The organism is Flavobacterium sp. LC2016-01, from assembly GCF_009711135.1.
In the GTDB taxonomy this organism is placed as follows: domain Bacteria; phylum Bacteroidota; class Bacteroidia; order Flavobacteriales; family Flavobacteriaceae; genus Flavobacterium.
In genome coordinates this window covers 115,343-173,013 of record NZ_WMIC01000008.1, presented here as the reverse complement: position 1 = coordinate 173,013, position 57,671 = coordinate 115,343, and the positions used below count along the sequence as shown (strand labels likewise).

The window sequence follows — 57,671 nt, the reverse complement described above, 5'->3', positions numbered from 1 at the left end:
TAAAGACGGAGCTTCAATAAGTTATGTTGGAACAGACGAAAACATCGAAGAGTTTGTGGTTTTTGCCAACAGAAAAGAAAATGGTTTTGCCGTTGTCCGCGTTCTCGGAAAAAACATGAATCCAAATAACATTATGACATTGATGTCGGTTTTACAAAAATCGAATATCAATATGGATCAGCTGAAACCTTTACAGCAATTGATAAAATAATCATCAATCTTACTTTATAATCAGAAAAAGCTCCAAATAATTTTGGAGCTTTTTTTGTTTAAGAAAACATAATTTCTTCTTATAAACAGTCTTTATATTAACAAAATATATTTTACATTTACTGCCTAACAAACCTTTAAAATCAATAAATGAAAACACCAAAAATCCTACTAATTCTTTTCCTTTTTGTATTAAACAGCTGCTCAAGTGACATCGAAAGTCCAGGCGTTACTACACAATATGCAATGACTGCAAAAATTGATGATGCGTTGTGGGAAATGAATAATCCGTTAAATACAAATGCCGCTACAAAACCATTATTTGATTATTATCCAACTAAAGACTACATTCAATTAGTAGGAAGAAAAAATGTAATAGATGAAATTAGACTTTACATTAAAAGAACCAATCTAAAAATTGGAACCTATCCTATTACGGCAGCAACATTTGATGCTTCTAAAACACAAATTGAAACATCATTTAATAGCAAAGCAAAAAGTCAATATCCGGTTGAAGGTTCTTTATCAATAACAGCAATTGATTCAAAAGCTAAGACAGTGGCAGGAACATTTTCTTTTAACTGCGTTGAAAATTACTCAAAACCAATAAGTGCGACCAATCCTGTTACAACTAAAGTAACTGAGGGAACATTTAATTATAAATATGATGTTGCAAACTAACATCAACTAAACTAAAAAAGCTCCAATTTTCATTGGAGCTTTTTTTTATATTAGCAATCTGAGATTATTTACTCAAATACATTTTTCTTCTAGAATACAATTCGTAGAATTGATCATCTTTCAAGTCATCAATAAACAAGATGCTTTCTCCTGTTGATTTCATTTCTGGCCCTAGTGCTTTGTTTACATTCGGGAATTTGCTGAAAGAGAAAACAGGTTGTTTGATTGCATATCCTTTTAATTGCGGGTTGAAATCAAAGTCAGTTACTTTATTGTGGCCTAACATTACTTTTGTAGCGTAGTTTACATAAGGCTCTCCGTAAGCTTTTGCAATAAACGGAACCGTTCTTGAAGCTCTTGGATTTGCTTCGATAATATAAACGGTATCATCTTTAATCGCAAACTGAATGTTGATTAAACCAACCGTTTTTAAAGCTCTAGCAATTTTATGCGTATGATCTTTAATTTGCTGCATTACAAATTCTCCTAAGTTAAAAGGAGGCAAAGTTGCGTTACTATCTCCAGAGTGAACACCACAAGGCTCAATGTGCTCCATAATTCCGATGATGTATACATTTCCATCGGCATCACAAATCGCATCAGCTTCCGCTTCAATTGCTCCGGCTAAATAGTGATCTAAAAGCAATTTATTTCCTGGAATCGTTTTCAATAAATTGATAACGTGTTCTTCTAATTCTTTTTTGTTGATTACAATCTTCATTCCCTGACCTCCTAATACATAAGAAGGACGAATCAATAATGGGAAATCTAATGTATCTGCTAGTGCAGAAGCTTCATCAGCCGTTTCAGCTATTCCGAATTTAGGGAAAGGAATATGCAATTCTGTCAATAAATCAGAGAAACGTCCTCTGTCTTCCGCTAAATCAAGTGCATCAAAACTAGTTCCGATGATTTTCACTCCGTATTTAGAAAGTTTATCAGCCAATTTCAATGCTGTCTGACCACCAAGCTGTACAATTACACCTTCAGGTTTTTCGTGCTGAATAATATCATAAATATGCTCCCAGAAAACTGGTTCGAAGTATAATTTATCAGCTGTATCAAAATCAGTCGAAACCGTTTCTGGATTACAGTTGATCATGATCGTTTCATAACCGCATTCTTTTGCCGCTAAAACTCCGTGTACACAAGAATAATCAAACTCAATTCCCTGACCGATTCTGTTTGGTCCAGAACCTAAAACGATGATTTTCTTTTTGTCTGTAACAATACTTTCGTTATCTACATAACGCTCACCATTTGCTTTTTCAATTTCAGCTTCAAAAGTGGAGTAGTAATAAGGTGTTTTAGCTTTAAATTCTGCTGCACAAGTATCAACCAATTTAAACACACGGTTAACGTTTTGCTCCATACGTAAAGCATGCACTTCACTTTCAAGACAATTCATCATGTGCGCGATTTGTCTGTCTGCAAAACCTTTTTGTTTCGCTTCAAGCAGTAAATCTTTTGGAAGATTTGTTACTTTATAGTTAGAAATTTCTTTCTCTAAAGTATAAAGTTCTTCATATTGTTTTAAGAACCACATATCGATTCTTGTAATCTCATGAATACGGCTCAACGGAATTCCCATTGCGATTGCATCATAAATTACAAAAACACGATCCCAGCTTGCGTAAGTCAGTTTCTCGATAATTTGTTCGTAATTTTTATATCCTTTTCCGTCAGCACCAATTCCGTTTCTCTTAATCTCTAAAGATTGCGTTGCTTTGTGTAATGCTTCTTGGAAAGAACGTCCAATTCCCATAACCTCACCAACAGATTTCATCTGAAGACCTAAAGTTCTGTCAGATCCTTCAAATTTATCAAAGTTCCAACGAGGTATTTTCACGATTACATAATCTAAAGTTGGTTCAAAAAGAGCCGAAGTCGATTTTGTAATTTGGTTTTGCAATTCATCTAAATTGTATCCTAAAGCTAATTTAGAAGCAATTTTTGCAATTGGATAACCCGTTGCTTTTGATGCCAAAGCAGAAGAACGAGATACACGAGGGTTAATCTCGATGGCTACGATATCTTCTTTATCATCTGGAGAAACTGCGAATTGTACGTTACATCCTCCCGCAAAATTTCCGATACTTCTCATCATTAAAATTGCGTAGTCACGTAATTTTTGGAAAGTTGTATCAGATAAAGTCATTGCCGGAGCAACTGTAATTGAATCTCCAGTATGAATTCCCATTGGGTCCATATTTTCGATAGAACAGATAATTACAACATTGTCATTTTTATCTCTTAAAAGTTCTAATTCGTATTCTTTCCATCCCATCAAAGCTTTGTCAATTAAAACTTCGTGAATTGGTGAAGCTTCAAGACCTCTAGTTAAAAGCTCATCAAAATCTTCTTTTTTGTACACTACTGCTGCTCCAGTTCCTCCAAGTGTAAACGAAGGACGAATTACAAGCGGGAAACCAAATTCTTGAGCGATTTCTTTTCCTTCTAAGTAAGAAGTAGCCGTTTTTGCAGGCGCAGTTGGAACATTTATTCTTTCTAAAAGCTGTTTAAACTGCTCTCTGTCTTCTGTAATATTAATTGCGTTTACATCAACCCCGATTAATCTTACTCCGAAATCTTGCCAGATTCCTTTTTCTTCAGCTTCCAAACACAAGTTCAAAGCAGTCTGACCTCCCATTGTTGGCAAAACAGCATCAATTTGTGGATGTTCCTTCAGAATTTCAATAATCGATTTTGTAGTTAAAGGTTTCAAATAAATATGATCGGCCATAGATGGGTCGGTCATAATCGTCGCTGGATTTGAGTTTATCAAGATAACTTCAATTCCTTCTTCACGAATTGAACGTGCAGATTGAGATCCTGCATAATCAAATTCGCAAGCTTGACCAATAACAATAGGTCCTGAACCTATTATTAAAACTGATTTTATTGATGTGTCTTTAGGCATTTTGTATGTATTGTGTAGTTATTATATGCATTAAAAAACATTCACAGTGCTTTAGAAACTAGAATGTTACAAATTTATTACCGACAAGGTATAAAAAAAGGCGATACTAAAAAAGTAATCGCCTTATGTATGTTTATACAAACATTATTTTTTGTGTCTAGGCTCGCTAGAAACAGTCAATTTATGTCTTCCTTTTGCTCTTCTACGCGCTAGAACTTTTCTTCCATTCGCAGAAGCCATTCTGTCCATAAATCCGTGCTTATTTCTTCTTTTTCTTTTCGATGGTTGAAATGTTCTTTTGCTCATTGCTTTGTATCTTTAAAATGGTATCTAATATCTGTTTTTCTGTTTTTGAATATCGTTGCTCAAAAACCGAGTGCAAATATACAAAGACTTTTTTTTCTGGCAAGCACTTTAATAAAAATATTTTTAATTCATTTTACTATATTTGCAATCACAAATTTACATTAATTATGTTTCATAAAAATATTAAACTTATTTTGGCCGGACTTCTTGTAGTTGCTGGCGTTTGGCAATTTACAGAAAGTAATATCGGGAACGGTATATTTTTGCTTTTACTTACTGCTATTCCTATTTTCCTTTATTTTAAAAACGAATTTATCTTATTAGCTTTCCTTAAATTAAGAAAACAAGACTTTGAAGGAGCTAAAAAGTGGTTATCATATATTAAAAACCCAGAAGCCGCATTAGTAAGAAAACAACAAGGATACTTTAATTACCTACACGGAATTATGTTATCTCAAACTAATATCAACCAAGCTGAGAAACATTTTAAGAAAGCAATCGAACTTGGATTATCAATGGATATGGATTTAGCCGTTGCAAAATTGAACCTTGCTGGAGTTGCAATGTCACGCCGCAGAAAACTTGAAGCAACTAATTTATTGAATGAAGCTAAGAAATTAGACAAACAAGGTATGCTGAAAGAACAAATCACGATGATGAAAGAACAAATGAAGAAAATCTAACGATTTTTAAATTACAATAAAAAAAATCCCAAATTCTAAAAAGAGTTTGGGATTTTTTTATTTTAAAGTATCAACAACAAACGTTGGTGGTATTGGCATTAAAACCATTTTATTGATTTTACTTAAGTCAATTTTTTTATTCGTTTTAGTAAATTCATGATCAATTTTAATCTTTTCCAATGATTTTCCGAAAAGCCAAAATCGATTAGGTCCATTATGCCCATGAATTTTAAGCTTCTTCTCTTGATTTTTATTCTTTAAAATAAAAGCGTTAGTTTCTCCATCATCAACCAAACTCTCATAGGAATCATTCTTTGGAAAAGTTATGGTATCCAATATATTTTGAATATTCTCTTTCTCTTCTTTATTTAGGATTGTAAAAAATGTCTCTTCTTTAAAACCATAACTATTTATATAATAAAGAGTGTCTGAAGAATTAAATTTTAAATAATAGGATTCATGAATATTCCATTTAAAAAAAGTAAAATCAAAATCCTTTTTAGGAGGCATATTACATCCTGTTAAGATTAGAATCAGAGCTATAGTCAAGTTTCTCATATTATTTTAATCCTCCAAAATAATAGAAGGCAAATTCTCATTAAGCCATTTGTACTTATTTAGAATCATAATATGAGTTCCGCCTTTTACCACAATACATTTGTCAATATATTTTATAGGAAAAACATCATCCTGATCACCGTGAATATGAATCACATTATCATCAACTATATTTCTGTCCCATAAAATGACCGATTCTACAGCCCACTGCAGATAATTAAGATCGCGGACCGCTAAAAACTTCTCGTATAATTTTATTCGTTTATTGACTTTTTCTCCAAAAGAATATTTAGCTAGATTTTCAATATTCAGAATCAGCTTCATCGGAATTAACTTATATGCTTTTGTTTTCTTGCCGATTTTCATTCTTCTAGGAAATTCAACATTACTTCTCACACTCGAGATAATAATTACTTTGTGCGCTTTTATATGCTTCGAAATTTCCTGAACTAAAATTCCTCCGAAGGAAACTCCAATTAAAACTGGATTTTCATGCTTGATATTCTCAGCAATTCGAACAGCGTAATCAGATAAAGATTCTTTAGGTTTAGGAATCTCCCATTCAAGTAAATGGGTTTCAAAAACAGATTCGTCTAATTTAATTCTTTCAAAAATAGCTGGACTAGCCGCCAATCCAGGCATAAAATAAACAGGAATTTTACTCATTTGTCAAAAAAGGTATTTTAATTACAAATCTCAATTTCAAGATAAATTTACTTTTTTTAACAATATGCACAGCAAATCTCACACCATAATCCATATTAAAACAAATAAAATTACAAATTATTTAAAAAAAAGGCGTTCTAAAAAAATAATTTCATATTGAAAATCAAATGATTAACTTTGCATTCCAAATCATTCATGTTTAACATTCTTACATAAGGATTTAAACAGAATAACGCCCTAAATCTATTTTATATTTTAAACCTGCTAAAAAAATGACAAATTATGGAATCTATTGAAACTACATTGGCAATTAAAGACAACACTTTTGCGAGACAATTTGAAACTTTAGCTCCTGAAGGAATGCTTTCTGTTGAATATTCATTTCAAGAAAAGAAAATCTTCCTAACCAAAATTAACACACCTGAAGGCTATGACAATCAAGCCGTACTTGACAACATGTTGAAAAACATCATGGAATTGAATACTGAGAAAAAATTCAGAGTTGTTCCTATTCACCCAAAGATTGTTACTTTTTTCAAAAAAAATCCTAAATACAAAGAATTGCTTCCTCCTGGAATCAGGATTTAAAAATCACCAATTAATCGGAGCCATAAACCTCCTATTACCATATAGATAAAGAGCATAACTAATCCAGTTATAAGGCCTTTGACCCACCAGCTTTTTAGGTCGACATAACCGCTTCCAAAAAAGACTGGTGCTGGTCCATGTCCGTAATGCGTTAAAGTTCCGTAGATCGATCCCACAAAACCAAGCATAAAAGCAAGAAGCAAGCCTGGGATTCCAAGCGAAACTCCAACCCCCAATAAAGCTGCATACATTGCCGCTACGTGCGCGGTTGCGCTTGCAAAAAGATAATGACTGAAAAAGTACACCAATACAATAATAGGAAAAGCCATCTGCCAGCTTAGCCCGCCAATTTCGGCTTTAACTAAATCACTGAACCACGCAATAAAACCAAGTTCATTAAGCGAACTTGCCATCATCACTAAAACTGAGAACCAAACAATTGTGTCCCAAGCGCCTTTTTCGGCTTTTACATCATCCCAAGTTAAAACTGAAGTTAAAAGCAAAATTACTAAACCAATAAAAGCTGTTGTGGTAGCATCTATTGAAAACAGATCACCTGTCATCCATAAAAACAATAAAATAAAGAAAGTCAAAAGCATCATCCACTCGTTGCGTGTAATTGAACCCATTTCTTTAAGTTTTTGAGCCGCAATTTGAGGCGCATCTCCTGTTTTCTTAAGTTCTGGCGGATAAATTTTATATAACACAAACGGAATTACAAAAAACGAAACCAAACCCGGAACAATTGCCGCGGTGGCCCAAGAAATCCAAGTGATTTTGATTCCGAGATTGAGCGCAAATTTTTGACACATTGGATTACTCGCCGTACCCGTCAAAAACATTGAAGAAGCTATCAAATTCGCATTATAACTATTTAAGGTAAGATAGGCTCCTAATTTTCGGTGCGTTTCAGGCTGATCCGGCATCGAACCAAAACTCATTGACATCGACTTCATAATCGGATAAATAATGCCGCCGCCACGAGCTGTATTGCTTGGAACCGCAGGAGCCAAAACCAAATCAGCTAAACCCAGGCCATAAGCAAGTCCAAGCGAACTTTTGCCGAATATTCGAATAAACAAAAAAGCAATTCGGTTTCCTAAACCTGTTTTTATAAATCCTCTGGCAATAAAAAATGAAATTCCGATAAGCCAGATTACTTTATCACCAAAACCTTTCAGGGCAAGTGTTATCGATTTTCCAGCATCGCCAGGCGCCAAAACCTGCGAAAAAGCTGTTAATGCAATAGCAATCATACACATGGTTCCCATTGGAGCAGCTTTTAGAATAATCCCTAAAATGGTAGCTACAAAAATGGCAAATAAATGCCAAGCTTCAACAACAACACCATTTGGAGCAGGAATTAACCAAATTGCAGTTCCCACAGCAAGTGTAATAATGGTTTGAGGAATTTGTACTTCTTTCATAAAAACAAGATTTAAGTTAATTAAATTCTAAGCTGCAGCTGTATTAAAAACAAGTTGTTATTGTAAGTGGTTGTATCTGGAACATTTTTATCAAATCTATCAATTTGAAATCCGGCTTCAATACGGCCCAAATATGCTTTTCCAAATTCAAGACTCACCATTGGCGTATAAGTTTGTCTAAGATTAGAGTCAATTTTGTAACTCGGATCAAATCTTTCATAACGGCACGAAAATTCTAATGCGGTTAATTTATTGTAATTAGCAACATATCTAAAATTTGGCAAAAAGTAAATACCGCGCATTTGATAATCAGCCACATTTGGAGTTCTTGAAGCAACTGGCAGAGAAAAATACAAGTTATGATTTGTTCCCTGTTTGTATTCAACCTGCAAATCAAGACTCAATTTATCACTAATTTTAAATTCACTTGTGATATCAGCTCCAAGTGCAAAAACATCTTCTTTGAATACTTTTCCATAACCTCCGTTTAAACCCAAATTGATATCATATTTTTTTGACAACTGCAGCACCCATCTTGTAGAAAACTGTTTGCCATTATCTTTATCCATTTCTTGATTTTTTCCAGTTCCATTCAAAACCGAAAAAGAATAATTCACAGGTATTTTTCCAACATCAAAAGCGCCTGTTGCCGAAGCTCCAATTTGAAAACTTGTCCAGCCATTTTTTCCAAACTCATAATATTGATTTGAAAAATCAAAAGACTTAATAATATCAACCGGAACCAGTTCCTCAATACCAAATGCCGGCCTGAACTGCCCGCCAATAAGTGCTATATATTTATTAAAAGTATATTTTCCATAGGCATTTTCAAGCACTTTTCCTTTAGTATCTGATTTAAAATCGGCTAGGTTTACTAAAATTACTACTTCTGTCGTTTCACTCAGTTTAGTAGTAAGCCCAACGCGCATTCTTTTAATATCAAAAGAGCTTTGAGTAACATTTCCTGTTGAATGATGAGCTCCTAAAACATCTACATTATCTTCAAAACTTTCTAAATATCTGGCTTGTAAAAGTCCTTTAAACTGAAATGTCGGATATTTAATATCGCTTTCAGAATCAGTTGCAGACGAGTTTTGTGCAGTTTGCGCATTCAAAAACAATGGCGTTAAAAATAAAATAAGAATAATCTGAAGAAGTAAAGTCTTTTTCATAGGCATATAAATTACACTTTTATAAAAAATCAAGAACTCTTTTTTTTATCATTAAAAAAGTCAAACACTTAGAAATCAAAGCAAAAGCAATTATAAATATAATAAAAAATCAACAACTTGTAAAAATAATTGCATTAAAATATGATTACCAATTTTAACAAAACAAAAAAAAAGGCGCAAGAATCAACTTGCGCCTTTTTACTATTTTAGAATATTTCTATTTTTCGATTTCTCTCATAGAATCCATTTTTTTATGTGCCAAGAAACCTGCCACATCTTCAAAATGTTCTTTAACTCTTTTATTTCCGAATTCAAAAACCTTCGTTGCCAATCCGTCAAGAAAATCACGATCGTGAGAAACTAAAATCAGCGTTCCGTCAAAATCACGTAAAGCATCTTTAATAATATCTTTCGTTTTCATATCCAGGTGATTTGAAGGCTCATCCAGAATCAACAAGTTAACTGGCTCCAACAACAACTTAATCATTGCCAAACGCGTTTTTTCTCCACCAGAAAGCACTTTTACCTTTTTAGTAATATCATCGCCTTGAAACATAAATGCCCCAAGAATATTTTTAATTTGCGTTCTAATATCTCCAACAGCAATATTATCGATAGTTTCAAAAATGGTAGCATTTTCATCTAATAATGAAGCCTGATTTTGAGCAAAATATCCAATTTGAGAATTATGTCCAATATCTACACTTCCTTCATCAATGCCAATTTCTTTCATGATCGCTTTGATCATCGTCGATTTTCCTTCTCCATTTTTTCCAACAAAAGCTACTTTTTGCCCTCTTTCAATTACAATATTAGCATCTTTGAAAACCACATGATCTCCATAAGACTTAGATAAATCTTTTACTACAACAGGATACTGTCCTGAACGTGCAGCCGGCGGGAATTTTAATCTTAACGCCGATGTATCAACTTCATCAACTTGAACTATAACCAGCTTTTCAAGCATTTTTACACGAGACTGAACCGCATCTGTTTTAGAGAAAGTTCCTTTAAAACGATCAATAAATGCTCTATTGTCAGCAATCATTTTTTGCTGTTCATCATAAGCTTTTTGCTGATGAATACGACGATCTTTTCTTAATTCTAAGTAATGAGAATATTTCGCTTTGTAATCGTAAATTCTTCCCATTGTTACTTCAATCGTACGATTTGTAATATTATCTACAAACGCTCTATCGTGTGAAATTACAACGACTGCTTTTGCCGAAGTCAGCAAAAACTCTTCCAGCCACTGAATACTTTCAATATCCATGTGATTGGTTGGCTCATCCAGTAAAATCAAATCTGGTTTTTGCAATAGAATTTTAGCCAATTCAATACGCATTCTCCATCCTCCAGAAAATTCAGATGTCTGACGGCCAAAATCTTCACGTTCAAAACCCAAACCAACTAAGATTTTCTCAACTTCTGCTTCGTAATTTACTTCTTCAATAGCATAAAACTTTTCACTTAAGTCTGAAACTCTCTCGATCAATTTCATGTAAGCATCACTTTCGTAATCGGTACGAACAGTCAATTGCTCGTTGATTTCATCGATTTCAGCTTTCATTTTAAAGATTTCACCAAAAGCTTTTGAAGCTTCTTCCATTACAGTCGAACCATCTTTGGTCAATAAATGCTGAGGCAAATAAGCTACAACAGCATCTTTTGGAGTAGAAATACTTCCAGTTGAAGGTTTGCTTTGGCCTGCAATTATTTTTAAAAGTGTCGATTTTCCCGCACCATTTTTACCCATAAGGGCAATTTTATCATTTTCATTTATAGCAAAAGAAACATCGCTAAATAATGTAGTTCCACCAAACTGAACCGAAATATCGTTAACTGTAATCATTTATCTTCTGTGAATTTGTTTAATCGGTTAATCGTTTACTTGACTACCTATTTTTTTCGTGCTGCAAAGATAGATTTAATTAGATAATGTGCCAATTTGAAAATTAGATAATTTTGGAAATGTGATAATTAGATAATGGAATAATTTTCCATATCTGTAAAAAAATCATTCTATTGTTAAACTGGACTTCAGTCCAGTTTAAAAACATGTACAAAAACAAAACCCGACAGCTTTTAAAAACCTGTCGGGTTTGCAAAAATTATCTAATTTTCAAATTGACTAATTATCTCATTAATCTTTTCTCCACTTTTTAGTTTCTTCAAAAATGTGTTCTAAAATCGCAGCTTCGGTTTCGTCGAACTCAATATTTCTGCGTCCTAATACCAATTTTGCAGTTTCAAAAGCTTTTTTGGTTACATAAGTTGTAAAACCTGCAGCACCGCCCCAAGAAAAACTCGGAACAAAATTTCTAGGAAAACCAGATCCAAAAATATTCGCACTTACTCCAACTACAGTTCCGGTATTAAACATGGTATTGATACCACATTTACTGTGATCTCCCATCATTAAACCGCAAAATTGAAGTCCGGTTTTAGCAAAACCTTCTGTTTCATAACTCCACAGTTTTACTTCTTCGTAATTGTTTTTCAGGTTCGAATTATTACTGTCTGCACCGATATTACACCATTCACCTAAAACAGAATCTCCTAAAAATCCGTCATGGCCTTTATTTGAATTTTGAAATAAAACTGAATTCTTTACCTCTCCTCCTATTCTTGATCCTGGACCAACTGTTGTCGCACCATAAACTTTGGCATTCAGTTTTACCTGAGCATTTTCACACAAAGCAAAAGGTCCGCGAATTACGGTTCCTTCCATAATTTCTGAATTCTTGCCTATATATATAGGACCAGTTGAAGCATTTAAAGTTACAAATTCCAATTTCGCACCTTCTTCAATAAAAATATTTTCCGGCGCAATTACATTTACGCTTTTAGGAATTGGCTGTGATTTTCTGTCTTCTGTCAAAAAAGCAAAATCAGCACGGATTGCGGCATCATTTTTTGAGAAAATATCCCAAGTATGTTCAACTGTTAAGCAATCGTCATTGTACTGAATAATTTCATAGGTATCAAAATCAACCTCTTCTTGATTTTCAGATGTAAAAAAAGCGATTACATCATCACCTTTAAAAATGGCTTGATTTGTTGTTAAATCAGAAACCAGTTCAGCAAGCTTATCATTTGGCAAATAAGCAGCATTGATCATAACATTTTCTTCCATCTCAACCATTGGGAATTTTTCAGATAAATATTCCTCAGTAATTGTTGTGATGGTTGACCCAAGGCGCATTTCCCATTTTTGACGAATCGTCGTGATTCCGATTAGAATATCAGCAACAGGCCTTGTAAAAGTAAAGGGTAATAAAGCATTCCGGACGGGACCGTCAAAAAGAATGTAGTTCATACAATTAATTTAATGTGTTAAAATTTGATTTGGTTACCGAGCCAAAGTTACAAATATTTATCTCTTACATTTATCTCATTTATGTGTAAATAGCCACGAATTCACGAATTATTACTTTACAATCATTATTTAGTAATGCTGAAATAATAATAAAATCGTGAATTTGTGGTCATAAAAAAAGCCTTCCAGATTGGAAGGCTTTTGTATAATTTAAAACAGCTATTATTTTTTAGCGTGTTTAGCATATTTAGTTTTGAATTTATCAATACGTCCTGCAGTATCGATAAGTTTAGATTTACCAGTATAAAAAGGGTGAGATGTTCTAGAAATCTCCATTTTTACAACTGGATACTCAACTCCGTCAACTTCAATTGTTTCTTTTGTATCTGCAGTAGATTTAGTGATAAAAACGTCATCATTTGACATGTCTTTAAATGCAACTAATCTGTAATTTTCTGGGTGAATTCCTTTTTTCATCTTTTCTTTTATTTATTGTTTTAGAGCAATTTTATTTTGAAGCTTTTTCATGGTTAGAAAAAGGTATAAACAGCACTACTCTTTTTTGTTTAAAAATTTAATTATTTTTGAGTGTGCAAATTTACAATTCTTTTTTAATAAACAAATACTTAGCCCACTTTTTTTTTAGTTAAATTCAAAAAGCTTTTTTTATCTCCGATTATATTGGGAATTGCTATATTTGTGGATTAATTAAATATAACTTTATGGATGTAAAAATATCTCCTGCCAAGTCAGGAACACCTTATGGTGTTTTGTTCGGTGTTATTATGGTTTTAGAATTTGTTATTATGTATGTAATTGGCATGAAATCATTGGTTAATTCAAGTTTTGGAATAATTGTCAATCTGGCAAATTATTTGGTTTTACCTGTTTTGTTTATATTCTTAGGTTGCAATCAATACAAAAAAAATATTAACAATGGCTTCATTTCTCTTTCTGAATGCCTAAAAACAGGAGTTTCCATAACAGTATTAGCCGCTTTAATTTATGCAGCCTTCAATGTGATCTTTAATTTGATATTTCCTGATTTTGTTAATGAAATGCTAGATATTACAAAAAGTGAAATGATTGCTAAAAACCCGCAGATGACTGCAAAGGAGTTAGAAATGGGACTTGGCATGGTTAAGAAATTTATGAATCCGTTTATTGTATTTCCTGTAACTCTTGTCATGTATGCATTAATTGGCCTAATATATTCCTTAATAATAGGAGCAATCGTAAAAAATGACAAACCTTAATCAAGTCTACAATAAAATATAAATGAATTTATCTATACTTATACCGCTTCTAAACGAGGAGGAATCACTAAAAGAACTCTACTCTTGGATTATTAAAGTGATGCAATCTAACAATTACTCTTATGAAATCATTTTTGTAGATGATGGAAGTACAGATGATTCTTGGAATATTATTGAAAGTTTTTCAAACGAAAACCCGAATGTAAAAGGGATTCGTTTTATGAAAAATTTCGGAAAATCTCAGGCGCTTCATGCAGGTTTTGCAAAAGCACAAGGTGATGTTATTATTACTATGGATGCCGATTTGCAGGACAGCCCTGATGAAATTCCAGGTTTATATGAAATGATCACGGCTCAGAAATTTGATTTGGTTTCTGGCTGGAAAAAGAAACGTTACGACTCAGTTGTAGCAAAAAATCTGCCTTCTAAATTATTTAACTGGGCGGCCAGAAAAACTTCAGGCGTTGAATTAAATGACTTTAACTGCGGATTAAAGGCGTATAAAAATACCGTTGTAAAAAACATTGAAGTATCTGGTGAAATGCACCGATACATTCCAGTTTTGGCAAAAAATGCCGGTTTCGGCAAGATTGGCGAAAAAGTAGTTATTCACCAAGCTAGAAAATACGGTGAAACCAAATTTGGAATGGAACGTTTTATTAACGGATTTCTAGATTTGATTACGATTTGGTTTTTATCAAGATTCGGGAAAAGACCAATGCACTTATTTGGCGCAATGGGATCAATTATGTTTATCATTGGATTTTTATCTGCCGGATATATTGGTGTTTCAAAATTATACCACATGTATAACGGAATGAAATATAGCTTGGTAACAAGCAATCCTTGGTTTTTTATTGCTTTAACCACAATGATTTTAGGAACTCAACTTTTCTTGGCTGGATTTTTAGGCGAGATTATTTTGAGAACAAAAAGCAACGAAGCTAGATATAAAGTAGCCCGAGAGGTTAATTTTTAACATAGAGCCCTAGCCCTGATGGGAGTGGCATCTCCCGATTTAAAAAAACAAGGCTTTTTAGCCGTAGTTTTTATTAATCGGGAATATAGTGGACAGCAGGATCAGCTCCTGAAAATTATTATTACTTTAAATTAAACACAAAATAAACGAATGATGAATATAGCACCTAATATTTTGAATGCTGTAAACGAGTGGTTAACTCCAACATTTGACAAAGAAACACAAGCGGCCGTTAAGGAATTAATGACAACTTCACCAAAAGAACTTGAGGAAAGTTTTTATAAAAATCTGGAATTTGGAACTGGAGGAATGCGTGGTGTAATGGGCGTTGGAAACAACAGAATCAACAAATATACACTTGGAAAAAACACTCAGGGTTTATCTGATTATTTACATGAAGTTTTCCCAAATGAGCCTTTAAAAGTAGTTATCGCTTACGATTGCCGTCATAATAGCAATACGCTGGCAAAAGTTGTTGCTGATGTTTTTTCTGCAAATGGAATTCAGGTTTATTTGTTTTCGGACTTACGACCAACTCCTGAATTATCTTTTGCGCTTAAATATTTAGGATGCCAGTGCGGTATTGTTTTAACTGCTTCACACAATCCGCCAGAATATAACGGCTACAAAGTATATTGGCAAGATGGAGGTCAAATTGTACCGCCACAGGATATTGCAATTATTAATATAATTGAAAATTTAAGCTACGATAAAATTAAATTTGAAGCAAACGAAAGTCTGATCAAATATATCGACACTGATATTGATAAAGCTTTTGTGAAATCATCTATTGAGAACGCAAGTTTTAATACTCCGGCTGAAGCGAAAGACAACTTACAAATTGTATTTACTTCGCTGCACGGAACTTCTATAAAATCGGTTCCTGATACTTTAGCGCAGGCGGGTTACAAAAATGTTCACATTGTTCCAGAGCAGGCAATTCCGGATGGAGATTTCCCAACTGTAAAATCTCCAAATCCAGAAGAACCTGAAGCTTTGGCGATGGCTGTTGCTTTAGCAGAAAAAACAAACTCTGACATTGTTGTTGGAACAGATCCTGATTGTGACCGTTTAGGCGTTGCTGTTAGAGATAATGATGGCAAATTAATCTTGCTTAATGGAAACCAGACGATGGTTTTAATGACTTCTTTCTTATTGAAACAATGGAAAAAAGCGGGTAAAATCAACGGAAAACAATTCGTAGGTTCAACAATCGTTTCAACTCCAATGATTATGGAATTGGCAACAAGCTACGGTGTTGAATGCAAAGTTGGCTTAACAGGGTTTAAATGGATTGCAAAAATGATCAAAGATTTCCCAGAACTTCAATTTATTGGAGGCGGTGAAGAAAGCTTTGGTTTTATGGTTGGCGATGCTGTTAGAGATAAAGATGCAGTTGCTGCAACTTTATTAATCTGCGAAGTTGCTGCTCAGGCAAAAGCGGCAGGAAGTTCTGTTTACAAAGAACTTTTACAGCTTTATGTTGAAAATGGTTTCTATAAAGAATACTTGGTTTCTTTAACTAAAAAAGGAATGGAAGGTTTAGAAGAAATCAACCAAATGATGATCAATTTGCGTCAGAATCCTTTGAAGGAAATCAACGGACAAAGAGTGATTATGGTAGAAGATTACGATTCTTCAATTGCTTTAAATTTATTAAGCGGCGAAGAATCTACAATGGATATTCCAAAATCTAATGTATTGATTTATTATACTGAAGATGGTTCTAAAATTTGTGCACGACCAAGCGGAACGGAGCCAAAAATCAAATTCTATATCAGTGTAAATGCTGCAATCGAATCGGTTTCAGAGTTCGAAGAAGCAGAAAAATTCTTAGACGGAAAAATACAGAATATTATTGCAGATATGCAATTGAAATAATTAAAATACAACAACATTTTTTAAAAACCCGATAACTCTTATAAAGCTATCGGGTTTTAATGGTAAAAAACACCTAAATGAGTAATTTCAAAAAAATAATCCCTTTTATATATCCGTATAAAAAATACGCATTCTTAAATATCTTTTTCAATATTTTGTATGCCCTTTTTAGTACACTTTCATTTGTTGCCTTAATTCCGATGCTTCAGGTTTTATTTGACAAAACAAAAGAGATTAAAACAGAACCCGTATATCATGGCATTTTAAAACTCCAAAAATATGGAGAAGATTATTTAAGCTATTATATCACTACAACAAAAGGAGACCATGATCCTGGTTATATTTTGTTTCTAATGGTCGCAATAATTATTTCGATCTTTTTATTAAAAAACTTAGCCGATTATCTGGCAATGTTTTTTATTAACTTTTTAAGAAATGGCGTTTTAAGAGATATGCGAAATGCATTGTACAAAAAAACACTAGAATTGCCTTTAGCTTTTTATTCTGAAAAAAGAAAAGGAGATGTTATCTCAAGAATTTCTGCTGATGTGAACGAGGTACAAAACTCATTTTTAGCCATATTAGAACTTATTGTAAAAGAACCTCTTACAATAATTTTCACCATAATTATGATGCTGATTCTTAGTGCAAAACTGACCATATTTGTTTTTATTTTTATTCCGATTTCTGGATATATCATTTCATTAATTGGAAAACAGCTTAAAAAACAATCCTCAAAAGCACAGCAAGAACAAGGCGCTTTTTTATCTACTATTGAAGAAACTATTGGCGGTTTGAAAGTTGTAAAAGGATACAACTCTGAAAACTATTTCAATACCGTTTTTCAGAATTCTACTCAACGTTTCTTTAATTTATCAAACAGCATCGGTAATCGCCAGAACTTAGCTTCACCTGCAAGTGAGTTTATGGGAATTACTGTAATTGCCATTTTACTTTGGTATGGAGGCCAAATGGTTTTAATTGATAAAACACTAGAAGGAGCAACATTTATTGCTTACATGGGCTTGGCTTATAATATCCTTACACCTGCAAAAGCTATTTCTAAAGCTTCGTACGGAGTAAAAAGAGGAAATGCAGCAGCAGAGCGCGTTCTTGAAATTTTAGAGCAAGAAAACACTATTACTTCTAAAGAAAATGCAATCGAGAAAACTTCTTTTGACAACAATATCAATATTCAGCATATTAACTTTAAATATGAAAACGAAACAGTTTTAAAAGACTTTTCTCTTCAAATTAAAAAAGGTCAGACTGTTGCGCTTGTTGGCCAGTCTGGAAGCGGAAAAAGTACAATCGCAAACCTATTAACTCGTTTTTACGACGTAAATGACGGAACGATTTCAATTGACGATATCAACATCAAAGACATGAACTTGCAGTCACTTCGCAGTTTAATGGGATTAGTTACGCAAGACAGTATTTTATTTAATGATACTATCAAAGCGAATATCGCTTTAGGAAAACTTGACGCGACTGATGACGAAATTATCGAAGCTTTAAAAATTGCTAATGCCTATGAATTTGTCAAAGATTTGCAGTCAGGAATTTATACTAATATTGGTGACAGCGGAAATAAACTTTCGGGCGGACAAAAACAACGTTTGTCTATTGCAAGAGCGGTATTAAAAAACCCTCCAATTATGATTTTGGACGAAGCAACATCAGCTTTAGATACTGAAAGCGAAAAATTTGTTCAGGTTGCTCTTGAAAATATGATGCAGAACAGAACTTCGATTATTATTGCGCACCGCCTTTCGACAATTCAAAAAGCTGATGTAATTGTTGTAATGCAAAAAGGAAAAATTGTTGAACAGGGAACTCATGACGAATTGATCGCTCTCAACGGAACTTATAACAAACTGGTTACCATGCAGTCTTTTGAATCGTAAGATTTAGGACGAAGAAACAAAATTGATTGACACAGATTAAGGAAATATTAAAACTAAATTTAATTTCTTTAATCTGTGTTTATTTTTTTAACTTTAGGTAGCTTTTTGATTAATCCCTAAAAAATGTACCTAAAAAATCCGAATATAAAACTGCCTGAAGAACCAAATACTATAGTTTGGAAATATCTTGACTTATCTAAATTTCTTGATTTACTGCTTTCGAAGAAATTATTCATGTCGCGTTCAGATAAATTTGAAGATCAATATGAAGGCACTTTCAGCGAACCTACGTACGAAGAAATTAGAAAATTGGCCGTCAATAATCCTGACTTTTTAAATTATTATAAAACACATCGCGAACAAGTCGCGATAAGCAGTTGGCACATTAACGAATACGAATCGTTTGCTATGTGGCAGATTTTTACGCAAAACAGTGAAGGTTTAGCCATTCAATCGACAATTGGGAGATTGCAAAAAGCTTTGAATCCCGAAAATAATTTTGATCAATATATTGGTGAAGTAAATTATATCGACTACAAAAAAGAATACATTCCGTTTGACGATTTGTTCTTTCCGTTTTTATTTAAAAGAAAAAGTTTTCAGTACGAACGCGAAGTAAGAATAATTACAGATACTTCTAAAAGCACAATTAAATTAAATGACGGACTAAAAATTAATGTCGACATCAATCAATTAATTGAGAAAATCTACATCCATCCGAAGTCTGAAAACTGGTATAAAAAACTGGTAATTGAATTGGTAGAGCGCTTGGATTTTGGTTTTGAAATCGAAAAATCTGATTTGGAGAGCGATATATTGATATAAAGATGCTAAGGTTCTGAGGTGCTAAGATTCTAAGTTTTTTTCCACTATAAAAGGGATTAAAAAATCTTAGTATAATCTATTTTTCTTTGAGTTTTTCTAAATACCTATTTCTAAGATCCAAATTTTCATCTTCAATGATTATTGGAACTCCTTTTTTATAATAATAAACGGAATCAGATTTAGACTTTTTCATTACAGAATCACCAATCTGCATTTTATCATATAACTCACTACTCACTTGCCACCTAATTCCTGAATTCAAAAATAAATAATGGGGAAAACGATATCCCTCTCCTCCTTCTATCTTTTTTTCATAAATAACTCCAGAAAAACTATATTCATTAGCTTCTTTATACTCTCTTTCCAAATATCCCATTGAATTACTCATAAAATATACTCCAATAACAGCAAGAATAAATATAGGCATAAAGATTAGTTTTGCTATATTAAATCCTTTTTCATAGCCTTCTGCTTCTTCTTCAGAATACATTTAACTATATCGGCTTGTAAGTTTTAACTTCCCATTTTTTAGAAGCCAAATCAATATAATTGTAATGCAGAACATCATTTTTATCGAATTGGCCATTTTGGTTGGTGTCTTCAATTGTTCTGAAGTAAATACGGTTTTTTGATTCTATTAAACTCCAGTCTACCAACTCCTGAAGATCTGGGGAAACTTTAGTGAAATTCTCTCCGCTGATATTACTCAAATACAACGTTTTAATATCTCCAGTATCAATTTTTCCATCTTTATTGGTATCAGAATCTGTTAAAGTATAAACCATTACTTTATTCTGTGTTTTATCTGCAACTGTTTTTAAATAGGTCGCCGTTAAAATCAAAACCGGTTTGTCTGATAAAGGTCGGATCGAATCTGAATCAACTTTTTGGAATTTTAAATTCTGCAAATAACCCGTAATTTCATATTCTCCTAAATTAGAAATTGTAAAACTTACATCATTTACACTCGAAGAACCATAACGTGCCTTTGAACCTCTTTCATAAACTCTCAAATCGCCAACAGGATGAATTAAATAATTTGTTCCATCCATCTGAATTGGCAAATCTGCCACCTCGATTTGGGTAGAATCTGTTTTGGTAACTACACTTGCTTTGTTTGAAGCATCATAAATTACTTTCGGCTTCTGCACTTCATCCTTACAACTCACTGTAGTTCCGATAATTACTAAGGCGATATATTTTAGATAGTTTTTCATTTATGGCAATTATATTAGAATATCAAATATACTATTTTTGATTGTAAATTTTGGTTTTATTGAATTTTACTAAACTTATAACCTCGCGTTCAGTTTTATATTAAAAACTCTCGAAGTCATATAATTTGGAATTGCATATTGATTTTTAGAATACACATCGCGCACCCAAGTATTTGTAATTGCGTTTTGATTATTGAAAAGATTAAAAATTTCAAGCCCAACTGAAAGTTCTTTAAAATCTTTCAGCCATTTGGCTTTAGCAACTTTTGTGCTGCTGTCAACAAAAATTTTAGCAAAACCTACATCAGCTCTTCTGTAATCATTTAATCTATTTTGGTACAAATACGGATCAGAGTATGCAGGCGCTCCTCCAGGCAAACCGGTATTATAAACTAAATTTAGATACAATTTTACGCTCGGAATATTTGGCATATAATCCTGAAACAGCATGGCAAATTTCAAACGCTGATCTGTTGGTCTGGCAATATATCCTTTATTTTCGTAATTTTCTTCTGTTTTCAAATATCCAAAACTGACCCACGATTCGGTTCCCGGAACAAACTCTCCATTCAGCCTAAAATCAAAACCTTGTGCGTAAGCTTTTGCATTATTATTAGCAATATATCGAATTCGGACATTATCAATCGAATAGACATTTACATCTGAAAGTGATTTATAATACACTTCGGTAACCCATTTAAAAGGACGATCCCACATTTTAAAATTATAATCGTTGCCTAAAACAATATGTACCGATTCCTGTGCTTTGACATTTGGATTTACCACTCCATCTAAATCCCGAAGTTCTCGATAAAATGGCGGTTGATGATACAATCCGCCAGAAATCCTGAAAACCATATCCATATCCCAATCGGGCTTAATAGCAAACTGCGCACGCGGACTAACGACTATTTGATTTTTACCTTCTACAGAAGCTCCTGAAACATTCCAGCTTTGAAAACGCGCACCAATATGATACCAAACCTGACTTGAACCAATTTCCGTTTTTTTATTAAATTGTGTATAACCCGAAAGCCTGTTTATTGTATTGTAATTTGTGGCTCGAATATCTTGATAAGGCAACAAAGGCCCAGTATAAGACTGATAAGGCTCATTGTTTTTAGGCAAAATAACCAAAGGCGGATTAACTGAAAAACCTGATGAATCAATTACCTCCCACTCGACTACGCGATCACGAATAGACTCTCTGGTATATTTCAAACCAAATTCCAGCTCACTGTCATTCAGCCATTCTTTAAATCCTTTAATTTCAGCATTGGCTATCAAAGCGTCTAAGTCATTTCGCGCATGATTAAGCTGCGAACCGATACCGCGTGTAAAATCAATATTTTCTGGATTGCCGTCTTCGTCAACATTTCCTAAACGATATTGTGCTAAAATATCAAAATGTTCCTGCTCCGTAGTATGAAACAAAGAACCAATTAATTTAAAAGTAAGACTTGGCGAAGCTTTATAAGTTGTTTTTAAAGCGCCAAAATAGGTTTCATATTTATCCTTTTCCTGACCTTCATAATAAACGCTCAATGCCATTGGCTGATCTATTGTGCCAAAATTGGTCTGACGCGTTAAGGGCTGATACGAATATTTATTCTGAGAAATATTTCCTAAAAAGCTCATTTGCCATTTTTCAGAAATATCATAATTTATATTCGTCTGAATATCGGCAAAAACCGGAGTATAATTTGTTTCTGTGTCTTGACTGTTCACAAGAAGACTATTGTTTCGATAACGAATTCCAGTTACCGCCGACCATTTTTTATTTTTAGAAACAAGATCAACCGCTGCACTTCCACCCAAGAAACTTGCTTCGAAAGCAGCGCCAAACTGAGTTGGTTTTCGGTAGGTAATATCTAAAACCGAAGACAATTTATCGCCAAATTTAGCCTGAAATCCTCCCGCCGAAAAATCTACATTCTGAACCAAATCTGTATTTGTAAAACTCAAACCTTCCTGTTGTCCAGAACGAATTAAAAATGGACGATAGACTTCAACTTCGTTTACATACACTAAATTTTCATCATAATTCCCACCACGAACTGCATATTGCGTGCTCAATTCATTATTTGAATTTACACCAGGCAATGTTTTTAGAATATTTTCTATTCCGGCATTTGCGCCTGGGATTTTTTTTATCGTTTCGGGTTCTACAGTAACAATACCCTGAACGCGTTTTTTATTTTTAGAAGAAACAAAAACTTCGCCCATTTGCTCCTCCGAATTATTCATTACCGGATTAAACAGAAAAACCTCATTTGGTTTTAAACTTACCGTCAAACTCAGCATCTTTAAAGAAATATGAGTAAAAATCAGAGAGATTTTTTTATTTGAAGGTATTTCGATATCAAAAACACCATGTGAATCTGACTGCACTACGTTTCCTAAACACGTAACATTTACATCTGCAACCGGACGGTTTTCTGTGTCTAAAATAACACCTTTAACACGAGCGTTTTGAGCAATTGCCATTTGGCTAATGCATAAAAAAAAGAAAACAACTATTAATTTATAATTATTCAAACGTTTTGATTTTATTTTTGTTGACTTCTAAAAAAGTGAGTTTCAAATACAGCGACATTTCCAACATTGTCTGCCACTTCAATTTTTAAATCATTTGCACCTTCACCCACTAATGCATCATCAAAAGTATGCGTAATTTTTCTGGTTTTATTATCATATTCAAACAAAATCCAATTCCCATTTAAATAGCCATTGTAAGATTTGATTCCCGAAATAGAATCACTTATTGTAAACTGTATTTTCTTTACATCGCTAATCCATTTGTCCTGAATAGGTTTAGCAATCGAAATTTTAGGTGCGATTGTATCCAAAACTAATCCAAATTGCCCTAAAGTTTTAGATTTTGCCGTAAAAACATCCCCTTTTCTTGAAGTTGCATTATAACTGCCGCTTCTTCCAATAAAAAGTTTATCTCTTAAAGCTTCATCGTATGTATCATCTTTAATTGTAATCGTAAAATTAGAATGCACCGGAATAACATCTTCGTGAATATAAACTTTATGATCTTTTACATCGAAATTCATATTGAAATCATCATAAAAAGTTCCCGCTGGAAAAAATACTGACATATTATCCTTTTCAAAAATAGCATCTCTATTTGCCTTGATAAAGTACTGTGAAACGATTGGCTCTTCTTTCACAATAGGAGTCGCAATGTCGTATTCAATTGGAACTGTAATAGAACTTAAATTTCCATAATAATCTGAAACTTCGATTCTATAAGAAGATGCTAAATTAGGATCCACCGATACAATTCCACGAAGCGAATCCGTTTTGATGATACTCAAGGCATACGGTGTTTTCATAAAAAGCTTCTGCACTCTTTGTCCAGATTTTTTATATTTTGGATAATCAATAAAAGCATTGATGTATCGCATTTCATCAAAAGAATAGGTATTAAATTGGTAATTGTAATTTTGATTTCCGTTTAAAAAAGTAGAAACATTGAAGACACCATTTTTGTTTCCTGAAACATCATCAAAATCGACAGCTGAAATCCCAAAACCAATTTTCCCGTTCGCTTTTACTTTACCGGCAAGATAAGTTCCGTCTTTTTGAAGCGACAGATTTAACATTATAGGCTGTTTGGATTGATTCACAACCGTATTCTCCATTGGATAAACAAAAACATTTGAAACCGAAGGCTTTTTTGTGTCTTTAATATTTTTATCAAATCCAAAAAATATCGGATTAATAACAAATTCTGACTTCGTATCACGAATTTCAAAATGCAGGTGTGGACCTTCAGAAGATCCCGTATTTCCAGAAAGCGCAATTAATTGACCTTTTGTTACTGGCAATTCATCTGGTTTTGGAAACATTTCAATCTCATATGCTTTTTCTTTGTAATGCGTTTTTTGAATATAATCCTGAACAGGACCTACTGCAGTCTGCAAATGTCCATAAACCGAAGTATAGCCATTTGGATGCGTTATATAAATACATTTTCCATTTCCAAAAGTCGAAATCTTAATTCTTGAAATATATCCATCAGCGACAGCATACACATTCAAGCCTTCTCTTTGATTTGTTTTTAAATCAAAACCAGCATGAAAATGGTTTGGCCTCAACTCCCCAAAATTTCCAGAAAGCTGCATCGGAATATCAAGCGGAGCACGAAAATAATCTTTAGGATACTGCGTCTGAGCAAAAATAAAGTGGCAAAATAATAAGGTGTAAAAAGAAAATCTCATAAGCAACATTTTTGCTAAGATAAAAAAATAAGAGGCGAAATCCGAGTATTAAGCTACAAAAATACAATTAACTGAATTTCATCTATTTGATTATTTTAACTGCAAAAAAATCGATAAAAAATTGCATTAATAAAAAGGAATACTAACTTTGTATGATTAAGTAATGAATAGGATTTATAATGAGTGTAATTGCCGAAATAATTGATACTCTTGAATATAAAGTCGAGAAGCTTTTTGAGAAATCAAAAGGTTTGGAGAAAAACAATCAGGATTTACAATTAGAATTAGCCAAAGCTGTGCAAATTATCCAGAAACAATCTGAAGAAATTGAAGCTTTGAAGAAGCAATATGAGACACTTAAAATAGCCAATTCGTTGCTCGGCAGCGACAATAACAAGAGAGAGACAAAGCTTAAAATAAATTCATTAATTCGCGAAATTGATTACTGTATAGCGCAACTATCAGATTAGTAAAACATGGACGGAAAGCTTAGAATCAAAATATCAATTGCAGACCGCGTTTATCCGTTAACGGTTGAACCTGCTCAGGAAGAAGGACTTAGAAGTGCTTCTAAGAAAATTGATGCGATGATTAAGCAGTTCGAAGAAAATTACGCAGTTCGTGACAAACAAGATGTACTAGCTATGTGTGCACTGCAATTTGCATCACAGGCTGAACAAAAACAAATTGATAACGCAATCGATGGAGAAGAAACCATCGCAAGAATTAAGAAATTAAATTCGCTATTAGATCAATATCTCGAAAATTAAACGTTCTTTACAGAAACTAAGATACTGCCTACATTAGTTCACAATTGGTAAACTCAACACTAACAATTTAGAATGAGCGAATCGTCACTACTATAGTATGCCCTCCTTTTGGCTGGGAAACTTGAACAGTGAGTTAGCTCAAAACTTGTCTTTACGAGTTTATTCAAGCAATTAATGTAGGCTTTTTTTATATATAAATTTTAACAAACATGGACATAATAACGATCATTATTTCAGGGATTGTAGGGATTGCAGCAGGTTTTGCAATTGCTAAAATCATCGAAAAAAGCAATATTTCTAATCTAATCAAAAACGCTAAAAAAGAGGCTTCTTCAATTTTAAAAGATGCTAATTTAGAGGCTGAAAATATCAAAAAAGATAAAATTCTACAAGCAAAAGAGCGTTTTATCGAACTAAAATCAGAGCACGAACAAGTTATTTTAGCTAGAGACAAAAAAGTAGCCGAAGTAGAAAAAAGAGTGCGCGACAAAGAATCTCAGATTTCAAATGAACTTTCGAAAGCGAAAAAAGTAAATGACGATTTTGAAGCTAAAACTCAAGAATACAATAACAAAATTGAGATTTTAGATAAAAAACAAAGTGAAGTTGATAAGTTGCACAAAAGTCAGTTACAACAACTTGAAGTAATTTCAGGACTTTCTGCAGAAGAAGCAAAAGAGCAATTAGTTGAAGGTTTAAAAGCCGAAGCTAAAAGCAAAGCGATGTCGCATATTCAAGATACGATTGAAGAAGCGAAACTTACTGCACAGCAAGAAGCTAAAAAAATCATTATCAATACAATTCAAAGAGTTGGAACTGAAGAAGCTGTTGAAAACTGCGTTTCTGTTTTCAACATTGAATCTGACGATGTAAAAGGAAGAATTATTGGCCGTGAAGGTCGTAACATTAGAGCTCTAGAAGCTGCAACAGGAGTAGAAATTATTGTTGACGATACTCCAGAAGCTATTATCTTATCTTGTTTTGACCCTGTTCGAAGAGAAATCGCTCGTTTGTCATTACACAAATTAGTGACTGACGGACGTATTCACCCAGCAAGAATTGAAGAAGTTGTTGCAAAAACAGCTAAACAAATTGATGATGAAATTATTGAAGTTGGTAAACGTACCGTAATCGACTTAGGAATTCACGGATTACATCCTGAATTAATTAAAGTTGTGGGTAGAATGAAATACCGTTCTTCATACGGACAAAACTTATTACAGCACTCCAGAGAAGTTTCTAAACTTTGCGGTATCATGGCGGCTGAATTAGGATTGAATGTAAAACTGGCAAAAAGAGCTGGTTTACTTCACGATATTGGTAAAGTACCAGATACTGAAAGCGATTTACCACACGCACTTTTAGGTATGCAGTGGGCTGAAAAATATGGTGAAAAAGAAGAAGTTTGCAACGCCATTGGAGCACACCACGACGAGATCGAAATGAAGTCATTGTTATCTCCAATTATTCAGGTTTGTGATGCTATTTCAGGAGCACGCCCAGGAGCAAGACGTCAGGTTTTAGATTCTTATATTCAGCGTCTAAAAGATCTTGAAGAAGTGGCTTACGGATTTAGCGGTGTAAAAAATGCATATGCAATTCAGGCTGGTAGAGAACTTCGTGTGATTGTAGAAAGTGAAAAAGTTTCTGATGACAATGCAGCAAACTTATCATTTGAAATTTCACAAAAAATCCAAACAGAAATGACTTATCCAGGTCAAGTAAAAGTAACTGTAATTAGAGAAACTAGAGCGGTTAATATTGCTAAGTAATTTCTCTTATAAATAAAAAACAAAGGCTATCTTTTCAGATAGCCTTTGTTTTTTATAAGTATTTTGATAAAACGAATTATAAATCTCCGAATATAATTTTAAAACTTGTCCCAACTCCTACTTTACTTTCAACACAAATACTGCCTTTCATAGCTTCGATTTGATTTCGAGTAATATAAAGGCCAATTCCGCGCGCTTCTTCGTGTTTATGAAATGTTTTATACATTCCGAATAAAAGATCGCCATGAACGGCCAAATCAATCCCCAGACCGTTATCTGTAATCTTTAATGATTTAAAACCATCAGGTTCAATTGCAAAATCAAAAACAATTAAAGGATCACGATCCGGATGCGCATATTTAATTGCATTAGTTGTAAAATTCAACAAAACGCTTTCCAAGTACGCCGGATTAAAATTAATGGTCAAATAATTAGGAACATTATTTACGATTGTAACATTTTTTCGTTTGTCATAACCTTTAATTGCTGCAATTGTTTTTTCAATATACTCGCACAGCTTCAAAGGAACAACAGCAATATTTATATTGCTTTGCGTTTTGACGATTTGTGTTAAATTCGAAATTGTATCATTTAGATCATTTGAAACCGTTCTTAAATGCACCAGCATTTCGCTTACGGTCTGTTTATCAACATCGGCATCAATAAAATCTAATATTGATTTTATATTACCCGCCTGAGTATTTAAATTATGCGAAACTATATGCGAAAAATTCAACAGTCGGCTGTTTTGATCGCTGTATAATTTCATCGTTTTTATCAGATCCAATTCTTTTTCCTTCTGCAAAGAAACATCTGTGTGAGTTCCAATAACACGAAGAGGCTTGCCGTTTTCATCACGTTTTATAACCTTTCCTCGATCCAGAATCCATTTGTAATTTCCACTGGAAGTCATTACACGATGGTAATTTTCGTAATATGGAATTTTATTATCAAAATGCTCGTGAATATCAGAGTAATATTTTGGCAAATCATCCGGATGCACAATTTTATCCCAGCGTTCAGGATCATCAAAAACATCTGTCGATTCTAATTCTAAAATTTTAAGCGAAAGCGAGGAATAAAAAACTTGATTCGTCACCATATCCCAATCCCAGATTCCAACTGTAGAAGCATCTAAAGCAAACTGAAAACGCTCTTCAGAAATACGAAGTCTTTCTTCTTTATCTTTTAAATCTGTGATATCAGAAACATGACCATAAAAACTTACATTGCCATCATGTGACAATTCGGTTTTAGAAGAAATCTTAAACCAACGTAAACCTTTTTTAGGCAAAACTGCTCTAAATTCAATCTCCCATGGCTTAATTTCTTTACGAGCTTTCACCAAAGACTGAAAAAACAAATCCCGATCCTGTGAAAAAATTCGTTCGTAGACAATTAATTTAATGTCGTTGGTAAATTCTGTTGCTGAAATTTCAAAAATATCATCGGCAGATTTGCTGACAAGAGGAAAAGAATAATTGTTATTGTTATCGATTACAAATTGAAAAAGCAAATCGGGCATTTCAGCCAATAATTTTTTATAAAAATTATTCACTTCTAAGCAATCTTCATTTCCATATAAATCAAAAACCATACAATAACATTTATGCAAATAGCGTGTATTTTAATCTTAAAACTGAAAAATATGCAGTTCGTCGATTTTATCTGCTTTTAGTAGAAATTATCATACAAGATATTAATTTTTCAGATAAAATTTAACTTTTGATCGAAAAAAATTACCTTCTTGGATGAAAAGTATGCATGACTTCCTTTAAGAAACTTCGATCTAAATGCACATAAATTTCTGTTGTTGTAATTGACTCGTGTCCCAACATTAATTGAATTGATCTCAGGTCGGCGCCGTTTTCTAAAAGATGAGTTGCAAAGGAATGCCGCAGCGTATGCGGACTAATACTTTTATGCAGACCAATTTTGACTGCCAAATCTTTTATAATAGTAAAAATCATGGCGCGCGTGAGCTGATTTCCTCTTCTGTTTAAAAACAAAGTATCTTCAAATCCTTTCTTGATAATTAAATTAGGACGTACTTCGTCTTTATAAATCTCGATATATCTTTTAGTCAATTTTCCAATTGGCACAAAACGTTCTTTATTTCCTTTTCCGGTAATTTTGATGAAACCTTCGTCAAAAAACAAATCTGAAATTTTTAAAGTAACCAGTTCTGAAACACGAAGTCCACACCCATATAAAGTTTCAAGCATTGCTCTGTTGCGTTCGCCTTCATTCGAACTTAAATCAATTGCAGCAATCAACGCATCAATTTCATCAACCGATAAAGTGTCTGGTAATTTCCTGCCCGTTTTTGGGCTTTCAATTAACTCCAAAGGATTATCATTTCGATAATCTTCAAAAATCAAATAATTAAAAAAACTTTTTAGTCCCGAAATTATTCTCGCCTGCGAACGCGGATTCACCTCTTTTGCTACCGAGTAAATAAATTGTTGCAGGGTTTCATCTGAAATTTTCAATGGTGAAACATCTATTTTATTTTGTTCCAAAAAAAGGCACAAACGCTCTATGTCAAAACCATAGTTTTCAATTGTGTTTTTAGACAAACCTCTTTCGATTCGCAAGTAAGATTGATAATCTTTTATATATCGGTTCCAATTCATAGCTACAAAGTAAATAATTTTTAGACATAAAAAAACCTTCCTGAAATTGAGGAAGGTTTTAATTATATTTTATTCTAAATTAGAATTTATAGGCTAAAGTTAAAGCTAAAACACTATTTTTTGGACTATCGTAATATTCTTCAATATCATCAACTTCATAATCAGCAATGTTAGATAAACCAACTGTATAACGGAGATTTACAGAAACATTATCTGTAAAATTATAACCAGCTCCAAAATTGAATCCAGTATCTACTGATTTATACCAATCTTTAATATCTTCTCCTTCGCTTTTTGCCGAAACTAAAAATCCTAATTGAGGACCGCCTTCGACAGTAAATTGTTTTGTAATATAAAATTTAGCCAAAACCGGAACATTGATATAATCTAATTTTCTATCGACATTTAAATCGTCCAATTTTGCTCCTTGAGTAGAAAACAAAACCTCTGGCTGGATCGATAATCTGTCAATAATCTTAATCTCAGCAAAACCTCCAACTTGAAAGCCAACTAAAGACTTAGTGTCCCAATAATTTCCTCCAGCAAAACTTGTAATATTAAGACCTCCTTTTATTCCAAACCTAGTTTCCTGAGCATTACTAAATGCAAAAGCCATTAATGCAATGGCAGATAAAATAATTTTTTTCATTCTAATTTGTTTTGGGTTAAAATTTAATTAACCAAATATAAAACTAAACCTACTAAAAATCAATTAGTTTTTTAACAAATAAATTAGTACTATAATGTCTTAAACAAAAAAGCCCTCCTCAAAATTGAGAAAGGCTAACAAAAACTAACTAAATATTTTTTTTAGAAGTGCAGTGCAAATCCAACATTGAACTGTAGAACACTTTTTGAGTAATCCTCATTCATAGAAATATTGTAACGAAGACCTGGCTCAACAGAAACATTTTTACCTACAAACCACGCGTAGCCACCTTGCAACCCAATAAAAGAAGGATTTTCATCAGCATCTTTTATACTTGCTCCAGTGTAAGAAGCTTCTAGAGGAAATTTATTTAATAAATAATATTTCGCTCCAACTTTATAAGAAATAGCATTTACACTATGTCCCATATCATCATAACCAAGACCAACCTTTACTGCTAAATTATCCGCAACAAAATATCCACCTTCAGCGCCTAAGCCCCATTGCGTTTCACCATCTGAATTAGACAAATGAAAACTTGTATTACCAACATTTGCAGCCCCAAAAGCCGTGTTAGCCTCAATTAACCATTTCCCTTTTGCGGTTTGTTCTTGTGCATTTGCGAAACCAAAAGCCATAACTGCAATAGCCGCTAAAATTAATTTTTTCATGATTTTATTTTTTAATTACGTACCAAAACTAAAATTATACGTATTAAAAAATAACCCCAAAACGAAAGAAAAACAACAAAATAAGACAGAATTATATTATAAAAAACATCAGCTTTCAAATATTCGCCCGAAAGAAACATTTATAAAAGCATTCAAAAAGTGAGAATTTTAATAACTTTTTAAAGCATCATATAAAACAATAAATCGCAAAATAAGTAGTTTTGATTTATAGATAACGTATAAATACCAATTTTTAAAAGACATTTTTATGAAGAAACTATTTTTAGCAGCTGTAATGTTCTTAGCAGCATCAACTGCAATACACGCACAATTATTAAAAATCGGGGTTAAGGCAGGGGTTAATTTTGCAAGTCAGCCAGGCGATGCATCATTAAATGGAGTAGCATTTGATAAAGACGGAATCACTAGCTTTCATGCTGGTTTAGTAGCCGAAGTAAAATTATTAGAAAAATTCGCGATTCAGCCAGAGCTTTTATATTCTACACAAGGAGCAACTTATAAATTTGCCGATGCTCAGGAAGACTTTAAAAATGAATTGGCTTATTTATCGATTCCTGTAATGGCAAAAATTTATATGACAAAATCACTAAGCTTAGAGGTAGGCCCACAAGCTTCATTTTTATTAAGTCAAAAAAATGACGTAAGATTTGACGACGCTAACACATTTGATTTTGCTATCAATGCAGGATTAGGATTAAAACTTACAGAAAGTATCTTTCTTCAAGGACGTTACAGTCTAGGATTAACAGATGCTTCACCAAATGCAGATATTAGAAACTCAGTAGTGCAGCTTTCAGCTGGATTCATGTTCTAAAAAGAATATCACATACTTTTACAAAAACCGTTCTATTAATTAGAGCGGTTTTTTTATTTTTACATACTTATGAATTATTTTCTGTAGAAAGTAAAATGATTCAATACTTTAATTTAACTAAACACTTATGAAAATCTGCATTATCAACGGACCCAATTTAAATCTTTTAGGAAAAAGAGAACCAGAAGTTTATGGAAGCCAGACTTTTGAAGATTATTTTGAAACGTTGAAACAAAAATTTCCAAACATTGAATTTTCTTATTATCAAAGTAATATTGAAGGTGAATTGATTGGCAAAATTCAGGAAGTTGGTTTTTCATTTGACGGAATTATTCTGAACGCCGGTGCGTACACACATACCTCCATAGGTTTAGGCGATGCAATGAAAGCGGTAACAACTCCAGTTATTGAAGTTCATATTTCGAATACTTATGCGCGCGAAAGCTTCAGACATCAATCTTATTTATCGGGAAATGCAAAAGGCGTTATTTTAGGTTTTGGACTTAAAAGCTATGAATTGGCAATCCAATCTTTTCTATAACTAATCTCCTTTGCAAAAGAATGTCATCCTGAGCGAAGTCGAAGGCTATTGAAACGAGAAGGCTTCTCCCGAAGTCTCGGGACGCTCAGCCTGACAAATGAATCGATGATGCAAATTGAGATTACAATTTAACAAATTATTAATAGGCTCAGATTCAAGTTATTCTATTTTTGTAAGATAAACCACTTACATGAAAAACTATACTTTATTTGCCTTCTTCTTTTTTTCGATTTCTAATTTTGCCCAAATCAAAGGAACTATAACCGACGAAAAAGGAAATCCACTGCCTTTTGTTTCTGTTTTTGAAGAAAACACTTATGCCGGAACTACATCAAATGAACAAGGAAAATATCAGCTAAATGTAAAAGAAACGGGCAAAAACAAAATCATCTTTCAATATCTAGGATTCAAAACACAAAAGATTGCCGTTTCTTCTGATTCAAAAACTATTGTTCTTGATGTTAAAATGCTCGAAGAAAGTTACGCTTTAAATGAAGTTGTCATTGATCCAAAAAACAATCCTGCAGATGCAATCATAAAAAGTGCCATTGCCAACAAAAAAGACAATTCAGATAAAACTGGCAGATATACAGCCGATTTTTATTCGAAAGGAATGTTTAAAGTGAAAGATCTGCCTAAAAAAATTCTGGGACAAAAAGTAGATCTCGGCGAGGATATGGCATCAAATCTAGACTCGACGGGAACCGGAATCTTGTATTTATCAGAAACTGTTTCGAAAATTACATTTGAAAAACCAGATAAATTAAAAGAGAAAATTATCGCATCAAAAATCTCAGGAAACAATAGAGGATACAGCTACAACACTGCTGCTTTATCGACTTATGATTTTTATGACAATACTTTAGATTTCGACATCAAACTCATCTCTCCTATTGCCGACAATGCGTTCAGTTATTATAAATACAAACTTGAAGGCACTTTTTTTGACGACAACAATCAGCAAATCAATAAAATAAAAGTTACTCCTAAACGCGACAAAGAACCTGTTTTTGAAGGTTACATTTACATTGTTGACGACAGTTTTGCTATTTATGCAGTTGACTTGGACATAAAAGGCTACCGCATGAAAAATGAATTTACTGAAGTAATGAACCTAAAACAAAGTTTCAGTTATAATAAAGCTCAAAAGATTTGGTCAAAAAATGCACAATCGCTCTTTTTTAATGCCGGTATTTTTGGAATTAAATTTTCCGGAACATTTAATTATGTGTATTCAAATTACGAGTTTCCGGCTTCTTTTGAAAAGAAAACTTTTGGAAATGAAATCGTTGCTTTTGAACCAAACGCCAATAAAAAAGATAATGCTTTCTGGAATGAAATTCGTCCAATTCCTTTAACCATTGAAGAAAGTACGGATTACACAAAAAAAGACAGTCTGCAGACTATTAGGAAATCTCAAAAATATACAGATTCAATCGATGCCAAAAACAACAAATTTAAAGTTTGGGATATTTTAATGGGTTACGATTACAAAAACACTTTCGAGAAATATTCTTTTAATTATAAAGGCTTATTAAACCTAAGTTCATTAAGTTTTAATACAGTTCAGGGTTTCAATTTAGATTCTGGTTTTTCGTTTAGAAAATGGAATGAAGAAACAGGAAAAAGCACCTCGATAAGCACTACTTTCAATTATGGTTTTTCTGATGATCGTTTACGTGTTATTGGTGAATTCAGTCATCGATTCAACAATATAAATTATGCATCCATCTGGGCTTCGGGCGGAACAAAAACGGCTCAGTTTAATGGTGCCGAACCTATTACAAAATTTGTCAATTCGATAGCATCATTATTTTTTAAAGATAATTATATGAAGCTGTACAATTTAGAATTTGCTCAAATCAACTACGGCCAAGATGTTGCGAATGGTATAAACCTGAATGCTAAAATCGCTTACGAACAGCGCAAACCGCTTTTTAACACAACTGATTATTCGTTCTTTAAACAAGATGATATCTATTCCTCTAATAATCCGCTGGCGCCAAATGATTTTACAACTCCAGCTTTTGATCCGCATCATTTATTCAAAACAGCAGTGACGGCCCGAATTAATTTTGGAAATAAATACATTTCAAGACCTGACGGAAGATTTAACGTCAAAAATGAAAAATACCCTACCGTTTATTTAGTTTTCGAAAAGGCTTTTGCAGCGAGTGAGAAAAAATATGAATTTGAAAGAGTTGGCGCTTCTGTTCAATATGATTTATCTTTAGGAAACAAAGGAATTTTGGGAACGAATTTCAGAGCTGGAAAGTTCTTTAATGCCGAAAATATTGCTTTTATGGATTACAGACATTTTAACGGAAATCAAACTCATATTGGCACAAGTGACCGTTATTTGAATGTTTTCAACTTAATGCCATACTATTCAAATTCAACAAACGACAGTTATTTCGAAATGCATTTGGAGCACAATGATATGGGATTTGTAACCAATAAAATTCCGCTGATCAATCTCCTGAAATCGACAATGAATATTGGATTTCACACATTGGCAATTCCAGACAGAAAACCTTATTCTGAATTTACAGTCGGTTTAGATAATTTAGGTTTCGGGAAATTTAAAATCTTCCGAATTGATTATGTACATTCCTATCAAGGTGGCATTCAGCAAAATGGAGTTGTGTTTGGACTGAAGATTTTGAATGTTCTTAATTAAGATACTGAGGCTCTGAGATGCTAAGGTTCTAAAGTTTTTTCTTTTGAATCCTAAATCGTGATTTCAAAAACATAAAAAATCCGCTTAATCTGCAAAATCTGCGTGAAACCAGATTGCATTAAGCGGATTTTTATTTTTAAAATTTGATATTCTTTGCGTGGGCTTCGATTTCGCTCAGCCTGACAAAAATCCTGAGAGAAAAACTTAGAACCTTAGTAGCTCAGAATCTTAGAATCTTTTTTAGTGATAATCATCTGGTTCAATATGTATCAAAACATTTCCTAACTGCGGTATTTTTTCTTTTAAAGTATCTTGCAATTTATGTGATAAATCATGTCCTTCTTTTACAGAAATACTAGCTGAAACAATTGCATGAAGATCAACGTGATAACGCATTCCCGCTTTTCGGATAAAACATTTTTCAGTTCCGAGAATTCCTGGAACCATAAGGGCAACAACACGAATTTCTTCTACTAAATCGTCGTTTAAGTTTTCATCCATAATTTCGCCAAGTGCTGGTCTGAAAATTTTGTAGCTGTTATATAAAATGAAAAAAGCAGCAAAAAGCGCGGCCCAATCATCTGCAGATTCATAGCCTTTTCCCATAATCAATGCAATTGAAATCCCGATAAATGCCGCAACAGAAGTTATGGCATCACTGCGATGGTGCCAAGCGTCGGCTGCTAAAGAGGAACTATTGGTCTGCTTGCTTCGCTTCATTACGACACGAAACGAATATTCTTTCCAAATAATTATTGCTCCCAAAACATATAAAGTCCATGATTTTGGCAAATCGTGAGAAGTACCAATATTAGCAATACTTTCGTACCCAATAATAGTTGCTGAAGTAATTAAAAACCCGACAACTAAAAATGTTATCAAAGGTTCTGCCCGGCCGTGTCCGTAAGGATGATTTTCATCGGCCGGTTTGTTAGAATACCTGATTCCAAATAAAACCAAACAGGACGAAAATATATCCGTCGTTGATTCGATCGCGTCTGCAATCAAGGCATATGAATTGCCAAAAAAACCTGCGAGACCTTTTACAAGGGCCAGGCAGGTATTTCCAGCTATACTAAAGATAGTAGCTTTTATAGCTTTTTGTTCGTTTGTCATTTAGACTATTTTTCTTTCGCTATGAATTCACGAATTATTTTTGATAATCTTTGCAGATTTAAATTCGTGAATTGCTTCGCCAGTTCGCTTTCGCTCGTGTCGTAGCTAATCTTTTTTTATGCTCTTACGATTTTTGCACCAATCGCTCTTAAACGCTCATCGATACGCTCGTATCCACGGTCGATTTGTTCGATATTTTGAATTGTACTTGTACCTTTTGCAGAAAGCGCCGCAATCAATAATGAAATTCCTGCACGAATATCAGGAGAAGACATTGTTGTTGCTTTTAATTGAGATTCGAAATTATGCCCCATAACCACAGCTCTGTGCGGATCACATAACATAATTTTTGCTCCCATATCAATTAATTTATCAACGAAGAACAAACGGCTTTCGAACATTTTTTGGTGAATTAAAACATCTCCTTTTGCTTGTGTTGCCACAACCAAAACGATACTTAACAAGTCAGGAGTAAATCCTGGCCATGGTGCATCGGCAATAGTTAAAATAGAACCGTCGATATCTGTTTTTACTTCATATCCATCTTTGTGAGCTGGAATGTAAATATCATCGTTACGTTTCTCGATTGTAATACCAAGTTTTCTGAAAGTATTCGGAATCAAACCTAAGTTTTCCCAGCTAACATTTTTGATTGTGATTTCGCTTTTTGTCATAGCCGCAAGACCAATCCAAGAACCAATTTCAATCATATCAGGAAGAATTCTGTGCTCACAACCTCCAAGGCTTTCAACACCTTCGATAGTTAATAAGTTAGAACCAACTCCTGTAATTTTTGCGCCCATAGAGTTCAACATTTTACATAATTGCTGTAAATATGGTTCGCACGCAGCATTGTAAACTGTTGTTGTTCCTTTTGCCAAAACCGCAGCCATTACAATGTTTGCAGTTCCAGTTACAGATGCTTCGTCTAAAAGCATATCTGTTCCGGTCAGACCTCCTTCTGGAGATTCTACTCCATAAAAATGATCTTCTCTGTTATATCTAAATTTTGCTCCAAGGTTAATAAAACCTTCAAAGTGTGTATCTAATCTACGGCGTCCAATTTTATCTCCACCCGGTTTTGGAATATATCCTTTTCCGAAACGAGCTAAAAGCGGTCCAACAATCATAATAGAACCACGAAGCGCTCCACCTTCTTTTTTGAAAGCTTCAGTTTCTAAATATCCAACATTAACCTCATCTGCCTGAAATGTAATTGATCCTGGCTCATTGCGTTGAATTTTCACCCCTAAATTACCCAGCAAAGTGATTAATTTATTGATGTCTATAATATCAGGAATGTTATTAATTTTTACTTTATCTCCTGTTAGAAGCACGGCACATAAAATTTGTAATGCCTCATTTTTTGCTCCTTGCGGAGTGATTTCTCCTTTTAAAGGAGTTCCTCCTTCGATTTTAAAAATTCCCATAGATCTCTTTTAAGTTTCTGAGATACTAAGACTCTAAGATTCTAAGTTTTTTTCTGAGAATAAAACCTCAGTATCTTAGAGTCTTAGCAACTTAGCAGCTTTCTTTATTTTTGATTATTGTTTTTTTGAAAAGGTTTTTTACCGCCTTTATTATTGTTTTTGTTGCTTTGAATTTTTGCTTGTCCACCAGGAGTGGTTTTGTTTGACACACGTTTATTGGTACGCATTAAGTCAGTTGTATTCAAAAGCTCTTCTGTGCTTTGTAATAAATTGATCTTTCCGCCAGACAATTCAAATAAATGTTCGAAAATCACATCATCTTTTACAGTGTCTTTATTCCAGCTCAAAAATGATTTTTTCATGTGGTTTGCAATGACTAATACTAGGGCATTTTTCATTTCGCCATCTTCCCATTTATTAGCCACATCAATCATGTACTTGATGTTATTGCCGTAAAATCTGTACTTTGGAAAGTTCTGCGGATATTGCAATACATCTGGTTTTAACTCTAAAACCTCTCTTGATGGAATTGGGTAAGGAGACTCAACATTAAGCTTAAAATCAGACATAATAAAAAGCTGATCCCATAATTTATGTTGAAAATCAGGGACATCACGCAAATGCGGATTCAAACTTCCCATAACCTGAATGATGTATCTCGCGGCTTTGTTGCGCGTTTCATCATCCTCAATTGCAGTAGCCTGGTCAATCAATTTCTGTAAATGACGACCATACTCCGGAATAATCAAACGCTGTCTTTCAGAATTATATTCTAAGTTGAAAACAACATCATTCGCGACTTCTTTTTTATATTTTTCGACCATAAGTTATAATGAAACTATACCTTCAATTGTAGAAACTTCTTTGTATTTACTAATCACATCATCTGAGCTGTGCATTGTAACATCAACAGAAACGCTGGTAAATTTACCTGTTTTAGATTTTGTTGTTTTAATAACTGCGCCCATACGGTCAAAAGCTTTTTCAACACGCTCTACATTATCCGCCACAGATGGCACAATAAACTTGTACAAATATTCTGCGGGCCAAGTGTTTGCATTGTCAAGCTCTAATTTTAATCTTTCGTAAAATTCAGCTGTATTTTTTTCTTTATCGTTCTCCATTCGTAATTAAAAATAAACGCAAATATACGGTTTTGATTTCAGATTTTTTAGATTTTTTCTTTTGAAAAAAGGCGCAAAATTATAAAGACGCAAAGGTGCACAGAAAAAAGCAATAGAAGATTATTTCTTTGTAAATTTTCCTCTTATATTTGAGAAAATAATCTGCCGAAATCTCTCGCAAACATATGAACGTTTTGTTTTTTTGTCATCCTGAGGAACGAAGGATCACACTAGAACGTCGACAAAGATTGGAGAATTTCTGTGCGGAGCTACTTGTGTGATCCTTCGTTCCTCAGGATGACAAGTTGGCGTTCAAACTCTTCGACATTAAAACATATCATAATGAAAAAAATTATCATCTTACTTTTTACATTTTTTACTTTTCACAATATTCAAGCCCAAGAAGTCAAAACTTTAACCTATTTTCAAAATGACACTATAAAACTGGATTTAGATTTATATCTGCCAAAGAAGAAAGCTGGCGAAAAAATTCCGTTGATTATGTTTGCTTTTGGCGGTGGATTTTCTGGCGGAGAGCGTACGAGCGAAAAAGAATTCGGGAAATTTATGGCCGAAAACGGTTATGCGGTTGCCAGTATTTCATACAGTTTATATATGAAAGGAAAAGATTTTGGATGCAAAGGGACTTTAACCGAAAAAATAAAAGCGATTCAAATTGGCGTGAGCGATATGTGGCAGGCAACTTCGTTTTTAATTGAAAATGCAAATAAATATAATCTTGATACTTCAAAAATATTTATTTCCGGAATTAGCGCCGGTGCCGAAATTGGTTTCCAAGCTTCCTTTTGGGACTATAAACTCATGAATTTATACAAAAGCAATTTACCTGAAAACTTTAAATATGCCGGATTTATTGGAGGATCAGGAGCTATTCAGGATATTAATTTAATTACCAAAGAAAAAGCGATTCCGATGTTATTGGCGCATGGAAGCAATGATGATACCGTTCCGTACAGTGCGGGTTCTCATCGCTCCTGCCCTACAAATGCTTCGGGCTGGCTGATTCTTTTTGGATCTTATGCAGTTTATAATCAAATGAAAGATTTACATAAAGACATCGAATTGATTACTTTTTGCGGAGGCGGACATGAATTCTCAGGCTATCTTTTTCACGATGGACAACAATATGTTCTCGATTTTGTGAATGATGTTTTGAAAGGAAAGAAATTTGAATCGCATTTGATTGTTCCTTCTAAAAAAGGGAAAGGTTCGGAGAAATATTTGTTTTGTGAGTAACGAAGTAACTTAATTTATGAGAATACAAATAATATTATCAATAATCTTTTCAGGATTATTGATTCAATGTAAAGAAAGCACTAAAAAGTCGGCACAAAAAAAAGAACTACTTTCCGCCACAAATAATTACAATTTTGTTGGAGATGCAAGTTTTAAATTTCAATATTTTTCTGACAGCTCTTATGTTTTTACAATTATTGACAATGATGCAAATCACGAAAAATTAGAAAAATTCAATGATTTCTGCTATTCTAAAAATGACACCGTTTATTTCAGCCAAACAAGATTTCGTTATAATGGAAGTGATAAGGCAGTTATCAAAAATAATTTCATTGAATTTATTGGAGGAGATTTTCCTTTAAAAATTGAAATAACAAAAAACCTACTTCAAACAAAAAACAACTTAGATTTTCAAAATTATAATAACTATACATTTTTTATTTTTGAACCAAAATTTCATGAAAGATATTTTCACGATAAGACAAAAACTTTAAAACCAGCAGATTTAAACCAAAAAGAGCTGACCGAACTTGATCAAATTTTAAGAAAATGTTTCTCTGATAATGCATCAAAATTAGAAAAATTTGACAAATACATCAATCAATGCATTATTGTAATAAATGAAAAACAAGAAAAAGAAATTTTGATAAACTCTTATTGTAAAGATTCTTTCCATAAAAATGATTATAAATATTCTTTAATAGATATGTCTGATGGTGGAAATTGCAACATTAGTTTAAAAATCAATCTAACAAAGCATAATTATTCAGATTTAAATATCTCTGGAAGCGCATAGTTTAATTGAACATTATAAAATATATTTATCAAAAACAAAACCATGCCTCTCCTCTAGCCCTGATGGAAGCGGAAATCCTTTTGTTTTTTTCTTTAAAAAACAAAAGATTGCAGTGGACAGCAGGAACCCATGCCTGCTAAAAATGCCAAATTTTTCGCTTCAAGCAAATATTCTTTTTAATTATGAATAAGTTTAGGTAAATTTGCCCTTTATTTTTAGAATAGTGCAAAAAGAAATCATAGTTCTCATTGGCGGTCCTGGTACGGGAAAATCTACGCTTATAAACGAATTAGTCGCTCGTGGCTATTGTTGTTACCCTGAAATTTCTAGAGAAGTTACACTTGAAGCTCAAAAAAGAGGCATCGAGCAATTGTTCTTGGAACAGCCTTTATTGTTTAGCGAAATGCTTTTAGAAGGACGTATTCAACAGTTTGAAAACGCTAAAAAAGAACCTGATAATGTAGTTTTTATTGATCGCGGCATTCCAGATGTTGTGGCTTATATGGATTATATTGGCGACGAGTATCCAGAAAATTTTGTAAAAGCATGTGAGGATTTTAAATATTCTAAAACTTTTATTTTACCCCCTTGGGAAGAAATTTATCAAAGCGACACAGAGCGTTATGAGAATTTCGAACAGGCATTGACAATTCAGAAACACTTAATTGAAACGTACAAGAAATACGGTTACGATTTAATTGAAGTTCCTAAAGATACGGTTGAAAACAGAATTCTTTATATCTTAGACAAAATTTAGCATCCGGGTTTAAAGTTGCAAAACTAGAAACTGATTTCTAAATTTTTAACTTTAACACTTTGGCCATGCAGGAAGCACAAGAAATTCTTTTAAAATACTGGAAACACGAAAGTTTCCGACCTTTACAAAAAGAAATTATTGAATCGGTTTTAGAAGGGCAAGATACTTTTGCGCTGCTGCCAACCGGAGGCGGAAAATCGATTTGTTTTCAGGTTCCTGCTATGATGCACGAAGGAATTTGTTTGGTTATCTCGCCTTTGATTGCCTTGATGAAAGATCAAGTCGCAAATCTTCAAAAAAGAGATATTAAAGCCATTGCACTTACCGGCGGCATTCATACTGAAGAAATTATTGATCTTCTGGACAATTGTCAATTCGGAAATTACAAATTCCTTTATCTTTCTCCAGAACGTTTGCAATCGGACTGGATTTTGGAGCGAATCAAAAATCTTCCTATAAATTTAATTGCTATTGATGAAGCGCATTGTGTTTCGCAATGGGGTCATGATTTTAGGCCGGCTTATTTAAAAATTTCGGAACTTAAAAAATTCTTTCCTAAAATTCCATTTTTGGCTTTGACTGCAACGGCAACACCAAGAGCTGTAGAAGACATTAAAACAGAGCTAGGATTAAAAGACACCCAACTTTTTCAGCAATCTTTTGAAAGAAAAAATATTGCATACATGGTTTTTGAAGTTGAAGACAAATTGTATCGCGTTGAACAGATTTTAAAGAAAAATCCCCAGCCTTCTATTATATATGTGCGAAATAGAAAATCGTGCCTGAATATGTCAACTCAATTACAATCATTAGGATTTAGAGCAACATATTATCATGGCGGACTTTCTTCTCAGGAAAAAGATAAAAACATGCAATTGTGGATGTCTGAACAAGCGCAGGTTATTGTGGCCACAAATGCGTTTGGAATGGGAATCGACAAAGACAATGTAAAAACGGTTATTCACACACAACTGCCTGAAAACTTAGAAAATTATTATCAGGAATCTGGAAGAGCGGGGCGAAATGGCGAGAAAGCATTTTCGGTTTTATTATTCAACAATTCTGATGCAAACCAGACAGAACAGCAATTTATAAATGTCCTGCCAGATAAAAAGTTTCTTAAAACGATGTACGTCAAACTCTGTAATTATTTTCAGATTGCTTATGGCGAAGGTTTAGACGATTCATATTCGTTTAAATTGAATCACTTTTGCAATAAATATGATTTCCCAACTTTAAAAACTTATAATGCTTTACAGTTTTTGAATCAGCAGGGAATCATTACAATGTCTCAGGAATTTTCAGAAAAAGTTACGATGCAATTTTTAATTGAATCGAAAGAAGTGATTCGATATATGAGTCTGAATCCAAATGATGAAGAAATTATTTTGGCAATTTTAAGAACATATCCTGGAGTTCACGAAATGAAAACACCGCTTAATCTTTCGCTGATTGCTAAAAAATCAAATCATACTGAAGAGCAGGTTTCGGTAGTTCTAGAAAAATTAAAAGAAAAAGATATTATCGAATATAAATCTAAAAACAACGACGCGACAATTTTATTTAATGAAGTACGCGAAGATGATTTGACGATAAACCGAGTTTCAAAATATCTGGAAAAACAAAACAAACTGAAACGCGATCAGCTTTCGTCTGTACTCTATTATATAAAGGAAGACAAAACCTGCAAGAATAGATTGGTTTTGGATTATTTTGGAGAAGAAACAAAATCGAATTGTGGCGTTTGCTCCTATTGCATTACTCAAAAAGGAAAAATTACAGAAGCCGATTCTATTGCTGATAAAATTCTTCATTTATTAAAAGCAACTGCATTAACTTCGCGAGAAATTCAGAATCAAATCAAACTAGACGCCAAAGATGTGATTGTAGTTCTTCAGGAATTATTAGAAAATAATCACATCGTTATTTTGGCAAACAATAAATACACATTAAAAACATAATGGAAAAATTACGAATTATATTTATGGGAACTCCAGAATTTGCTGTTGGCATTTTGGATACCATTATCAAAAACAATTACGATGTTGTCGGCGTTATTACAGCTGCAGATAAACCGGCTGGACGCGGACAAAAAATAAAATATTCAGCAGTGAAGGAATATGCGTTAGAAAACAACCTTACTTTATTACAGCCGACAAATTTAAAAGACGAAAGTTTTTTAGCCGAATTAAAAGCTTTGAATGCCAATTTACAAATTGTTGTAGCCTTTAGAATGTTGCCAAAAGTAGTTTGGGAAATGCCAAGTTTAGGAACATTTAATCTTCATGCTTCGCTGCTGCCAAATTATCGTGGCGCGGCCCCAATAAATTGGGCTATTATTAATGGTGAAACCAAAACCGGCGTGACAACTTTCTTTATCGATGATAAAATTGATACCGGAGCAATGATTTTAAATTCGGAAATTGCGATTGAACCAACAGAAAATGCCGGACAATTGCACGACCGATTGATGAACTTGGGAAGCACAACTGTAATTGACACTTTAAAGGTTATTGAAAACGGAAATGTAACCACTACAATTCAACAGGACAATGACGAAATCAAAACAGCATACAAACTAAACAAGGAAAACTGTAAAATAGACTGGACAAAATCTGGAGACGAAATCAACAATCTAATTCGCGGTTTAAGTCCTTATCCTGCATCTTGGTGTTTTTTGAAAGATAAAAATGAAGAATTGAACATTAAAATTTATGATGCAAAATTGATTTTGGAAACACATTCACACGAATCTGGAAAACTGATCAGCAGTAAAAAAGAAATCAAAATTGCAGTTAAAGACGGCTTCATTCAGCTTTTAAGCTTGCAATTTCCAGGAAAAAAGAGAATGCAGGCCGCAGAAATACTAAATGGCATTACTTTTTCTGATAGTGCAAAGGTCTATTAACCTCAGTAAAACAGGGGTTTCTACCTGATTTTTATCGATGAATAACATGCTTTATGAACAAAAAAAACAAGTTATTAACAATTATTGCTAAAATTAAAGAAAACACTTGCACGCAACGGATTTCCTACTAAATTTGTGTATTAACAATTTTTTTTAACCAACAATTAATAACTAATTATTATGAACAAATCAGAATTAATCGATGCTATCGCTGCTGATGCAGGAATCACAAAAGCTGCGGCAAAATTAGCTTTAGAGTCATTTTTAGGAAATGTAGGAACTACTTTGAAAAAAGGAGGAAGAATTTCATTAGTAGGTTTCGGATCTTGGTCAGTATCTGCTAGAGCTGCTAGAGACGGTAGAAATCCTCAAACAGGAAAAACTATCAAAATCGCAGCTAAAAATGTAGTAAAATTCAAAGCAGGAGCTGAATTAGAAGGTGCAGTGAACTAAGTAAGAAAGTTCTCTAAACTTATAATATAATTAAAACCCTCCATTAGGAGGGTTTTTTTGTGCGCTTTAACGATTTTTTTTGTGCAGTTCAAAATTTTATGACTAAATTTAATAAAAATTGTAGCCGTATGATTTCAGAAAAATTAAAAAAAGGACACCTGCTTATTGCCGAGCCTTCAATAATTGGAGATTTATCATTTAACAGATCGGTAATTTTATTAGCAGACCATAACAAAGAAGGATCAATTGGATTTATCATTAATAAGCCTTTAAAATATACTATTAATGATTTAATCCCAGAGATTGATGCCAATTTTAAAATATACAACGGAGGCCCTGTTGAGCAGGACAATCTATATTTCATTCACAATATTCCAGAACTGATCCCGAATAGTGTCGAGATTTCTAATGGAATTTATTGGGGAGGCGATTTTGAATCGACGAAAGACTTAATAAACGACGGATCTATTAGTAAAAATAATATTCGTTTTTTCTTAGGTTATACCGGCTGGGACGAAAATCAGCTTGAAAATGAAATGCAGGGAAACTCCTGGATCATCGCTGATAATAATTACAAAAACAAAATTATCGGGAAATCAACCACGCATTTCTGGAAAGAACAAATTCTTGAGCTTGGCGGTGATTATCTTATTTGGTCAAATGCACCTGAAAACCCATATCTGAATTAATTTTCAGATATGGAATCATTTAGTCGCTGCACTAATAAATGAGCCAGATTACTTGTAAACTCTTTTTTTCGATATTTGGTTATCGGCTGTATTCCTGTGATTACATTTGTCAAGAATAATTCGTCCGCTTTTTGAAGATCAAACGGTGAAATTATCTCTTCTAGTACTTCTATGCCTTCCACTTTTTTTGCCAAGGCCAAAATTTGCTTGCGCATAATTCCGTTCAAACATCCTTCAGAAATTGGCGGTGTAATCAATTTTTTACCCGAAAGCATAAAGAGATTTCCTTGAAGCGCTTCAACTACATTTTTTGTATCATTAACTAAAATACAATTTGCCAAACCATTTTCATGAGCAAAAATACTTCCTGTTACATTAATCATCTTATTTGTCGTTTTAATCGACGATAATAATTGTTTTGTCACATAGAAGTCTTTATACAAATCAACTTCATATTCAGACGTATTTAAAGCGTACAGAGTGTTCTCAAGAGGCGTTGCATGAATTAAAAACGAAACTTCATTGGTTTTTGGCAAATATAATCCGCCATCATTTCTAAAAACAGTGATTCTCGCTCTTGCTGATGCTGCAATATTTTTTTCCTGAACTAGCTTTAAAACTTGTTCTTCAAAATATTCCATTGTAAAATTCATAGGAATCTCCATTCTAACGACACGCATTGAAGCCATTAAACGGAAATAATGATCTTCAAGAAACAAAATTTTATTGTTTATAATTTTCACTGTTTCAAAAACGCCGTCTCCGTATAAAAAAGCACGATTTTGAGTTAGTATATTTTCTTCCTGCGCTATGTTTCCGTTAAAATTGATCATAAAAAAACCCTGAATTTTGTTCAGGGCAAATATAAGGGATAAAATAGTTTTATACTAAACAGAACCTATAAGATGTTTCAAATCTGAGATTTGATTCTCCCACAATTGTTTAGCCTCACCTACTTCTTCTTTTTCAGCAAAATCAACCACCATTAGAGACACATCTTTCGTTAATTCATCTACTAAAATATGTAGTTCAAAAAAATACTCCGTATCCTTGCTGCTTTCATCAACCCATTTAAATTTTACTTTTTCACCTGTTTTTTTAGATGCCAAACGCGCCTTTTCCTGTGAGTCATTCCAAATAAAAGTAAAAAATTCGCCTCTTGAATTTACATTGTCTGCAAACCATTCTGACAGACCTGAAGGCGTTGATATATATTGATACAATAATTGCGGCGAAGAATTGATCGGGAACTCGATTTCGTAACGTATTTTTGAATCCATGTGCTGCGTTTAATTTTTTCGAAATATAAGAATATATGTCCAAAAACAATGCGTTTTTAAAAATATTTTTTTTTCTTCATTTTATGCTTGTACGCTTTAATATTATTTCTATCTTTGCACCCGCAATGAGGAAATCATTCCACTTGCAGTCCAGGCGAGGTAGCTCAGTTGGTTAGAGCGCAGGATTCATAACCCTGAGGTCACGGGTTCAACTCCCGTCCTCGCTACTAGGTAAAACATCACTTATTAAAGTGATGTTTTTTTATTTATAACAGTTTGTAATTATAGCGGAATTGTGGTTATATTTACATGACCCTCATTAAAATAGTAATTTACAATCTAAGTAATTTATAAACAATGGATATTGTCAAGTTTAAAATCACATCAAAAACAATAAAAGTAGAAGTACGTAATTCTAATAATTACGTTTTTAATTTTAATACCGCTTTAGAAATCGAAAAAGCTGATAGAGATGTTTTATTAAAACTATACAATGCCTTAGATATTCTTTTTAAGAAAGAAAATACTGGAGAAGTAAAAAACTATATTTCACCCAACCAGACCAATATACTGGACCAGATTTCTGCTGCTGATAATTTAGAAGAAGAAAAATAGATCCGTTTCCTATAGGGAAGACAAATCCTTAAGCATTTCTGCTTAAGAACTTGTTATACCAATTCATCCGAAACTTGAATTAAAAAAAGCCACAAATTCATTTATTTGAACCTGTGGCTTTTTTTATATAACAAAACTCTTTTTTAATCAAATCGCTCTTTATATTTTTTAAATAAAGTATTCATCACTAAAAGCACTACTCCAACACCTAATAAAACTAATGCTCTGATTAGGAAATCGGCATTTGACAAATCGAAAAACATTAATCGAACGACACAGACACCAACTAAGGAAAGCGAAACGTAACGGAAGTATTTTTCTTTTAGAATAATTCCGAGTATCAGCAAACCTAATGATTCTAAAATCCAGAAGAATGTTAAGATTCCTTTGTCAAACGAAAGAAATAAAAACAATCCGATACTAAATGTTGCGGGATAAATAATGATACTGTTTCTAAACTCAAAGTCTTCGATGTATTTGTAAATAATAAAAATATACAATGCCAATAAGGCAAATATGATTAGGTAAACAAATTCAAATTTAGAATCGTAATAACTGAAACTTACAAATGCTAGATGAAAATTAGCCAGCAAATAATAAAGAATACTGATTTCTTTTTTGTTTCCAATCTTTTTATAATACAGTAATAAGTTTACAATAGCCGTTGTTGCCCAAAATACAGGAAGCCATTTGTGTTCTAATTGCGTGAACATAATAATAGAAAGCCAAATGTTTACAGCAATTTGATAATCTATCTTCAGCGATTTAATAAACTCTTTTTTATGAATTAAAAGAACTAAGACAATCAACAAAACAATGGCTGAAAGCTGTAAAATCCAGTCTAATAAAGTAAAACTATTAAGCGTTTTGATACTGTAAAAAACAGACGTCAGAACAGATAAAAGCCCTATAACCAAAACCGATTCTGAAGGCAAATCTATTTTTCTGTACAAAATCAAACCAAAATTAAGAATTGCCAGCAGCATAAATATTGGGGCTAAATAAACTGTCTCTACCTGAATAAACAGTAAAGCTATTATCCATAAATTTTGGATAACAGGCAAAATTGTGCTGAACATTTTTCCTTCTTCTTTCGGACTTTTTATTTGCAGATAACTGTAAGCGACAGATAATAAAATAGTTGTTATTTGCGTACCATAAAGTATATTTTCACTAACGTTATTTGTTCTAGAAACGGCTAAATAAATACTTAGAAGTACGGAGCCTATCAACAACACAAAAGAGTAAATATTGTAGCGTTTCATTTTTTCTACTCTCTGAAAGATCCAAAAAGTGATCACCGCTAAACCTCCCAAATAAACTGGAATATAATCTATTTGGATACAAGAAAACCCAAAAACTAATGCGTTAAAAAGTATCAATTCAGAATGCAGCGTATTGAAATTTGCCCAGCCAGAAATAACCTCATCCGATTTGTTTCTGATTTTATCGGCAAATAAAATATACGTTTCGATAATAGAAAGTCCAACAGCAATTAATCCGATTTCGGTATTATTTAAAAATTGGGTATTGTATAAAAAGAAGAAACTTCCGAATATTGAAAAAACAAGACAAAAAAGATACAACAAGACTTGGTTGTCTATAGAAAGTGATTTTCGTTTGAACTGAATCCACAAAAATTCGTGATTTAGCAATGCTATTCCAAACAATCCAAAAATCTGGATAATGTTATAACCGGCTCCATATTTATACAAAATCGAAAGCAACAAAGCATTTACACCAATTATTCCAATAGTTTTTATAGTACGTTCATCGGTATAAAATAATTTCACAAACCAGTTCGATGTTATTACAGAAACAATTCCTAAAGCGTAAAGAATATCTACATTAGATTTAGCTTCTGTGAGCATCAATATTAATCCTGCAACAATACTTATGTTTAAAAAAGTAAATCGGCCTAAATCAAAAGTATTGGTTTTGAATTTGAATCGTAAAAAGCACCACAGCAAAGCCAAAAATAAAAGTGGGTAATAAAACGAAATTTCGATTGTGTGATACCAGCTTATAAAAAAGAGTATTGAAAACAGAACAGAGAGAATTCCGTTTAAACTCAAATCCCTTTTAATAATAAAAGAGTCAATTTCTAAAAACTCCTTTTTTACAGCACAGAAAACCGAAACAATTAACGTTATGAAAGTCATGACAATTAACGTTGCAAAAGCATTTGTAATAATGACTTCTTGGAAAGATGGATTAGTGCTGACAACAAAAAAACCCAAAACAAACAGACCTAAAACATGATTAATACCTAAAAATATTTTATGCAATAAAATTTCCCCACTTTTATAAACGATAAATAAGCAAGTAATCACTAAAAAGTATAAGCCACAAGCGATTACATCTAAACCTACTTTCCAGTCATTAAGCATAATAATGCTTAACGCAAAGAGTAGAAACGAAACCATTCCGTCTAAATGATACAGCCAAAAAATCTTTTTCTTTCTGGCAAAAAGAGCTGCAAAAAGACAAAGAATTCCTGCTGCAAATAGAACGAATATTTTGATTTTACTTCCTGTTGAATGTAAAATCAATCCTAAAGCAAATAAAATCCAGTTGGTAAGATGTGTTATAAAAGCAATTCGGTCAAAACGAGTATCGGCATAAATGCTTCTGTATTGCATGTACATACAACTTACAGAAACCAAAATAATACCCAAGATGGCAAAAATGTTTTGAGACGAATTTAAACTATGTGCACCTTGTGTAAACCAAATATCAAAAATGATAAAAGCCGAAATAACAATCAATAAATGATATTCCCATTTTTCTTTATAAGACAAAATAATTCCTGCTGTTGCTGTTAATGACGCCAGCAAAAATGTAATTAACAATTTTTCCGGAATTACACATAAAATCAAAATACTCAAAATCACGTGCAGTGATAAAAAAGTTTGCTGCCTAATAATATACCCTACATATAAATTGATTGCAATTCCAAATCCGAGTAATGAATAAGCGAGCGGAATATTTTCTATAAAAGTAAGCGCGGGAATTTGCGAAGCGCCAAAACATCCAAACAAAAACAAACTTGCTCCGGCACTGCGAAGCCAAAGCCCTGTTTTAAACCATTTTTCTTTTGTCTTCAAAAAGTAATAAGAACCAACTAAAACTCCAGCATAAAGCCAAAGAATTAAAACTCGGAACATTGGCGAAACTTTCAAAGCGGTATAAATGCTTAAATAACCAATTCCCAAAACCATTATGGCAGTTCCTAAAATTCCAGTCCAGTTTTCGGCAAACTGCTGTTCCAGTTTTTTTATAAAAATTGAAAAAGCACTTTCTACATAAACTTCTTCTTCGTAATGTTGAGGTTCAGTTTGCTTTTCTAATTCAAGAATTGGCTCTGTTTCGATATTTGCTGCTGGTTCTGGAGTTTTATTCGCTTCAATAATTTTGTCTGCGTCATAAACATGAATTACTGGCGATTCCAAAGCAAGTTTTTCGAGCGCTTCTTCAGGAATGATATTTTCTTCATGTTGAATAACTTCCTCAACTTTATTAAGGTCAAGAGGAATTATCGAAGGCGAAACTTCAACTATTGGTTCAGAAATTATTTCAACTTCATTAATTTTTTCGGGTAAATCTTCAGCAACAAAATTAGGTTGCGCTATTTGTTTTTTAATCTCTTTAATTTCATTTTTCAAAGAATTATAGTCGTCCCTGCTTTTTCTAAAAAGAGACTCAAGATTTTCGTTTTCTTCTTTTACTTTAGAAAGACTGTTAAACAAGACAACTACACATACAAACAAGGCAAATAGAATAAAGTTCTCCATATTTTAGATTTTGAGCTTTTAAATGTCAGAATTTTAATGTTTATTTTTTGGTCTAAAGTAAGATAGATTTATGAAATTAAGTACTGAAAATGAAAATTACTTTTGAAATAAGAATTTTAAAAGAATCTAAGAATTGCCAAAAACAGAAAACATCACTATTACTGTAACATTTTTCAATAACAGCGTCAAACTTTAAAATTAAATTACGGTTCTTTGTAACTTATTACAATCACAATTTTAGATTCGTCATTTTCTAAATTGCAATAATATTGAACTCATTGAGTTTAGATTAGTTAAAACTAGTCGCGGTATTTTCGTTATGGACAATAAAAAGTTTATTTTAAGTTTGAAAAAAGGCAATGAAGACACCTTCAAAGAGGTGTATTTCAATTACTACGACAAACTGATAAGCATTGCCAAACGATTTAATTCTTCTGTTTTAACTCCCGATGATTTTGTTCAGGAAACTTTTTTAAGACTTTACAATAAAAGAGAACTCCTCAACGAAGATGTTTTGTTTGACAAACAGTTATTTACCATTTGCAAAAACATCATTCTGAATCATATTAACAGAGAAAGCAAAATAATTCAGCTTGACACTTTTGAAGTTGATCTTTTAGAAGAAGAAACAGATTCTGGAATTTTTGAAGAACGGAAAGAAAAATTATACGCTTTTATAAATCAGCTTCCTGAACAGCAGCAAAAAATATTTACCTTACACAAACTGGAAAACCTTAGCTATAAAGAGATTGCAGAAATTACGGATCTTTCTGAAAAGACCATTGCCAATCATATTTATCTTGCCAGTAAATTTATTCGAAAAAAAATCGCAGAGCATTAGGAACTTTTCCTTTCTCGTTTGTTATATATAAAAACGAGAACTCAAAATGCATATTGAAGCGTATAAAACCAATGTAAAAACTAAAAAAGATGCAAGCTTACTTGTTGCTCTTTTACAATTCACTATTTCTGATTGTATCATAAAATTTGATTCTAAAAATCGAGAAAAAATTTTGCGAATTGAAACCAACCGAGACATCAAGGAAATGGTTTATGGTGTTTTTAACAAACAGGGATTTCATTGCCAGATCATTTAAAACCAAGAAATCATGGATAAAGAAAACTTTGACGAAGAGTTTGAAAAATTATGGAAGGAAACTCCAGCTTCGCATTCAGAAAGTGAGAAAGAAGCCTCTTGGGAAAAATTCCATTCGAAAACTTTTGCCGTTAAGAAAAAGAAAACTGCACCTTGGCGTTATTATGCCGCAGCGGCAGTTTTGTTATTTGTTCTTATTGGAACTGGGTTTTATTTCAACACTAAACCTCAACTAGAAAATGTTGTTCTGGCTGAAAATGTAATTGAAAATACAACTCAGAAAATAAAATATGTTGTCTTGCCAGATGATTCAAAAGTCGAATTGAGCCCGAACTCCAAAATCACTTATGGCAATAATTTCGCTTTAAACCGAAAAATTGAAATTATTGGCCAGGCTTATTTTAAAGTTACAAAAGACAAAAAGCATCCGTTTCAGGTTTTCTGCAATGAAACTACGACTACTGTTTTAGGAACTTCTTTTATTGTGAAAGAATCAGACAAAAAAGAAGTTACTGTTGAACTTTATGAAGGAAGCGTTCAAATGAATGTAAAAGGCAACGATCAAAAGTGGATTTTAAAACCTGGTGAAAAATTCACTTACGGAAACGAAACTGCTGCAGTTACTGAATTTAGCCGCTTTATCGATTTTGACAATGAAAAACTGAGTGTTCTAAGCACTTATATCGAAGAAAATTACGGTTATAAAGTGATTCTTCCGAAAGAAAATTTAGACCAAAAAATCACAATCCGAATCAATAAAAAAGAAGTTTTAAAAACAATTGTACAATTAATATCAGAAATGTATAACCTAAATTTTGAAATAAATGAAGATTTAAAACAGATTACTTTTCAATAGAAAAGAAAAAGGATGCAAGCCGCGAAACTACACATCCTTCTCATATTCAGGATAACACGAGGTTATTCCATTTAATAATATTCAAAAATACAAAATTTCATGAAGCATATAATTTCAGCATGCTTTTTTTTATTCAGCTTATGTGTCTCAGCCCAAAAGATTACAGTAACTGTAGATCAAAATGTAACCTTAAAAGAATTCTTTAAGCAAATTGAAAACCAAACCGATTTTAAATTTGCTTTCACAGATCAAATCGACACCAGTCAAAAGTATTTCACTAAAAAAAACACTTTTAAACAAGTCGAAATTGAAAAGCTTATTTCAGAATTAAACAAAATTGCCTCTATACAATTCTCTATTGTGGGCAATAATATTTTTGTAAAACAGAAATCTCAAACTCAGAAATCGGCTAAAAAAAAAAGCAAGCTAAAAGGACAGATTTTTGATGATGAAAGACAACCCGTTATTGGTGCCAATATTTTTATTAAAGAATTACAAACTGGCACCGTAACGGATGTTAACGGAAAGTACAGCATCGAAATTCCGAATGGAACTTATACTCTTGTCATTAGTTATGTTGGATTTAAGGATAAGGAAAAACAAATTAGTGTTTCTGATGATGCCACAATCAATTTTAATATAGAATCGGACAGTGAAGAATTAGGCGAAGTGATTGTAACGGGCAATAAAGCTGTTGATATTAAAAATACTCAAATGAGTGTCAACCGTCTTTCTATGCAGGAAATTAAGCGAATCCCTGTTGCAATGGGCGAGCCTGATCCTTTAAAATCGATTTTAACTTTGCCAGGAGTTACAAATGCTGGAGAAGCTTCTTCAGGATTTAATGTCCGTGGAGGCGCCGCAGATCAAAACTTGATTCTTTTGGACGGAGCTCCTGTTTATGCCGATTCGCATATGTTTGGTTTTTTCTCCATTTTTAATGCTGATATCATTAATGGTCTGGATTTATACAAAGGCGGAATTCCATCAAAATTTGGAGGCCGAGTTTCTTCTGTTTTAGATGTTACGCAGCAAACTGGAGATTTCGAAAATTATAAAGTAAACGGAGGAATTGGACTTATCTCAAGCCGACTTTTAGTTCAAGGTCCAATTAAAAAAGAAAAAGGTTCCTTTATACTTTCGGGACGAACTTCGTATGCGCACGTATTTATGAAACTAGCTGACAACAAAAACTCGGCAATGTTTTATGATCTGAATGCGAAATTAAATTATCGTTTCAATGCTAATAATACCATTGCATTTTCTGGTTATTTTGGAAATGATGTATTCGATATCAATGATCGTTTTTCGAGCAAATACGGAAATACAATGGGAATTTTAAGCTGGAAGCATTCCTTTTCTGATCGTTTGAACAGCAATTTATCTGCTTTTTACAGCGATTATAAATTCAATTTAGGAATTTCATCTGAAAATTTTGAATGGGACAGCAAGATCAGCAGTTATGGACTTAAATATGTGTGGAATTATCAGCTGTCACAAAAATTCAAAATCAATTACGGAATTGATGGTTTGTATTATAATTTCAACCCTGGAGTTGTTCAGCCAACAAGTTCTGATTCGCAGTTTAATTACAAACAATTAGACAAAAAATATGCTTTTGAAACTTCGGCATTTATCGATTTTGAAAATCAGATTACCGAAAAGCTGAATTTCCGTTACGGACTTCGTTACAGTATGTTTTATCGCTTAGGCTCAGAAGAAATCAGCACTTACGAAAACAATCAAGCTGTTGTTTTTAATCCGTTGTATAAAATTTATCAAGAAGGAACTCCAACCGGATCTGTATATTATGGAAGTGGAAAAACCATCAGTAATTTTGGCAACTTTGAACCAAGAGCCGCATTATCGTATGCTTTTAATGACAATACTTCGATAAAAGCAAGTTATAACAGAATGGCGCAGTATATCCATATTTTATCGAATACCCAGTCGCCAATGCCAATGAATATCTGGACACCAAGCGGACCGTTTACAAAACCACAGCTTTTGGATCAATATGCGATGGGCTATTTCAAAAATTTTAAAGACAATGATTATTCTTTTGAAGGAGAATTGTTTTATAAAAATGTTCAAAACCGTATTGACTATATTGACGGTGCCGATATTTTGGCCAACAATAATATCGAACAGGTTATTCTTACCGGAAAAGCCAGATCGTACGGTATGGAATTATTATTTAGAAAAAATACGGGAAGATTCACTGGTTGGGTTTCATACACTTTATCACGAGCAGAACAAAAAACACCAGGAAGAACTCCTGAAGAACCTGGAATTGCAAATGGCGACTGGTATTTATCAGGGTATGACAAACTGCATAATTTGAGTCTTGTGGGAAGTTATGAATTGAATCCGAAATGGTCTTTTAATGGAAATTTCACATTGCAGTCAGGTCAGCCGGTGACGTATCCGAATGGTTATTATGAATTTGGAGGTGTTCATGTTCCAAATTATTCTTTGCGAAATGAAAACAGATTGCCTCTTTTTCACCATTTAGATGTTGCCGCAACTTACACTCCAAAACCAGACAAAAAGAAAGGCTGGCAAAGCTATTGGGTATTCAGCATTTACAATATTTATAACCGAAAAAATGCGGCATCGATGAGTTTTACAACTAATGAAGATACAGGAGCAAATGAAACCAGAAGACTTTCAATCTTCGGAATCGTACCGGGAGTTTCTTATAATTTCAAATTTTAATGCTATGAAAAAAATAAAAAAATATACTATAATGAACAAAACATTGACATTAATGAGTTTGCTTTTTATGCTATTTTTCACTTCGTGCGAAGATGTTGTAAATCTTGATTTAGACACTGCTGATCCAAGATTAGTAATCGACGCCGAGATCATCTGGAAAAAAGGAACCGACGGCAGTCAACAGACTATAAAAATCAGCAAGACGGCTTCTTATTACAATGGAACAACACCAAAAGTTTCTGGTGCGATTGTGCGAGTTGAAAACAGCAATGGCGATGTTTTCACTTTTAATCAAACCGAAGCGGGAGTTTATGTCTGTACTAATTTTGTTCCAGTAATTAACATGGAGTATAAATTATTTATTCAAGCAGAAGGCAAAAGTTTAGTCGCGACTGAAAAGCTGACTTCTGCAACTCCAATCGATAAAATAGAGCAAAATATTGTTCCTGATTTTGGAGGAAAAGATGTTATTGAAGTTACTTTTTATTATAAAGATCCTATAGATCAGGCTAATTATTATATAACGGATTATCAGAGCGAATTTTTAATATATCCAGAATACGAAATCACTAATGATGAATTGTATAATGGAAATGAAATAAGTACAAGATATTCTCATGAAGATATGAAAACGGGAAATACTCTAAAAATTACGCATCGAGGGGTTTCTAAAAATTTCTTCAATTATATGAAGTTGATCTTGGATGCTTCAAACTCAAATCCGTTTACGGTACCGCCGGGAAATATTAGAGGAAATATTGTAAACACAAACAATGCTGATGATTATGCTTTGGGTTATTTTAGACTTTGCGAAGCAGATCAAGTTGATTATTTAGTAAAATAAAAAAATTATAAAACAGAAAACCCTTAACGATCGCGTTAAGGGTTTTCTGTTTTTAGATTAATCCTAAAAGTTTGCCATAAGCAATTGCTGCTTTATGAACCTGAACAGTCCAATCTTCGGCGGCATTGTCATCGGCACCATCAGAAATGTATTTAAGACATAAAAACGGAATATCTTCTTTCATTGAAATCATGGCTAAAGCGTAGGCTTCCATATCTACAACATTGTACGCATCTGAGGAATGTTCCATTTCAAAGTTATCGCCGGTTCCGCAGATTCCTTCCTGCAAATTATCCATAAGCAGACCATATTTAAGAACTGTAGGCAAGCTAGACAAAGGTGTTTCATATTGTGCAAAACCCAAACCGCGAACATCCATATCTCTTTGCACAAATTGCGTACAGCAAACAACTTCTCCTTTTTGAAAACTGCTGCTTCCGGCTGAGCCAAGATTTATTATTACAGAAGGTTTTTTATTTTGAATTGCTTTTGTCAATTCATAAGCTGCGTTTACTTTCCCTATTCCGGTAAAGACCACATTATGTCCTTTAAAAACT

At 33.1% G+C, this 57,671-nt stretch carries 52 protein-coding genes and 1 tRNA gene (2 of these 53 running past the window's edge); 28 read left to right on the top strand and 25 right to left on the bottom strand.

Annotated elements, in window-relative coordinates; translation table 11 throughout:
* Both GKZ88_RS17015 and GKZ88_RS17010 read left to right on the top strand, forming a co-directional pair.
* Positions 1-211 carry the 3' portion of a DUF4252 domain-containing protein gene (locus GKZ88_RS17015; RefSeq protein WP_155103540.1) on the top strand. Its footprint begins 326 nt before the window's first position, so the window shows 211 of its 537 coding nt (coding positions 327-537); its start codon lies beyond the left edge, outside the window; its stop codon occupies positions 209-211.
* A gap of 149 nt (positions 212-360) precedes the next feature.
* A complete protein-coding gene (locus tag GKZ88_RS17010) occupies positions 361-891 on the top strand; it encodes a DUF6252 family protein (protein WP_155103539.1) in 531 nt (176 codons plus the stop codon).
* Positions 892-955: 64 nt separating this feature from the next.
* Here the strand turns inward: GKZ88_RS17010 and carB are convergent, their stop codons facing one another.
* Both carB and rpmH read right to left on the bottom strand, forming a co-directional pair.
* Positions 956-3,811: a carbamoyl-phosphate synthase large subunit gene (carB, locus tag GKZ88_RS17005; protein ID WP_155103538.1), complete on the bottom strand. Its 2,856-nt coding sequence runs from the start codon at positions 3,809-3,811 to the stop codon at positions 956-958.
* Between the two features lie 144 nt (positions 3,812-3,955).
* Positions 3,956-4,117 carry a 50S ribosomal protein L34 gene (rpmH, locus tag GKZ88_RS17000; protein WP_008464848.1) on the bottom strand — a complete coding sequence of 54 codons (162 nt, stop codon included), beginning with the start codon at positions 4,115-4,117 and terminating at the stop codon, positions 3,956-3,958.
* Between the two features lie 167 nt (positions 4,118-4,284).
* Between rpmH and GKZ88_RS16995 the strand changes: the two genes are divergently transcribed.
* On the top strand, positions 4,285-4,800 hold the full coding sequence (locus GKZ88_RS16995) for a DUF2892 domain-containing protein (protein WP_155103537.1): 516 nt from the start codon (positions 4,285-4,287) through the stop codon (positions 4,798-4,800).
* 57 nt (positions 4,801-4,857) lie between these two features.
* On the opposite strand, the gene GKZ88_RS16990 is transcribed toward GKZ88_RS16995, so the two are convergent.
* Complete coding sequence (locus GKZ88_RS16990; RefSeq protein WP_155103536.1) at positions 4,858-5,358, bottom strand: hypothetical protein; 501 nt, start codon at positions 5,356-5,358, stop codon at positions 4,858-4,860.
* Positions 5,359-5,364: 6 nt separating this feature from the next.
* Positions 5,365-6,024, bottom strand: a complete 660-nt coding sequence (locus GKZ88_RS16985; protein WP_155103535.1) for an alpha/beta hydrolase — start codon at positions 6,022-6,024, stop codon at positions 5,365-5,367.
* A 282-nt stretch (positions 6,025-6,306) separates the two neighbouring features.
* On the opposite strand from GKZ88_RS16985, the gene GKZ88_RS16980 reads away from it, so the two are divergent.
* Positions 6,307-6,612 (top strand): N-acetyltransferase, encoded by a 306-nt coding sequence (locus GKZ88_RS16980; protein ID WP_133525279.1) that lies wholly within the window; start codon positions 6,307-6,309, stop codon positions 6,610-6,612.
* Here GKZ88_RS16980 and GKZ88_RS16975 read toward each other — a convergent pair.
* From GKZ88_RS16975 to GKZ88_RS16955, 5 genes are all read right to left on the bottom strand, one after another.
* Positions 6,609-8,039 carry an anion permease gene (locus tag GKZ88_RS16975; protein ID WP_155103534.1) on the bottom strand — a complete coding sequence of 477 codons (1,431 nt, stop codon included), beginning with the start codon at positions 8,037-8,039 and terminating at the stop codon, positions 6,609-6,611. The two genes, GKZ88_RS16980 and GKZ88_RS16975, sit on opposite strands and share 4 nt — an antisense overlap.
* Positions 8,040-8,059: 20 nt before the next feature.
* On the bottom strand, positions 8,060-9,211 hold the full coding sequence (locus tag GKZ88_RS16970) for a porin (RefSeq protein ID WP_155103533.1): 1,152 nt from the start codon (positions 9,209-9,211) through the stop codon (positions 8,060-8,062).
* Positions 9,212-9,428: 217 nt separating this feature from the next.
* On the bottom strand, positions 9,429-11,063 hold the full coding sequence (locus GKZ88_RS16965) for an ABC-F family ATP-binding cassette domain-containing protein (RefSeq protein ID WP_155103532.1): 1,635 nt from the start codon (positions 11,061-11,063) through the stop codon (positions 9,429-9,431).
* 291 nt (positions 11,064-11,354) lie between these two features.
* Positions 11,355-12,530, bottom strand: coding sequence for a GlmU family protein (locus tag GKZ88_RS16960; RefSeq protein ID WP_155103531.1), 1,176 nt, complete (start codon positions 12,528-12,530; stop codon positions 11,355-11,357).
* A 222-nt stretch (positions 12,531-12,752) separates the two neighbouring features.
* Positions 12,753-13,007, bottom strand: a complete 255-nt coding sequence (locus tag GKZ88_RS16955) for a type B 50S ribosomal protein L31 (RefSeq protein ID WP_011921626.1) — start codon at positions 13,005-13,007, stop codon at positions 12,753-12,755.
* Positions 13,008-13,252: 245 nt separating this feature from the next.
* Between GKZ88_RS16955 and GKZ88_RS16950 the strand changes: the two genes are divergently transcribed.
* The 5 genes from GKZ88_RS16950 to GKZ88_RS16930 all read left to right on the top strand — a co-directional run bounded on the left by GKZ88_RS16950 (position 13,253) and on the right by GKZ88_RS16930 (position 19,378).
* Entirely contained in the window at positions 13,253-13,786 is a 534-nt protein-coding gene (locus GKZ88_RS16950; protein ID WP_155103530.1) for a DUF4199 domain-containing protein, read from the top strand.
* A 22-nt stretch (positions 13,787-13,808) separates the two neighbouring features.
* Positions 13,809-14,765 carry a glycosyltransferase family 2 protein gene (locus GKZ88_RS16945; RefSeq protein ID WP_155103529.1) on the top strand — a complete coding sequence of 319 codons (957 nt, stop codon included), beginning with the start codon at positions 13,809-13,811 and terminating at the stop codon, positions 14,763-14,765.
* Positions 14,766-14,918: 153 nt separating this feature from the next.
* A complete protein-coding gene (locus tag GKZ88_RS16940) occupies positions 14,919-16,646 on the top strand; it encodes a phospho-sugar mutase (RefSeq protein ID WP_155103627.1) in 1,728 nt (575 codons plus the stop codon).
* 77 nt (positions 16,647-16,723) lie between these two features.
* Complete coding sequence (locus GKZ88_RS16935) at positions 16,724-18,553, top strand: ABC transporter ATP-binding protein (RefSeq protein ID WP_155103528.1); 1,830 nt, start codon at positions 16,724-16,726, stop codon at positions 18,551-18,553.
* A 123-nt stretch (positions 18,554-18,676) separates the two neighbouring features.
* Positions 18,677-19,378: a DUF2971 domain-containing protein gene (locus tag GKZ88_RS16930; RefSeq protein WP_155103527.1), complete on the top strand. Its 702-nt coding sequence runs from the start codon at positions 18,677-18,679 to the stop codon at positions 19,376-19,378.
* A 76-nt stretch (positions 19,379-19,454) separates the two neighbouring features.
* Here the strand turns inward: GKZ88_RS16930 and GKZ88_RS16925 are convergent, their stop codons facing one another.
* The 4 genes from GKZ88_RS16925 to GKZ88_RS16910 all read right to left on the bottom strand — a co-directional run bounded on the left by GKZ88_RS16925 (position 19,455) and on the right by GKZ88_RS16910 (position 24,827).
* Complete coding sequence (locus GKZ88_RS16925) at positions 19,455-19,868, bottom strand: hypothetical protein (protein ID WP_155103526.1); 414 nt, start codon at positions 19,866-19,868, stop codon at positions 19,455-19,457.
* Positions 19,869-19,872: 4 nt separating this feature from the next.
* Complete coding sequence (locus GKZ88_RS16920; RefSeq protein WP_155103525.1) at positions 19,873-20,595, bottom strand: hypothetical protein; 723 nt, start codon at positions 20,593-20,595, stop codon at positions 19,873-19,875.
* 75 nt (positions 20,596-20,670) lie between these two features.
* Positions 20,671-23,082 carry a TonB-dependent receptor plug domain-containing protein gene (locus tag GKZ88_RS16915; RefSeq protein ID WP_155103524.1) on the bottom strand — a complete coding sequence of 804 codons (2,412 nt, stop codon included), beginning with the start codon at positions 23,080-23,082 and terminating at the stop codon, positions 20,671-20,673.
* Positions 23,083-23,144: 62 nt separating this feature from the next.
* A complete protein-coding gene (locus GKZ88_RS16910) occupies positions 23,145-24,827 on the bottom strand; it encodes a M23 family metallopeptidase (protein WP_155103523.1) in 1,683 nt (560 codons plus the stop codon).
* Positions 24,828-25,006: 179 nt separating this feature from the next.
* Between GKZ88_RS16910 and GKZ88_RS16905 the strand changes: the two genes are divergently transcribed.
* From GKZ88_RS16905 to rny, 3 genes are all read left to right on the top strand, one after another.
* Positions 25,007-25,297 carry a hypothetical protein gene (locus GKZ88_RS16905; protein WP_026727596.1) on the top strand — a complete coding sequence of 97 codons (291 nt, stop codon included), beginning with the start codon at positions 25,007-25,009 and terminating at the stop codon, positions 25,295-25,297.
* Positions 25,298-25,303: 6 nt separating this feature from the next.
* Entirely contained in the window at positions 25,304-25,597 is a 294-nt protein-coding gene (locus GKZ88_RS16900) for a cell division protein ZapA (RefSeq protein WP_155103522.1), read from the top strand.
* Positions 25,598-25,806: 209 nt separating this feature from the next.
* Positions 25,807-27,369 (top strand): ribonuclease Y, encoded by a 1,563-nt coding sequence (gene rny, locus GKZ88_RS16895; protein WP_155103521.1) that lies wholly within the window; start codon positions 25,807-25,809, stop codon positions 27,367-27,369.
* Between the two features lie 76 nt (positions 27,370-27,445).
* Here the strand turns inward: rny and GKZ88_RS16890 are convergent, their stop codons facing one another.
* The 4 genes from GKZ88_RS16890 to GKZ88_RS16875 form a co-directional block, all read right to left on the bottom strand.
* The gene (locus tag GKZ88_RS16890; RefSeq protein WP_155103520.1) at positions 27,446-28,966 is read right to left on the bottom strand and encodes a PAS domain-containing protein; all 1,521 of its coding nucleotides are present in this window, start codon (positions 28,964-28,966) and stop codon (positions 27,446-27,448) included.
* A gap of 142 nt (positions 28,967-29,108) precedes the next feature.
* Positions 29,109-30,005, bottom strand: coding sequence for a site-specific tyrosine recombinase XerD (gene xerD / locus GKZ88_RS16885; RefSeq protein WP_155103519.1), 897 nt, complete (start codon positions 30,003-30,005; stop codon positions 29,109-29,111).
* A 79-nt stretch (positions 30,006-30,084) separates the two neighbouring features.
* On the bottom strand, positions 30,085-30,654 hold the full coding sequence (locus GKZ88_RS16880) for a porin family protein (RefSeq protein WP_155103518.1): 570 nt from the start codon (positions 30,652-30,654) through the stop codon (positions 30,085-30,087).
* A gap of 161 nt (positions 30,655-30,815) precedes the next feature.
* Positions 30,816-31,325, bottom strand: coding sequence for a hypothetical protein (locus GKZ88_RS16875; RefSeq protein WP_155103517.1), 510 nt, complete (start codon positions 31,323-31,325; stop codon positions 30,816-30,818).
* Between the two features lie 268 nt (positions 31,326-31,593).
* Here GKZ88_RS16875 and GKZ88_RS16870 point away from each other — a divergent pair, with 268 nt between their 5' ends.
* The 3 genes from GKZ88_RS16870 (at position 31,594) to GKZ88_RS16860 (ending at position 35,381) form a co-directional block, all read left to right on the top strand.
* Positions 31,594-32,160, top strand: a complete 567-nt coding sequence (locus GKZ88_RS16870; protein ID WP_155103516.1) for a porin family protein — start codon at positions 31,594-31,596, stop codon at positions 32,158-32,160.
* A gap of 127 nt (positions 32,161-32,287) precedes the next feature.
* The gene (gene aroQ, locus GKZ88_RS16865; RefSeq protein ID WP_155103515.1) at positions 32,288-32,701 is read left to right on the top strand and encodes a type II 3-dehydroquinate dehydratase; all 414 of its coding nucleotides are present in this window, start codon (positions 32,288-32,290) and stop codon (positions 32,699-32,701) included.
* Between the two features lie 190 nt (positions 32,702-32,891).
* Positions 32,892-35,381: a DUF5686 and carboxypeptidase regulatory-like domain-containing protein gene (locus GKZ88_RS16860; RefSeq protein ID WP_155103514.1), complete on the top strand. Its 2,490-nt coding sequence runs from the start codon at positions 32,892-32,894 to the stop codon at positions 35,379-35,381.
* A gap of 240 nt (positions 35,382-35,621) precedes the next feature.
* On the opposite strand, the gene GKZ88_RS16855 is transcribed toward GKZ88_RS16860, so the two are convergent.
* From GKZ88_RS16855 to GKZ88_RS16840, 4 genes are all read right to left on the bottom strand, one after another.
* Entirely contained in the window at positions 35,622-36,497 is an 876-nt protein-coding gene (locus GKZ88_RS16855; RefSeq protein ID WP_155103513.1) for a cation diffusion facilitator family transporter, read from the bottom strand.
* A 116-nt stretch (positions 36,498-36,613) separates the two neighbouring features.
* On the bottom strand, positions 36,614-37,927 hold the full coding sequence (murA, locus tag GKZ88_RS16850) for a UDP-N-acetylglucosamine 1-carboxyvinyltransferase (protein ID WP_155103512.1): 1,314 nt from the start codon (positions 37,925-37,927) through the stop codon (positions 36,614-36,616).
* Positions 37,928-38,031: 104 nt separating this feature from the next.
* Complete coding sequence (locus GKZ88_RS16845) at positions 38,032-38,751, bottom strand: DUF4290 domain-containing protein (protein ID WP_155103511.1); 720 nt, start codon at positions 38,749-38,751, stop codon at positions 38,032-38,034.
* A gap of 3 nt (positions 38,752-38,754) precedes the next feature.
* Positions 38,755-39,051: a DUF493 family protein gene (locus GKZ88_RS16840; RefSeq protein WP_035649758.1), complete on the bottom strand. Its 297-nt coding sequence runs from the start codon at positions 39,049-39,051 to the stop codon at positions 38,755-38,757.
* Between the two features lie 342 nt (positions 39,052-39,393).
* Between GKZ88_RS16840 and GKZ88_RS16835 the strand changes: the two genes are divergently transcribed.
* The 7 genes from GKZ88_RS16835 to GKZ88_RS16805 all read left to right on the top strand — a co-directional run bounded on the left by GKZ88_RS16835 (position 39,394) and on the right by GKZ88_RS16805 (position 45,911).
* A complete protein-coding gene (locus GKZ88_RS16835; protein WP_155103510.1) occupies positions 39,394-40,308 on the top strand; it encodes a carboxylesterase family protein in 915 nt (304 codons plus the stop codon).
* Between the two features lie 16 nt (positions 40,309-40,324).
* Complete coding sequence (locus tag GKZ88_RS16830) at positions 40,325-41,104, top strand: hypothetical protein (RefSeq protein WP_155103509.1); 780 nt, start codon at positions 40,325-40,327, stop codon at positions 41,102-41,104.
* Positions 41,105-41,327: 223 nt separating this feature from the next.
* Positions 41,328-41,861, top strand: coding sequence for an ATP-binding protein (locus GKZ88_RS16825; protein ID WP_347343892.1), 534 nt, complete (start codon positions 41,328-41,330; stop codon positions 41,859-41,861).
* 65 nt (positions 41,862-41,926) lie between these two features.
* Positions 41,927-43,822, top strand: coding sequence for an ATP-dependent DNA helicase RecQ (locus GKZ88_RS16820; RefSeq protein ID WP_155103507.1), 1,896 nt, complete (start codon positions 41,927-41,929; stop codon positions 43,820-43,822).
* Positions 43,822-44,769 carry a methionyl-tRNA formyltransferase gene (fmt, locus tag GKZ88_RS16815; RefSeq protein ID WP_155103506.1) on the top strand — a complete coding sequence of 316 codons (948 nt, stop codon included), beginning with the start codon at positions 43,822-43,824 and terminating at the stop codon, positions 44,767-44,769. The genes GKZ88_RS16820 and fmt overlap by 1 nt, the downstream gene beginning before the upstream one ends.
* A 180-nt stretch (positions 44,770-44,949) precedes the next feature.
* The gene (locus tag GKZ88_RS16810) at positions 44,950-45,222 is read left to right on the top strand and encodes an HU family DNA-binding protein (protein ID WP_012022249.1); all 273 of its coding nucleotides are present in this window, start codon (positions 44,950-44,952) and stop codon (positions 45,220-45,222) included.
* A gap of 128 nt (positions 45,223-45,350) precedes the next feature.
* Positions 45,351-45,911, top strand: a complete 561-nt coding sequence (locus GKZ88_RS16805) for a YqgE/AlgH family protein (RefSeq protein ID WP_144338807.1) — start codon at positions 45,351-45,353, stop codon at positions 45,909-45,911.
* Here the strand turns inward: GKZ88_RS16805 and GKZ88_RS16800 are convergent.
* A complete protein-coding gene (locus GKZ88_RS16800) occupies positions 45,908-46,744 on the bottom strand; it encodes an aminotransferase class IV (RefSeq protein WP_155103505.1) in 837 nt (278 codons plus the stop codon). The two genes, GKZ88_RS16805 and GKZ88_RS16800, sit on opposite strands and share 4 nt — an antisense overlap.
* 54 nt (positions 46,745-46,798) lie before the next feature.
* Positions 46,799-47,191: an START-like domain-containing protein gene (locus GKZ88_RS16795; protein ID WP_026727620.1), complete on the bottom strand. Its 393-nt coding sequence runs from the start codon at positions 47,189-47,191 to the stop codon at positions 46,799-46,801.
* Positions 47,192-47,344: 153 nt separating this feature from the next.
* On the opposite strand from GKZ88_RS16795, the gene GKZ88_RS16790 reads away from it, so the two are divergent.
* Positions 47,345-47,418: transfer RNA gene (locus GKZ88_RS16790), tRNA-Met, on the top strand.
* 130 nt (positions 47,419-47,548) lie between these two features.
* Positions 47,549-47,806, top strand: a complete 258-nt coding sequence (locus GKZ88_RS16785) for a hypothetical protein (RefSeq protein ID WP_155103504.1) — start codon at positions 47,549-47,551, stop codon at positions 47,804-47,806.
* Between the two features lie 143 nt (positions 47,807-47,949).
* On the opposite strand, the gene GKZ88_RS16780 is transcribed toward GKZ88_RS16785, so the two are convergent.
* The gene (locus GKZ88_RS16780) at positions 47,950-51,600 is read right to left on the bottom strand and encodes a DUF2339 domain-containing protein (protein WP_155103503.1); all 3,651 of its coding nucleotides are present in this window, start codon (positions 51,598-51,600) and stop codon (positions 47,950-47,952) included.
* A 319-nt stretch (positions 51,601-51,919) separates the two neighbouring features.
* On the opposite strand from GKZ88_RS16780, the gene GKZ88_RS16775 reads away from it, so the two are divergent.
* The 4 genes from GKZ88_RS16775 to GKZ88_RS16760 all read left to right on the top strand — a co-directional run bounded on the left by GKZ88_RS16775 (position 51,920) and on the right by GKZ88_RS16760 (position 57,114).
* A complete protein-coding gene (locus GKZ88_RS16775; RefSeq protein WP_155103502.1) occupies positions 51,920-52,441 on the top strand; it encodes a sigma-70 family RNA polymerase sigma factor in 522 nt (173 codons plus the stop codon).
* Positions 52,442-52,709: 268 nt separating this feature from the next.
* Positions 52,710-53,552 (top strand): FecR family protein, encoded by an 843-nt coding sequence (locus GKZ88_RS16770; protein WP_155103501.1) that lies wholly within the window; start codon positions 52,710-52,712, stop codon positions 53,550-53,552.
* A 99-nt stretch (positions 53,553-53,651) separates the two neighbouring features.
* Positions 53,652-56,270, top strand: a complete 2,619-nt coding sequence (locus tag GKZ88_RS16765) for a TonB-dependent receptor (RefSeq protein WP_155103500.1) — start codon at positions 53,652-53,654, stop codon at positions 56,268-56,270.
* Between the two features lie 4 nt (positions 56,271-56,274).
* The gene (locus tag GKZ88_RS16760; RefSeq protein WP_155103499.1) at positions 56,275-57,114 is read left to right on the top strand and encodes a DUF4249 domain-containing protein; all 840 of its coding nucleotides are present in this window, start codon (positions 56,275-56,277) and stop codon (positions 57,112-57,114) included.
* Positions 57,115-57,166: 52 nt separating this feature from the next.
* On the opposite strand, the gene GKZ88_RS16755 is transcribed toward GKZ88_RS16760, so the two are convergent.
* Positions 57,167-57,671 carry the 3' portion of a nucleosidase gene (locus tag GKZ88_RS16755; protein WP_155103498.1) on the bottom strand. The gene runs 80 nt beyond the window's last position, so 505 of the gene's 585 nt are visible here — the last part of the coding sequence; its start codon lies beyond the right edge, outside the window; its stop codon occupies positions 57,167-57,169.

Bases quoted from the DNA above. Each gene is read 5' to 3' on its own strand.
- GKZ88_RS16760 (WP_155103499.1), top strand. From the start codon at position 56,275: ATGAAAAAAATAAAAAAATATACTATAATGAACAAAACATTGACATTA.
- murA (WP_155103512.1), bottom strand. From the start codon at position 37,927: ATGGGAATTTTTAAAATCGAAGGAGGAACTCCTTTAAAAGGAGAAATC.
- GKZ88_RS16845 (WP_155103511.1), bottom strand. From the start codon at position 38,751: ATGGTCGAAAAATATAAAAAAGAAGTCGCGAATGATGTTGTTTTCAAC.
- GKZ88_RS16910 (WP_155103523.1), bottom strand. From the start codon at position 24,827: ATGAGATTTTCTTTTTACACCTTATTATTTTGCCACTTTATTTTTGCT.
- GKZ88_RS16950 (WP_155103530.1), top strand. From the start codon at position 13,253: ATGGATGTAAAAATATCTCCTGCCAAGTCAGGAACACCTTATGGTGTT.
- fmt (WP_155103506.1), top strand. From the start codon at position 43,822: ATGGAAAAATTACGAATTATATTTATGGGAACTCCAGAATTTGCTGTT.
- GKZ88_RS16890 (WP_155103520.1), bottom strand. From the start codon at position 28,966: ATGGTTTTTGATTTATATGGAAATGAAGATTGCTTAGAAGTGAATAAT.
- GKZ88_RS16835 (WP_155103510.1), top strand. From the start codon at position 39,394: ATGAAAAAAATTATCATCTTACTTTTTACATTTTTTACTTTTCACAAT.
- GKZ88_RS16925 (WP_155103526.1), bottom strand. From the start codon at position 19,868: ATGTATTCTGAAGAAGAAGCAGAAGGCTATGAAAAAGGATTTAATATA.
- GKZ88_RS16960 (WP_155103531.1), bottom strand. From the start codon at position 12,530: ATGAACTACATTCTTTTTGACGGTCCCGTCCGGAATGCTTTATTACCC.
- GKZ88_RS16820 (WP_155103507.1), top strand. From the start codon at position 41,927: ATGCAGGAAGCACAAGAAATTCTTTTAAAATACTGGAAACACGAAAGT.
- GKZ88_RS16915 (WP_155103524.1), bottom strand. From the start codon at position 23,082: ATGGCAATTGCTCAAAACGCTCGTGTTAAAGGTGTTATTTTAGACACA.
- GKZ88_RS16930 (WP_155103527.1), top strand. From the start codon at position 18,677: ATGTACCTAAAAAATCCGAATATAAAACTGCCTGAAGAACCAAATACT.
- GKZ88_RS16805 (WP_144338807.1), top strand. From the start codon at position 45,351: ATGATTTCAGAAAAATTAAAAAAAGGACACCTGCTTATTGCCGAGCCT.
- GKZ88_RS16795 (WP_026727620.1), bottom strand. From the start codon at position 47,191: ATGGATTCAAAAATACGTTACGAAATCGAGTTCCCGATCAATTCTTCG.
- GKZ88_RS17010 (WP_155103539.1), top strand. From the start codon at position 361: ATGAAAACACCAAAAATCCTACTAATTCTTTTCCTTTTTGTATTAAAC.
- GKZ88_RS16810 (WP_012022249.1), top strand. From the start codon at position 44,950: ATGAACAAATCAGAATTAATCGATGCTATCGCTGCTGATGCAGGAATC.
- GKZ88_RS16965 (WP_155103532.1), bottom strand. From the start codon at position 11,063: ATGATTACAGTTAACGATATTTCGGTTCAGTTTGGTGGAACTACATTA.
- GKZ88_RS16880 (WP_155103518.1), bottom strand. From the start codon at position 30,654: ATGAAAAAAATTATTTTATCTGCCATTGCATTAATGGCTTTTGCATTT.
- GKZ88_RS16840 (WP_035649758.1), bottom strand. From the start codon at position 39,051: ATGGAGAACGATAAAGAAAAAAATACAGCTGAATTTTACGAAAGATTA.
- GKZ88_RS16765 (WP_155103500.1), top strand. From the start codon at position 53,652: ATGAAGCATATAATTTCAGCATGCTTTTTTTTATTCAGCTTATGTGTC.
- GKZ88_RS16905 (WP_026727596.1), top strand. From the start codon at position 25,007: ATGAGTGTAATTGCCGAAATAATTGATACTCTTGAATATAAAGTCGAG.
- GKZ88_RS16875 (WP_155103517.1), bottom strand. From the start codon at position 31,325: ATGAAAAAATTAATTTTAGCGGCTATTGCAGTTATGGCTTTTGGTTTC.
- GKZ88_RS16775 (WP_155103502.1), top strand. From the start codon at position 51,920: ATGGACAATAAAAAGTTTATTTTAAGTTTGAAAAAAGGCAATGAAGAC.
- rpmH (WP_008464848.1), bottom strand. From the start codon at position 4,117: ATGAGCAAAAGAACATTTCAACCATCGAAAAGAAAAAGAAGAAATAAG.
- xerD (WP_155103519.1), bottom strand. From the start codon at position 30,005: ATGAATTGGAACCGATATATAAAAGATTATCAATCTTACTTGCGAATC.
- GKZ88_RS16870 (WP_155103516.1), top strand. From the start codon at position 31,594: ATGAAGAAACTATTTTTAGCAGCTGTAATGTTCTTAGCAGCATCAACT.
- GKZ88_RS16940 (WP_155103627.1), top strand. From the start codon at position 14,919: ATGAATATAGCACCTAATATTTTGAATGCTGTAAACGAGTGGTTAACT.
- GKZ88_RS16830 (WP_155103509.1), top strand. From the start codon at position 40,325: ATGAGAATACAAATAATATTATCAATAATCTTTTCAGGATTATTGATT.
- GKZ88_RS16980 (WP_133525279.1), top strand. From the start codon at position 6,307: ATGGAATCTATTGAAACTACATTGGCAATTAAAGACAACACTTTTGCG.
- carB (WP_155103538.1), bottom strand. From the start codon at position 3,811: ATGCCTAAAGACACATCAATAAAATCAGTTTTAATAATAGGTTCAGGA.
- GKZ88_RS16860 (WP_155103514.1), top strand. From the start codon at position 32,892: ATGAAAAACTATACTTTATTTGCCTTCTTCTTTTTTTCGATTTCTAAT.
- GKZ88_RS16800 (WP_155103505.1), bottom strand. From the start codon at position 46,744: ATGATCAATTTTAACGGAAACATAGCGCAGGAAGAAAATATACTAACT.
- GKZ88_RS16785 (WP_155103504.1), top strand. From the start codon at position 47,549: ATGGATATTGTCAAGTTTAAAATCACATCAAAAACAATAAAAGTAGAA.
- aroQ (WP_155103515.1), top strand. From the start codon at position 32,288: ATGAAAATCTGCATTATCAACGGACCCAATTTAAATCTTTTAGGAAAA.
- GKZ88_RS16995 (WP_155103537.1), top strand. From the start codon at position 4,285: ATGTTTCATAAAAATATTAAACTTATTTTGGCCGGACTTCTTGTAGTT.
- rny (WP_155103521.1), top strand. From the start codon at position 25,807: ATGGACATAATAACGATCATTATTTCAGGGATTGTAGGGATTGCAGCA.
- GKZ88_RS16770 (WP_155103501.1), top strand. From the start codon at position 52,710: ATGGATAAAGAAAACTTTGACGAAGAGTTTGAAAAATTATGGAAGGAA.
- GKZ88_RS16780 (WP_155103503.1), bottom strand. From the start codon at position 51,600: ATGGAGAACTTTATTCTATTTGCCTTGTTTGTATGTGTAGTTGTCTTG.
- GKZ88_RS16975 (WP_155103534.1), bottom strand. From the start codon at position 8,039: ATGAAAGAAGTACAAATTCCTCAAACCATTATTACACTTGCTGTGGGA.
- GKZ88_RS16855 (WP_155103513.1), bottom strand. From the start codon at position 36,497: ATGACAAACGAACAAAAAGCTATAAAAGCTACTATCTTTAGTATAGCT.
- GKZ88_RS16970 (WP_155103533.1), bottom strand. From the start codon at position 9,211: ATGAAAAAGACTTTACTTCTTCAGATTATTCTTATTTTATTTTTAACG.
- GKZ88_RS16900 (WP_155103522.1), top strand. From the start codon at position 25,304: ATGGACGGAAAGCTTAGAATCAAAATATCAATTGCAGACCGCGTTTAT.
- GKZ88_RS16955 (WP_011921626.1), bottom strand. From the start codon at position 13,007: ATGAAAAAAGGAATTCACCCAGAAAATTACAGATTAGTTGCATTTAAA.
- GKZ88_RS16935 (WP_155103528.1), top strand. From the start codon at position 16,724: ATGAGTAATTTCAAAAAAATAATCCCTTTTATATATCCGTATAAAAAA.
- GKZ88_RS16945 (WP_155103529.1), top strand. From the start codon at position 13,809: ATGAATTTATCTATACTTATACCGCTTCTAAACGAGGAGGAATCACTA.
- GKZ88_RS16990 (WP_155103536.1), bottom strand. From the start codon at position 5,358: ATGAGAAACTTGACTATAGCTCTGATTCTAATCTTAACAGGATGTAAT.
- GKZ88_RS16920 (WP_155103525.1), bottom strand. From the start codon at position 20,595: ATGAAAAACTATCTAAAATATATCGCCTTAGTAATTATCGGAACTACA.
- GKZ88_RS16985 (WP_155103535.1), bottom strand. From the start codon at position 6,024: ATGAGTAAAATTCCTGTTTATTTTATGCCTGGATTGGCGGCTAGTCCA.